Annotated in this window: 53 protein-coding genes and 8 pseudogenes (1 of these 61 cut by a window edge); 31 read left to right on the plus strand and 30 right to left on the minus strand. The window is 69.8% G+C overall.

The window, feature by feature from the left end:
* Positions 1-167: 167 nt before the first annotated feature.
* The 4 genes and pseudogenes from PUR53_RS01825 to PUR53_RS01840 all read right to left on the minus strand — a co-directional run.
* A pseudogene (locus tag PUR53_RS01825) lies at positions 168-314 on the minus strand (IS256 family transposase); the annotation flags it as partial.
* A gap of 67 nt (positions 315-381) precedes the next feature.
* A complete protein-coding gene (locus tag PUR53_RS01830; protein WP_329907141.1) occupies positions 382-1,857 on the minus strand; it encodes a class I adenylate-forming enzyme family protein in 1,476 nt (491 codons plus the stop codon).
* A gap of 55 nt (positions 1,858-1,912) precedes the next feature.
* On the minus strand, positions 1,913-2,836 hold the full coding sequence (locus PUR53_RS01835; protein ID WP_329907142.1) for an alpha/beta hydrolase: 924 nt from the start codon (positions 2,834-2,836) through the stop codon (positions 1,913-1,915).
* A 7-nt stretch (positions 2,837-2,843) separates the two neighbouring features.
* Entirely contained in the window at positions 2,844-3,812 is a 969-nt protein-coding gene (locus PUR53_RS01840; protein ID WP_329907143.1) for an enoyl-CoA hydratase/isomerase family protein, read from the minus strand.
* A gap of 241 nt (positions 3,813-4,053) precedes the next feature.
* Between PUR53_RS01840 and PUR53_RS01845 the strand changes: the two genes are divergently transcribed.
* Positions 4,054-4,737: a TetR/AcrR family transcriptional regulator gene (locus PUR53_RS01845; protein ID WP_329907174.1), complete on the plus strand. Its 684-nt coding sequence runs from the start codon at positions 4,054-4,056 to the stop codon at positions 4,735-4,737.
* Positions 4,738-4,771: 34 nt separating this feature from the next.
* On the opposite strand, the gene PUR53_RS01850 is transcribed toward PUR53_RS01845, so the two are convergent.
* The 3 genes from PUR53_RS01850 to PUR53_RS01860 all read right to left on the minus strand — a co-directional run bounded on the left by PUR53_RS01850 (position 4,772) and on the right by PUR53_RS01860 (position 7,901).
* A complete protein-coding gene (locus PUR53_RS01850) occupies positions 4,772-5,668 on the minus strand; it encodes an SDR family oxidoreductase (protein WP_329907144.1) in 897 nt (298 codons plus the stop codon).
* Between the two features lie 330 nt (positions 5,669-5,998).
* Complete coding sequence (locus PUR53_RS01855) at positions 5,999-6,493, minus strand: MarR family winged helix-turn-helix transcriptional regulator (RefSeq protein WP_329907145.1); 495 nt, start codon at positions 6,491-6,493, stop codon at positions 5,999-6,001.
* 181 nt (positions 6,494-6,674) lie between these two features.
* On the minus strand, positions 6,675-7,901 hold the full coding sequence (locus PUR53_RS01860) for an acyl-CoA dehydrogenase family protein (protein WP_329907146.1): 1,227 nt from the start codon (positions 7,899-7,901) through the stop codon (positions 6,675-6,677).
* A 63-nt stretch (positions 7,902-7,964) separates the two neighbouring features.
* On the opposite strand from PUR53_RS01860, the gene PUR53_RS01865 reads away from it, so the two are divergent.
* Together PUR53_RS01865 and PUR53_RS01870 are read left to right on the plus strand one after the other, a co-directional pair.
* The gene (locus PUR53_RS01865) at positions 7,965-8,792 is read left to right on the plus strand and encodes an SDR family oxidoreductase (protein ID WP_329896775.1); all 828 of its coding nucleotides are present in this window, start codon (positions 7,965-7,967) and stop codon (positions 8,790-8,792) included.
* A 283-nt stretch (positions 8,793-9,075) separates the two neighbouring features.
* The gene (locus PUR53_RS01870) at positions 9,076-9,288 is read left to right on the plus strand and encodes an alpha/beta fold hydrolase (RefSeq protein WP_329896774.1); all 213 of its coding nucleotides are present in this window, start codon (positions 9,076-9,078) and stop codon (positions 9,286-9,288) included.
* A 195-nt stretch (positions 9,289-9,483) separates the two neighbouring features.
* Here PUR53_RS01870 and PUR53_RS01875 read toward each other — a convergent pair whose 3' ends face one another.
* From PUR53_RS01875 to PUR53_RS01900, 6 genes are all read right to left on the minus strand, one after another.
* A complete protein-coding gene (locus tag PUR53_RS01875; RefSeq protein WP_329907147.1) occupies positions 9,484-10,056 on the minus strand; it encodes a TetR/AcrR family transcriptional regulator in 573 nt (190 codons plus the stop codon).
* A gap of 119 nt (positions 10,057-10,175) precedes the next feature.
* A complete protein-coding gene (locus tag PUR53_RS01880; protein WP_329907148.1) occupies positions 10,176-10,349 on the minus strand; it encodes a hypothetical protein in 174 nt (57 codons plus the stop codon).
* Positions 10,350-10,489: 140 nt separating this feature from the next.
* Entirely contained in the window at positions 10,490-11,323 is an 834-nt protein-coding gene (locus tag PUR53_RS01885; protein ID WP_329896772.1) for a PIG-L family deacetylase, read from the minus strand.
* A gap of 224 nt (positions 11,324-11,547) precedes the next feature.
* A complete protein-coding gene (locus PUR53_RS01890) occupies positions 11,548-11,733 on the minus strand; it encodes a hypothetical protein (RefSeq protein ID WP_329907149.1) in 186 nt (61 codons plus the stop codon).
* Positions 11,734-11,793: 60 nt separating this feature from the next.
* Positions 11,794-12,102 (minus strand): winged helix-turn-helix transcriptional regulator, encoded by a 309-nt coding sequence (locus PUR53_RS01895; RefSeq protein WP_329907150.1) that lies wholly within the window; start codon positions 12,100-12,102, stop codon positions 11,794-11,796.
* A gap of 167 nt (positions 12,103-12,269) precedes the next feature.
* Complete coding sequence (locus PUR53_RS01900) at positions 12,270-15,197, minus strand: glycosyl hydrolase 115 family protein (RefSeq protein WP_329907151.1); 2,928 nt, start codon at positions 15,195-15,197, stop codon at positions 12,270-12,272.
* A gap of 894 nt (positions 15,198-16,091) precedes the next feature.
* Here PUR53_RS01900 and PUR53_RS01905 point away from each other — a divergent pair.
* The 5 genes and pseudogenes from PUR53_RS01905 (at position 16,092) to PUR53_RS01925 (ending at position 20,877) form a co-directional block, all read left to right on the plus strand.
* Complete coding sequence (locus PUR53_RS01905) at positions 16,092-18,098, plus strand: serine/threonine-protein kinase (RefSeq protein ID WP_329907152.1); 2,007 nt, start codon at positions 16,092-16,094, stop codon at positions 18,096-18,098.
* 101 nt (positions 18,099-18,199) lie between these two features.
* Positions 18,200-19,285, plus strand: a complete 1,086-nt coding sequence (locus PUR53_RS01910; RefSeq protein ID WP_329907153.1) for a DNA polymerase III subunit beta family protein — start codon at positions 18,200-18,202, stop codon at positions 19,283-19,285.
* A gap of 87 nt (positions 19,286-19,372) precedes the next feature.
* Positions 19,373-19,513 (plus strand): annotated as a pseudogene (locus tag PUR53_RS01915) (IS982 family transposase); the annotation flags it as partial.
* A gap of 81 nt (positions 19,514-19,594) precedes the next feature.
* On the plus strand, positions 19,595-20,215 hold the full coding sequence (locus tag PUR53_RS01920; protein ID WP_329907175.1) for a hypothetical protein: 621 nt from the start codon (positions 19,595-19,597) through the stop codon (positions 20,213-20,215).
* Complete coding sequence (locus tag PUR53_RS01925) at positions 20,212-20,877, plus strand: hypothetical protein (RefSeq protein WP_329907154.1); 666 nt, start codon at positions 20,212-20,214, stop codon at positions 20,875-20,877. The genes PUR53_RS01920 and PUR53_RS01925 overlap by 4 nt, the downstream gene beginning before the upstream one ends.
* A gap of 224 nt (positions 20,878-21,101) precedes the next feature.
* Here the strand turns inward: PUR53_RS01925 and PUR53_RS01930 are convergent.
* Positions 21,102-22,049: pseudogene (locus PUR53_RS01930) on the minus strand (helix-turn-helix transcriptional regulator); the annotation flags it as partial.
* Positions 22,050-22,278: 229 nt separating this feature from the next.
* Between PUR53_RS01930 and PUR53_RS01935 the strand changes: the two are divergent.
* Positions 22,279-22,971, plus strand: coding sequence for an alpha/beta fold hydrolase (locus PUR53_RS01935; RefSeq protein WP_329907176.1), 693 nt, complete (start codon positions 22,279-22,281; stop codon positions 22,969-22,971).
* A gap of 170 nt (positions 22,972-23,141) precedes the next feature.
* Here PUR53_RS01935 and PUR53_RS01940 read toward each other — a convergent pair whose 3' ends face one another.
* Both PUR53_RS01940 and PUR53_RS01945 read right to left on the minus strand, forming a co-directional pair.
* Positions 23,142-24,866, minus strand: coding sequence for an acyl-CoA dehydrogenase family protein (locus PUR53_RS01940; RefSeq protein WP_329907155.1), 1,725 nt, complete (start codon positions 24,864-24,866; stop codon positions 23,142-23,144).
* 152 nt (positions 24,867-25,018) lie between these two features.
* Positions 25,019-25,576, minus strand: coding sequence for a PadR family transcriptional regulator (locus tag PUR53_RS01945; RefSeq protein WP_329896761.1), 558 nt, complete (start codon positions 25,574-25,576; stop codon positions 25,019-25,021).
* An 826-nt stretch (positions 25,577-26,402) separates the two neighbouring features.
* On the opposite strand from PUR53_RS01945, the pseudogene PUR53_RS01950 reads away from it, so the two are divergent.
* Positions 26,403-26,636 (plus strand): annotated as a pseudogene (locus tag PUR53_RS01950) (peptidoglycan-binding protein); the annotation flags it as partial.
* 117 nt (positions 26,637-26,753) lie between these two features.
* Positions 26,754-27,041, plus strand: a pseudogene (locus PUR53_RS01955) (M23 family metallopeptidase); the annotation flags it as partial.
* A 324-nt stretch (positions 27,042-27,365) separates the two neighbouring features.
* Here the strand turns inward: PUR53_RS01955 and PUR53_RS01960 are convergent.
* Positions 27,366-27,665, minus strand: coding sequence for a hypothetical protein (locus tag PUR53_RS01960; RefSeq protein ID WP_329896760.1), 300 nt, complete (start codon positions 27,663-27,665; stop codon positions 27,366-27,368).
* On the opposite strand from PUR53_RS01960, the gene PUR53_RS01965 reads away from it, so the two are divergent.
* Entirely contained in the window at positions 27,652-29,523 is a 1,872-nt protein-coding gene (locus tag PUR53_RS01965; RefSeq protein WP_329907156.1) for a HEAT repeat domain-containing protein, read from the plus strand. The two genes, PUR53_RS01960 and PUR53_RS01965, sit on opposite strands and share 14 nt — an antisense overlap.
* A gap of 355 nt (positions 29,524-29,878) precedes the next feature.
* On the opposite strand, the gene PUR53_RS01970 is transcribed toward PUR53_RS01965, so the two are convergent.
* Positions 29,879-30,892 carry an NADP-dependent oxidoreductase gene (locus PUR53_RS01970; protein ID WP_329907157.1) on the minus strand — a complete coding sequence of 338 codons (1,014 nt, stop codon included), beginning with the start codon at positions 30,890-30,892 and terminating at the stop codon, positions 29,879-29,881.
* A gap of 160 nt (positions 30,893-31,052) precedes the next feature.
* Between PUR53_RS01970 and PUR53_RS01975 the strand changes: the two genes are divergently transcribed.
* Entirely contained in the window at positions 31,053-31,562 is a 510-nt protein-coding gene (locus tag PUR53_RS01975; protein WP_329896757.1) for a winged helix-turn-helix transcriptional regulator, read from the plus strand.
* 55 nt (positions 31,563-31,617) lie between these two features.
* On the opposite strand, the gene PUR53_RS01980 is transcribed toward PUR53_RS01975, so the two are convergent.
* Positions 31,618-31,851: a CGNR zinc finger domain-containing protein gene (locus tag PUR53_RS01980; RefSeq protein ID WP_329907158.1), complete on the minus strand. Its 234-nt coding sequence runs from the start codon at positions 31,849-31,851 to the stop codon at positions 31,618-31,620.
* A gap of 313 nt (positions 31,852-32,164) precedes the next feature.
* On the opposite strand from PUR53_RS01980, the gene PUR53_RS01985 reads away from it, so the two are divergent.
* A complete protein-coding gene (locus tag PUR53_RS01985) occupies positions 32,165-33,076 on the plus strand; it encodes an alpha/beta hydrolase (RefSeq protein ID WP_329907159.1) in 912 nt (303 codons plus the stop codon).
* A gap of 404 nt (positions 33,077-33,480) precedes the next feature.
* Here the strand turns inward: PUR53_RS01985 and PUR53_RS01990 are convergent, their stop codons facing one another.
* Both PUR53_RS01990 and PUR53_RS01995 read right to left on the minus strand, forming a co-directional pair.
* The gene (locus PUR53_RS01990; protein ID WP_329907160.1) at positions 33,481-34,443 is read right to left on the minus strand and encodes an SDR family NAD(P)-dependent oxidoreductase; all 963 of its coding nucleotides are present in this window, start codon (positions 34,441-34,443) and stop codon (positions 33,481-33,483) included.
* Positions 34,444-34,670: 227 nt separating this feature from the next.
* A complete protein-coding gene (locus tag PUR53_RS01995; protein ID WP_329907161.1) occupies positions 34,671-35,141 on the minus strand; it encodes a hypothetical protein in 471 nt (156 codons plus the stop codon).
* A 26-nt stretch (positions 35,142-35,167) separates the two neighbouring features.
* On the opposite strand from PUR53_RS01995, the gene PUR53_RS02000 reads away from it, so the two are divergent.
* Positions 35,168-35,767, plus strand: a complete 600-nt coding sequence (locus tag PUR53_RS02000) for a sensor histidine kinase (protein ID WP_329907162.1) — start codon at positions 35,168-35,170, stop codon at positions 35,765-35,767.
* A complete protein-coding gene (locus tag PUR53_RS02005) occupies positions 35,764-36,417 on the plus strand; it encodes a response regulator transcription factor (protein ID WP_329907163.1) in 654 nt (217 codons plus the stop codon). The genes PUR53_RS02000 and PUR53_RS02005 overlap by 4 nt, the downstream gene beginning before the upstream one ends.
* A gap of 400 nt (positions 36,418-36,817) precedes the next feature.
* Here PUR53_RS02005 and PUR53_RS02010 read toward each other — a convergent pair whose 3' ends face one another.
* Positions 36,818-37,270, minus strand: a complete 453-nt coding sequence (locus PUR53_RS02010) for an Lrp/AsnC family transcriptional regulator (protein ID WP_329896752.1) — start codon at positions 37,268-37,270, stop codon at positions 36,818-36,820.
* Positions 37,271-37,417: 147 nt separating this feature from the next.
* Between PUR53_RS02010 and PUR53_RS02015 the strand changes: the two genes are divergently transcribed.
* The 6 genes and pseudogenes from PUR53_RS02015 (at position 37,418) to PUR53_RS02035 (ending at position 41,449) form a co-directional block, all read left to right on the plus strand.
* Positions 37,418-38,380 (plus strand): DMT family transporter, encoded by a 963-nt coding sequence (locus PUR53_RS02015; protein ID WP_329907164.1) that lies wholly within the window; start codon positions 37,418-37,420, stop codon positions 38,378-38,380.
* A 448-nt stretch (positions 38,381-38,828) separates the two neighbouring features.
* Positions 38,829-38,993: pseudogene (locus PUR53_RS48050) on the plus strand (SAM-dependent methyltransferase); the annotation flags it as partial.
* A gap of 6 nt (positions 38,994-38,999) precedes the next feature.
* Positions 39,000-39,465, plus strand: a pseudogene (locus tag PUR53_RS48055) (helicase); the annotation flags it as partial.
* 67 nt (positions 39,466-39,532) lie between these two features.
* Positions 39,533-39,868: an ArsR/SmtB family transcription factor gene (locus PUR53_RS02025; protein ID WP_329896749.1), complete on the plus strand. Its 336-nt coding sequence runs from the start codon at positions 39,533-39,535 to the stop codon at positions 39,866-39,868.
* Positions 39,868-40,584, plus strand: a complete 717-nt coding sequence (locus PUR53_RS02030; protein WP_329896748.1) for a cation transporter — start codon at positions 39,868-39,870, stop codon at positions 40,582-40,584. The genes PUR53_RS02025 and PUR53_RS02030 overlap by 1 nt, the downstream gene beginning before the upstream one ends.
* A 79-nt stretch (positions 40,585-40,663) precedes the next feature.
* Positions 40,664-41,449, plus strand: coding sequence for a sulfite exporter TauE/SafE family protein (locus PUR53_RS02035; protein ID WP_329896747.1), 786 nt, complete (start codon positions 40,664-40,666; stop codon positions 41,447-41,449).
* A 933-nt stretch (positions 41,450-42,382) separates the two neighbouring features.
* Here the strand turns inward: PUR53_RS02035 and PUR53_RS02040 are convergent.
* Positions 42,383-42,556, minus strand: a complete 174-nt coding sequence (locus PUR53_RS02040; RefSeq protein WP_329896746.1) for a hypothetical protein — start codon at positions 42,554-42,556, stop codon at positions 42,383-42,385.
* Between the two features lie 36 nt (positions 42,557-42,592).
* On the opposite strand from PUR53_RS02040, the gene PUR53_RS02045 reads away from it, so the two are divergent.
* Positions 42,593-43,693: a methyltransferase domain-containing protein gene (locus tag PUR53_RS02045; RefSeq protein WP_329907165.1), complete on the plus strand. Its 1,101-nt coding sequence runs from the start codon at positions 42,593-42,595 to the stop codon at positions 43,691-43,693.
* Positions 43,694-43,704: 11 nt separating this feature from the next.
* Positions 43,705-43,920 (plus strand): hypothetical protein, encoded by a 216-nt coding sequence (locus tag PUR53_RS02050; RefSeq protein ID WP_329907166.1) that lies wholly within the window; start codon positions 43,705-43,707, stop codon positions 43,918-43,920.
* A gap of 47 nt (positions 43,921-43,967) precedes the next feature.
* Here the strand turns inward: PUR53_RS02050 and urtE are convergent, their stop codons facing one another.
* From urtE to urtA, 5 genes are all read right to left on the minus strand, one after another.
* A complete protein-coding gene (gene urtE, locus PUR53_RS02055; RefSeq protein ID WP_329896743.1) occupies positions 43,968-44,660 on the minus strand; it encodes an urea ABC transporter ATP-binding subunit UrtE in 693 nt (230 codons plus the stop codon).
* A gap of 5 nt (positions 44,661-44,665) precedes the next feature.
* A complete protein-coding gene (gene urtD, locus PUR53_RS02060; protein WP_329907167.1) occupies positions 44,666-45,451 on the minus strand; it encodes an urea ABC transporter ATP-binding protein UrtD in 786 nt (261 codons plus the stop codon).
* A complete protein-coding gene (gene urtC / locus PUR53_RS02065; RefSeq protein ID WP_329896741.1) occupies positions 45,448-46,566 on the minus strand; it encodes an urea ABC transporter permease subunit UrtC in 1,119 nt (372 codons plus the stop codon). The genes urtD and urtC overlap by 4 nt, the downstream gene beginning before the upstream one ends.
* The gene (urtB, locus tag PUR53_RS02070; protein ID WP_128434113.1) at positions 46,563-47,450 is read right to left on the minus strand and encodes an urea ABC transporter permease subunit UrtB; all 888 of its coding nucleotides are present in this window, start codon (positions 47,448-47,450) and stop codon (positions 46,563-46,565) included. The genes urtC and urtB overlap by 4 nt, the downstream gene beginning before the upstream one ends.
* A gap of 90 nt (positions 47,451-47,540) precedes the next feature.
* Positions 47,541-48,794: an urea ABC transporter substrate-binding protein gene (gene urtA / locus PUR53_RS02075; protein WP_329896740.1), complete on the minus strand. Its 1,254-nt coding sequence runs from the start codon at positions 48,792-48,794 to the stop codon at positions 47,541-47,543.
* Between the two features lie 407 nt (positions 48,795-49,201).
* Here urtA and PUR53_RS02080 point away from each other — a divergent pair, with 407 nt between their 5' ends.
* Positions 49,202-49,675, plus strand: coding sequence for a MarR family winged helix-turn-helix transcriptional regulator (locus PUR53_RS02080; protein WP_329907168.1), 474 nt, complete (start codon positions 49,202-49,204; stop codon positions 49,673-49,675).
* Here PUR53_RS02080 and PUR53_RS02085 read toward each other — a convergent pair.
* On the minus strand, positions 49,632-50,747 hold the full coding sequence (locus PUR53_RS02085) for a substrate-binding domain-containing protein (protein WP_329896738.1): 1,116 nt from the start codon (positions 50,745-50,747) through the stop codon (positions 49,632-49,634). The genes PUR53_RS02080 and PUR53_RS02085 overlap by 44 nt on opposite strands.
* Before the next feature lie 203 nt (positions 50,748-50,950).
* Positions 50,951-51,112, minus strand: a pseudogene (locus PUR53_RS02090) (Fe-Mn family superoxide dismutase); the annotation flags it as partial.
* Between the two features lie 61 nt (positions 51,113-51,173).
* On the opposite strand from PUR53_RS02090, the gene PUR53_RS02095 reads away from it, so the two are divergent.
* The 6 genes from PUR53_RS02095 to PUR53_RS02120 form a co-directional block, all read left to right on the plus strand.
* On the plus strand, positions 51,174-51,503 hold the full coding sequence (locus PUR53_RS02095; RefSeq protein WP_329896737.1) for a hypothetical protein: 330 nt from the start codon (positions 51,174-51,176) through the stop codon (positions 51,501-51,503).
* 5 nt (positions 51,504-51,508) lie between these two features.
* Positions 51,509-51,964, plus strand: a complete 456-nt coding sequence (locus tag PUR53_RS02100; protein WP_329907169.1) for a hypothetical protein — start codon at positions 51,509-51,511, stop codon at positions 51,962-51,964.
* A gap of 359 nt (positions 51,965-52,323) precedes the next feature.
* Positions 52,324-53,469 carry a MobF family relaxase gene (gene mobF / locus PUR53_RS02105; RefSeq protein ID WP_329907170.1) on the plus strand — a complete coding sequence of 382 codons (1,146 nt, stop codon included), beginning with the start codon at positions 52,324-52,326 and terminating at the stop codon, positions 53,467-53,469.
* Entirely contained in the window at positions 53,462-54,436 is a 975-nt protein-coding gene (locus PUR53_RS02110; RefSeq protein WP_329907171.1) for a hypothetical protein, read from the plus strand. Before mobF ends, PUR53_RS02110 begins: the two co-directional genes overlap by 8 nt.
* Positions 54,426-54,995: a hypothetical protein gene (locus PUR53_RS02115; protein ID WP_329907172.1), complete on the plus strand. Its 570-nt coding sequence runs from the start codon at positions 54,426-54,428 to the stop codon at positions 54,993-54,995. Before PUR53_RS02110 ends, PUR53_RS02115 begins: the two co-directional genes overlap by 11 nt.
* Positions 54,996-55,344: 349 nt before the next feature.
* Positions 55,345-55,708: the 5' end (the start) of an RHS repeat-associated core domain-containing protein gene (locus tag PUR53_RS02120; protein WP_443080253.1), read on the plus strand. The gene runs 2,852 nt beyond the window's last position; 364 of the gene's 3,216 nt are visible here — the first part of the coding sequence; its start codon is at positions 55,345-55,347; its stop codon lies beyond the right edge, outside the window.

Raw genomic sequence — 55,708 nt, forward strand, 5'->3', positions numbered from 1 at the left:
GGCCCCACTGAGGGCGTCAACACCAAGACCAAACGGATCGCGCGCCAGATGCACGGACGAGCAGGCTTCACCCTGCTCCGGCACCGCATCCTCCTCGGATAACAGCACGCTCCGTCACCACCGAATGTGAGACAGGGCCAAACGAGCGGTGTAACTGGGGTAGTTGGTTACTGGCGGGCTGCGGAGAGGTGGCCGTCGAAGGTGATGTCGAAGGCGTTCAGTGTGGTCTTCCAGCGCATGGTCCAGCGGGCCTGGCCTTTGCCCGTGGGGTCGAGCGACGTGATCGCCATGTAGACGCACTTCAACGCGGCCTGCCACTCGGCCCCTGGCACGGAGCAGAGGGCCGCCACAGCAGCCGGCCCACAACGCCAGCCATGGAGGTCAGGCCCGCGCAGCGACCTTGGCGTGGGCAGCGCGCAGCGCGACCTTGTCGATCTTGCCGACCGCGTTCTTCGCGATGGCTTCCACCACGAAGAACGCGGTCGGGCGCTTGAAGCCGGTGAGGCTGCGTGCGCAGAGGGACTGCAGAGCCGACGGATCGACGGTCGAACCCGGTCGGGGCTGGACGTAGGCGACGACGACCTCTCCCCACTTCTCGTCGGGGACACCGATCACGGCGGCCTCGAGCACCGCCGGGTCACCGACGAGGACGTCCTCGATCTCCTTGGGGTAGATGTTCTCCCCACCCCGGATGATCATGTCTTTCGAGCGTCCGACCAGGGTCAGGTAGCCGTCGGCGTCGAGCCGGCCCACGTCGCCGGTGTGCAGCCAGCCGTCGACGAGGACTTTGGCCGTTTCCTCCGGGCGGCCGAGATAGCCCCGCATGACGTTGGGGCCCCGCACGACGACCTCTCCGTCCGCGCCCGGCGGCACCTCGCTTCCGCCGGGGTCGACGATCCGGATCTCCTGGCCGGGGAAGGGCAGTCCCACGGTTCCGGCGCGTCGGGGGCCCGCGACAGGATTGATGGTGGATCCGCAGGTTCCCTCGGACAGCCCGTACCCCTCGACGAGCGGAAACCCGTAACGGGCCTCGAACCGGGTCAGCAGCTCGGCGGAGGCGGGTGCCGCGCCGCAGACCCCGAAGCGCAGGGACGAGGTGTCGGGGCGGACCTGTTCCGGGAGCGCGGCGAGCATGCTGTAGATCGTCGGGACGGCGCTGAAGAAGGTGGGGCGCTCGCGCTCGACGACGTCGAAGAAGGTGTCGGGATGGAACCGGTCGGCGATGGTGACGCTCGCGCCCGCCAGTAGCGGTACGAGGGTGCTGACCACGATGCCGTTGACGTGGAAGAGCGGCAGGATCAGCAGGCACCGGTCGGTCGGCCCGACCTCCAGCGCGCGACGCCCCATGTCCGCCATGGCGTCGATGTTGGCGTGGTCGAGCATCACCCCTTTGGGCACCCCGGTCGTGCCGCTGGTGTAGATGAGCAGGGCCAGCGCGGACGGGTCCGGAACGGGGGCCTCATCCGGCTCCGCCGCTGCGTCCTCGTGCAGTTCGCCGACGGCGAGGACGGCGGTCCCGTCCGCCACGGGGGCCGCACCGTCTTCGCTCACCAGGAGGCGTGCGCCGGAGTCCGTGAGCTGTCGGGCCACTTCGACGTCGGTCATGCTCGGGTTGACCGGCGTGATGGTGGCGCCGAGCCGCCAGGCGGCGAACAGCAGGAGCACGAACTCGACGCGGTTGGTCAGCTTGAGGGCCACGACGTCGCCGGGGCCGATCCCGAGGTCCCGGAGGTGACGTGCCGCCGCCTGGACGCGACGCAGCAACTGGACGTTGGTGAGGGTCTGGCGGCCGTCCGAGACCGCGGCCCCGTCGGGGTCGAGGGCCGCGCGGCGGTCGGGCAGAGATGCGAAGTTCATGGCGGGGGCGTCCCTGTCTCGGTGTGATGCGGTGTCTCGGTGTGATGCGATCCGGTCACGCAGCCGGCGCGGCGGCGGCCGGGTTCAGCTGGCGGGTGAGGAACTCGATCTGGTCGCGCACCAGCACCTCGAAGGTCTCGCCGGTGTAGAAGTCGAAGTGGCCGGCGTCGTACCTCTTGATCTCCCCTCTGGGTGCGGTGTGCGCGTAGCGGAGGGTCTGGGCGGGAGGCGTGACGGAGTCGGTGTCGCTGACACAGAAGAGGATCGGGAAAGCGATCTTCTTGGCCGCGCGCCCGGGCCGGTAGGTGAGGATGGTCGGGATGACCCTCGCCGCCACCTCGTTGCGGAACGTCGTTCCCGGGGGCTGGAGCGCCTGGTATCCGGGCAGGGCGTCCGGGGCGTTCATGAGCGCCGACGAGCCGGGGGCGGCGGCGATCGGAACCATCACCGGCGGCTTTCCGCGACCTCGGGCCGCCAGGTCGCGGGCTACCACGGGGAGCACCTTGAGCGAGGCGGCGGGGCCCAGCGCGAGCGCCGAGGCGAGACCGTCGGTGAAGGGGCACTGCGCCACGGCCGCGCGCAGTTCGGGATGGCGCGAGGCGACGGTGATGGCATGGCCGCCGCCGAACGAGCTGCCCCAGACGGCGATGCGGGTGCGGTCGACGTCCGTGCGTGTCTTGACGTAGCCGAGGGCGGCGTCCCAGTCGGCGAGCTGACGCTTGATCGACAGGAGTTGGCGCGGGTGGCCGCCGCTGTCGCCGAAGTGCCGGTAGGTGAAGGCCACCGCGGCGATGCCGGCCTGTGCGAAGCGCTCGGCGAAGGCGTCCAGGCGCATCTCGCGGACGGCGCCGAGGCCGTGCCCGAGGACGACGACGGGCGGCGACGTGACGCCCGTGGGGAGGTAGAGCCATCCGGCGCATCTGCTGTCGCCGGAAGGGAACGTGATGTCGTGACGGGTGAAGGACTGCTGCGTGGTCATCGTCGGTTCACCGCCCGCTCGTCGGGCGACGGCCCGGCACGCTGCCCGACGCGAGGGCCCGAGCGTAGGTACCCGGTGTGTAGAGCGGGAGTTCACCGGTGGCCTCGGTGGTGGCCTTGTAGTCGAGCATCAGCCTCTGGCCCTCCTCCGACATGACCTGGGCGAAGAACTCGGCGCGCTCGACGTGCAGCCCGTCCTCCAGGGACATCGAGCCGCCGAAGTACACCGACCTCTTGGCGGCCGCGACCGCCCCCTTCGCCCGCTTCCCGAAGTGCTCGGCGAGCTCGACCGCCTGCGCGACCACCTTGTCCTGCGCGACGACCTTGTCCACCGCCCCGTTGGCGAGAGCCTCCTCAGGCGTGAACGGCTTGCCCTCGAGGATCGCGGCCAGGGACCGGTGGGTACCGATCAGGCGGGTCAGCCGCTGAGTGCCGCCGCCGCCCGGGATGATGCCGAGGAGGATCTCCGGCTGGCCGATGAAGAAGTCGCCGTCGGCCATGACCCGCAGATCGCACGCCCAGGCGAACTCGGCGCCGAGGCCGAGGGCGGAACCGTTGAGGGCGGCGACGTAGAGCACACCGCTGGCGTTCATCCGCAGGAACGTGCTGTGCAGACGCTCCAGCTGAAGCGCCCCGCGCATCGGGGTTCTGCGCATCACGGGCCCCAGGAGGCGGGAGCGGTCCACGCGCTTCGCGATGCGTACGACGGCCGCGGCACCGCGCCGGCCGACCGTGGGGCTCGCGGCGCCTCCTTCCTGCAGCCACCGGACCGCGGCATGGCTGACGAACCGCTCGGGGTGCGCCCCGGTGAACACGACGGCACGGATCTTCGGATCGCGGTCGGCCCGGGCTACCAGCCTGTCCAGCTGATGGGAGATGTCGAGGCCGAACTCCTGGTGAGGGCCGCCGTCCACCCGGACGATCAGGACGGCTCCGCGATCTTCGATCGTCAGACGGCCCTTGTCTTTGTATGGCATGAGTTCTGCTCCCGTGCTGCGTTCATGGGGTGGGAAACTGCGTGGAGACGGCCGCGGATGCGTGTCGCAGCGATGAGGTCGGGTTCGCCCCGACACGCTGTGTCCGCTCGGGCGGCAGGAGACCGGACCGGCGCGTGATGACGTATCCGACGCGGCACGTCACATGCGATGTGTACTATTGCCGTGAAGAATTAGATAACCAAGTTATTTCTGGTGTGTCAACGGTGGAGGCGTGCGGGAGATGGCAGGGCGGGCGAGGGTCGAAGACGCACCGGAACGACTTGTGCGGGCGGCCATCGGCTTGCTGGCCGAACAGGGTCCGTCGGCCTTGAAGGCGCGCGCGGTGGCGTCCGCGAGCGGGCTGTCGACGATGGTGGTCTACAGCCACTTCGGCGGGATCCCCGAGCTGATGAGCGCTGTCGCCGACCACGGGTTCAAGGAACTCGGTGCAGCGTTTGCCCGCGTACCGGTGACGGAGGACCCGATCGCGGATCTCTTCGCCATGGCCCTGACCTGCCGTCGGCAGGCCCGTGAGAACCCTCACCTCTACGATCTGATGTTCGGCCTGTCCACTCGGGCGACCTACCGGCCTCTGCCGGACACGGACCGCCGCCTGAGCGGCCATTCCCCGGCCTTCCGGGAAGCCCACGCCCATGTCACCGCGGCATGCGAACGGCTCGTGCACTCCGGCAGGGTCGAGCGCCATGAACCCGAACTCATCGCCGCCCAGCTGTGGAGCTTCGTGCACGGGTACATCACGCTCGAACTGGCAGAGCACTTCGTAGAGTTCGACGACGCCGTGGCGCAGGTGCTCCTGCCGATGGGCGTGAACTTCGCTGTCGGACTCGGTGACGAGCGGGAACGTGCCGAGGCCTCCCATGAGGCGGGCGCCCGCCTGTACGACTCGATCGTCCAAGGCCGCTGAGGAATCGGATGGTTGGGCCCTGCCCCGGGCGAGGCTAGGGCGACTTGGTCTCCGTGGCAGGGGTGTCTGTGCCCGGCGTGAGCTGGTCATGCCTCCCGAGTGCCGCCACCTCCCGTTCGAGGGACGGAACCGCCCGGGCCGCGAAGCGCCTCGCCCAGGGCCAGGCGAGCGGTGAATTCAGTACCGCCTTGGCCCAGTTGGCCACGACGACCGCACGCGGGACGTACACGCGGGCGCGCCGGCGTACGAGCCCGTCGACTATCGCGGCGGCCGCCCGGTCGGCGCTCGTGGTGACGTTGCCCGGATAGGGCAGCCGCGCGCGCAGGTCCTGGAACGAGGGGAGGTCCGACTCGGCGCCTCGCACGAGGTCCGTGTCGATCCAGGAGGGGTGCACCACGCCGACCGTGACCCCGAGGTGTGCCACCTCCTGCCGGTAGGTCAGGGCGAGCAACTCGGCCCCGGCCTTGCTCGCGCCGTAGGAGGCCATCGCGGCCAGCGGCATGAACGACAGCGCGGACGCGACGACCAGCACGTGGCCCCGGCTGCGCTCCAGATGCGGCGTCGCGTACTTGAGGGTGCGGAACACACCGTTCAGGTTGATGTCCAGGACCCGCTCGAACGACGCCTCGTCCGTCTGCCGCACCGTCCCGTACGCCACGACGCCGGCGTTGGCGACCACGAGGTCGATGCCGCCCATGACCTCGGCGGCCTCGTCGATCGCCGACCGCAGAGCGGCCCCGTCGCGCACATCGGCCTCACGCCACGAAGCGGCGGGACCCAGCTCGTCGGCAAGGGCCCGCAACCGATCGGCTTCGAGGCCGATCACGGTCACCCGGGCCCCTCGGGCGGCGGCCAGGCGGGCCACCTTCTCTCCGATGCCGCGTGCCGCTCCGGTGACAACCAGCTTTCTGCCCAGCAAGTCATGTTTCATGGCGGCAACATAACTTCGTTATTGATGGAGCACAAGAGACCGCACCTGGCTGCTGCTCGGTTGCCTACGCCCGGACCGATCGCGGTCATCGGCCGCGACACCCTCAGGCTCGGTGCCGCCGAGGCCGGAGCAGTGCAGGAAGTCGCCGGTCCGACGGCCCGCGGTCGGTGAGGGCCGCACGGGCGTACGCGGTGGCAACGGCGTGCCCAGGCGGATGTCCCGGGCCACCGCCGAGGTGGCACCCTCTTGCCTGTGAGGTCGCCATCGTCGTGACGACCTGTAAGCGGGCAGACCGCCTCCGGCCGCAGCTGTGGAAATCTCCTCCTGCGGTTAAGCCCTCTTGGTGCCGCTCTGTTCGCGGACGGCGTCGAACATTGAGGTGAGGGCGGGACTCTCGGCGAGGCTGACCAGCAGGGTGTGGAGCGAGTGCCGTTCAGTGGAGTCCAGGTCGGTGAGGGTTTCGGTGTCGAGGTCGGCGAGTGTGTTGTTGAGGTCGGCCAGGACCTTGCGCCCGTTGTCGGTGATGTCGACGGCGTAGCGGCGCCGGTCCTGCGGATCGCGTGTCCGCTCGGCGTATCCGGCTCGCTCCAGGTCGTCGAGGCTCGTCACCATCGTCGCCGGGTCGATGCGCAGGAACGAGCCGAGCGTCAGCTGCGGCATGGCGCCGTTGTCGGCCAGGGCCTGCAGGACGCTGTAGTGGCGCACGCGCAGGCCGGTGCCGCTGATGCCGTCCTCGGCGATCCTGAAGGCCACCTGCCCGAGCTTGACCAGTAGGCAGATGGTGTGTTCGGCCACGGTCCCCGGTACCAGCGGAGCCTCGGACATCGTTTATCCCGCCCATGGTTGGTCCTGCGTACGGTCCGGGGCCATCGTACGAGAAGGCCTGAGGTGGCCGGACCCGTGAGGCGACCGGACCGGGGCAGCGATCTCGATGCGCGGAAGCGGGGCTCGCGGGGCAGGGATGCGCGGGACGCTCAACCGGTGATGGTTGGGATGCGCGGGGCCGTCAGCCGGTGATGGTCCGGCCGAAGATCTGCCGGGCGATGACCCATTTCTGGATCTCGTTGGTGCCCTCGTAGATCTCGCCGATCTTGCTGTCCCGGTAGATCGCCTCGACGGGTCCGGGGCTGCCGTCGGCGCCCAGTTCGCGGGCGAAGCCGAGGCCTCCGAAGGCCTGGACGGCGTCGCGCGCCATGTCCACCGACAGCCTGGTGGCGTAGTGCTTCGCCATCGCGGCCTCGGGTTCCGGGGACGGGTTGCCGGCGTCCAGACGCAGTGCGGCCTTGGTGACGAGGGTGCGGGCGTTGTCGATCTCGGTGGCCCGCTCGGCGAGCAGGAACTGCCAGTGCTGGTTGGCGGCCACCGGCCTGCCGAAGGCGTGTCGTGTCGACAGGTGGGCCACGGTGTGGTCGAAGGCGGCCTGCGCCATGCCGACCCCGGCGGCCGCGATGCCGATCCGGCCGTAGGTCAGTGTGGACAGCGCGTGGCGCAGTCCGTGTCCCTCGGCGCCGCCGAGGAGGTCGTCGTCGGACAGGTGTACGTCCGTGAAGCGGATGTCCGCGGTGAGCTGGCCGCGGTTGCCCATCTTGCGGTCGGCGAGGCCGACTTGAACGCCCGGAAGCGCGGTGTCGACGATGAACATGCTCAGCCGCTCGCCGGTGCGGGCGAGAACCACCACGAACCCGGCGACGGGCGAGTTGGAGATCCACCGCTTGTGGCCGTTCAGCGTCCAGCCGACCTCGGTACGCACGGCCTCGGTCTGAACGGCCTGCGGAGACAGGTCGCTGGAGGCGTCCGGCTCGGTGGTGGCGAACGCGCCGACCACCGAGCCCTGTGCGACCTTGGGCAGCCAGCGCTGCTGCTGCTCCTCGGTGCCCTGCCGCAGGGCGTTGCCCGCCAGGATGCAGTGCACGTCGAAGACGGCCGCGATGCTGCTGGAGTAGTAGGCCAGTTCCTCGATTGCTGCGGCGGTGGCGGTCGCCGGATGGATCAGGCCGTCACCGCCGACCTCGCCGGGGAAGGGGATCCGGAAGACCCCCGCCGCTGCGAGCGAGTCGAACACCTGCCGGGGGAAGCCGTCCGTGCGCTCGTCGCCGTTCGCGATCGCCGCGGCGTGCGGAGCCACTTCTTGCTCCGCGATCAGGCGCACGGCAGCACGTACGGACTGGGTCTCTTTGGGGGCGAGGAGCTCGTGGTAGAGCCGGTCGCTCTGGCGTGCGGGAGTGGAAGTCATGCGCGGACCATATCATTCGGACTGCATATCATTAGCTCACCAATCGACCTTGGAGGTTCGACCATGACACGGACGCTGACAGGCAAGACCGTCCTGATGTCGGGAGGCAGCCGCGGCATCGGACTCGCCATCGCCCTGCGTGCGGCCCGCGACGGCGCGAACGTCGTGATGCTCGCCAAGACCGCCGTACCGCACCCCAAGCTCGAAGGCACCGTCCACACCGCCATCGAGGAGGTCGAGCGCGCGGGCGGCAAGGGGCTGGCCGTCGTCGGCGACGTCCGCAACGAGGACGACGTGCACACCGCCGTCAATGCCGCGGTTCGCGCCTTCGGTGGCATCGACATCGTGGTGAACAACGCCAGCGCGATCGATCTGTCGTCGTCGGAGCAGCTGGAGATGAAGCGCTACGACCTGATGCAGGACATCAACACGCGGGGCACGTTCCTGCTGAGCAGGGCCGCGATCCCGCACCTGCGGGGAGCGGACAACCCGCACATCCTCACCCTCTCGCCGCCGCTGAACCTCGCGCCGCACTGGGTGGGCAGGCATCTCGGCTACACGCTGTCGAAGTACGGCATGAGCCTGTGCACCATCGGCCTCGCCGAGGAACTCGCCGCCGACGGCATCGCCGCCAACTCGCTGTGGCCCCGGACCCTGATCGACACAGCCGCCGTGCGCAACGTGGTCGGCGGCGCCGGACAGGCCCGCAGCCCGCAGATCATGGCTGACGCCGCGTACGCCGTCCTCACGCGTGACGCGCGCGAGTGCACCGCCAACCTGTTCATCGACGACGAGGTCCTGCTCGACGACGGCATCACCGACCTGTCCGTCTACAGCCCTGCCGGCTTCGAGGGCGACCTCGCGCTCGACATCTTCGTCGACCCGGCCTGATCCGCTCGGTTTCGAGGCGCGGGCGGGCCTCACCCTGCTCGCTCAGCGACGATCCGTGCTGCCGGTGCGCAAGGCGGAGCACCGGGAGGCACACGACGACGGATCATCAAGACCGCCGGCCGCCGATTCAGGTCAGCACCGGGGCAACCGCAGGACGGTCTCTTCGGCCCTGTCGTGGACGTCGGGTTGCTTGTCCGCAGGCACCCTCCGGGCTGCAGTTGCCCGCGGGCAACTGCAGCGTTCGGGCATCACGGCCGCCGCGGGCGTGCTGTGGCTTTAGCCGGTGGAGAAGCCCCACGACCTCTCCGTCGTCAAGCAGCCCGTGCTCGTCGCCAATGGCGAGAGCGACAGAATGGTCCCGACGAAGAACTCGCACGACCTGGCCCGGCGACTGCCGAAGAGCGAGTTGGTGGTCTATCCCGACGCCGGCCACGGCGGCATCTTCCAGTTCCACGACCAGTTCGTGCAGACGGCGCTCGAGTTCCTCGAACGATAGTGGGCGCGGTGGGCGGTCGACCCCGGCCCGAGGAGGCTGCCTCAGGGCCGCGATGCGCCTGGGCGAGCGGCTCGGGCGGCCCGTCGGAGTTGCCGACCTGCTTGCTGCCCGCTAGGCGGGCGATGACCAGGCCGGTGTCCGGGGCTGCCGTGCGCGGCGTGTGTTTCTGGCTCGCGATGCCCTGGCCGGCGCATCTCAGCGCAAGAAGGCTAGGCCGTTCTCGATGCCCTGCTCGAGGACCTCGTCGGCGAACTTCCGGTCGGAGAGGGCGCGGGACAGCTGCAGCGTTCCGACCATCATGGTGTAGAGCCCGATGGCCTTACCTCGAGCGGACTGCGGGTTTTCAGGTGACAGGCGGGCGGCGATCTCGTCGAGGATGTTCCGCGCGCCGTCCGTGTAGGCCGTCTTCGTCTGGTCCTCGCAGCGGCCGATCTCGTCGAGCAGGGCGGCGGAGGGGCATCCGGTGCCCGGGTGGTCCCGGTGCGCAGGCGACAGGTACTCGCGGATGAGGTCCTCCAGTCCAGCGCGGCCGGGCCGCAGCGTGCCGTACGCGGCGATCTGCGTGCGCAGTTGGTCGGCCACGACGTGGGCGACGAGGTCGTCCTTGGAGGTGAAGTGCGCGTAGAAGGCTCCGTTGGTGAGCCCGGCGTCAGACATCAACGTGGAGATGCCCGAGCCGTCTATGCCGTCCTGCTTGAACCGCTGGCCGGACTTCTCGATGATCCGTTGCCGGGTGACTTCTTTGTGCTCCTTGGTGTAGCGCACCACGAGCTTCCTCCATTCGCTCCGCGGAAACATTTGCCCACACCAAGCCTAAGTCATGGCATGACGCACGTAATATCATGACCGCAGGCCATTTCACCGGCCCGCGAGTCCTGACCGATGGTTCAGAACCGGCGCCGGGCGCCGGGTCCCAGCCGGGCGGTGAGCGCGACCCCGCGGTCCACGTGTTCGTGCACGTCCAGCTGCAGATCGTCCGGATCCACACCCGCGCCCACGAGCAACTTGCGCGCCCAGAAGCCGTGTACCGTCCCGGTCCCAGCCCCTGTCCCCGGCGTCATGCTCGCAGGCTGCAGCTGAGGGACGATGCGAGATCACCATGGGTCGCGTCCGCGGGGTCGGTTCGCCCGCCGACGCCACTGGCGGAGGCCCAGGAAGCGGGCTGCCGGAGCGGCACACGCGCCGAGAAGGTTCCGGGTGATCAGCGCAGTCCGGCGAAGAGGTCGTTCTCGGGTACGGCCGCGCCAGTGGGGTCCTGGACGCGTACGAAGGTCTCCATGCCCATCAGCTCGCCGAACCTCTCCTTGCCCATCTTGAGGAAGAAGATGTTCTCGCCCTGACTGGCGTGCGCCGCCAACGCGTCGAACTTCTGACCGCTGAACGCGGTGGTGTCCACCCACGTGGTGATCTCGTCGTCGGGGAGGCCGATCTCGGCCAGCGCGGCGGCCTCGGCAGGGTCCGGCTCCGGCATGTCCTCGTGGAACTCGCGCATGATCTCGCCGAACCGTTGCATCATCGAGCGGGGCGCCGTGGTCCAGTACACCTTGGGCGTCAGCGCGGTCATCTCCAGCGCCGCCATCGTGATGCGGTGGGCCTGGATGTGGTCGGGGTGGCCGTAGAAGCCGTTCTCGTCATAGGTGACCACCACGTCAGGCCGGTAGTGCCGCATGAGTTCCGCGAGTCGGGCCGCACCTTCCTGCACGGGTGTCTGCCAGAAGGAGTCGGGGGCGTCGTTGCTCGGCCAGCCCGCCATTCCGGAGTCGGCGTAGTCCAGCGTCACCAGGTCGCTGATCTTCAGCACGTCACAGCTCGCCCGGAGTTCTTGACGGCGCATCGCGGCGACGGCAGAGGGATCGTGCCCGGGGTCGCCGGGCTTGACGCCTCCCGGCCCGTCGCCGCAACCGCCGTCGGTACACGTCACGAGTACCGTACGGATGCCCTCCGCCGCGTACCGCGCGAGGACCCCTCCGGTTCCCGTGGCCTCGTCGTCGGGGTGGGCGTGCACTGCCATGAGCGTCAGCGGCCGGTCAGCCATGAACAAGTCCTCCTGCGGAAATGCGTCCGGGTCTGCTTGCGTAACCATGCCGACCGGACCGGCTGTTCCCAGCATGGCCGCTTGTTTCGATCACTTTCTTGCCATGGGCAAGGGAGGCCGTCGCATCGTCGAACGAGGTGGGCAAGGGCGAGGACCCCGCCGGTGCTGGGCCCTCCTGGCACGTCGGTCCGCTCGCGACAGGCAGACAGCCCGCCCCGCTCGCTCTACGAGTGCGGCGTGACCGTGGAGGGCCGCGGCACTGCGGCGAACACCGACAGCGCGAACCACCCCGGCACCGCGCGGCGCAGTGGCTCCGGGCCCTCCACCTTGACCGCGCCCACCCGCAGGGCCTCCGACCAGGTGACGTCACCGCGCCACACCTCGATCATGCCGCGCAGGCCGGCGGTCACCGTGACGGTTCACCGCGTAACCGGGGTCCACGTCGCAGACGTCGGTGTCGTCCGGCGTGATCACCAGCCACCAGTTCCGGGTGTTCGCAGGCACGTCCGGGAACTGAACCGGACCACCGTCCGCCCGTCAGGGACGGCGTCACGGACGACGTTCCGGGGCAGGTCCAGCAGCAGCTTCGGGTTGAGATCCTCGTTCCCGATCTGTCCGATCCGGCGCGTGCCCCAGACACCGAGCGCCTCGATCACCGGACGCAGCTCGATCCCCGCCGGGGTCAGGACGTACTGCACGTCCTTGCCCTCGGCCCGCTTCTCCACGACGCCGGCGCGCACCAACTGGTGCAACCGCTTGGACAGCAGCGTGGGCGGCATGCCTGACCGGATGAGGACCTGACCGTTGCCCGGCGGTGGGACTGCCTGACGGTGCACGGGGAAGCCGCGGCCGGCCGTGGGCCGTCGCGGCGTCCACCGTGAGGGACGGCAATGCCTCTCACACCTACCTCCCGGCGCCACCTCCCGGCGCCACCGCCCGGCGCCGGCTACCGGCCCGCTGTGCCCGGCAGCCCCAGCGCGTCCTCCGGCGCGGGATCGGGGTTGAAGGAGCGGTGGTAACTCTCCGGCGGCGCGAGATAGGTGACGGGCAGCCCGCCGGTGTCGATGACGATCTGATCCACGGCGATCGCGGGGTCGACCATGAAGAGCCGCAGGACGTGTTCGCCGGGTTCGGTGACGGTCACGGTGGTGGTCAGTTTCTCGATGCCGTCCTCGACGTTGCGGGCCCAGGCGTCACCACGGTTGCCGGTGGCGACGGCCTGTCCCGTCAGGACGGTGACCGGCTGGTCGTCGAGGGCGAGGGCGACCCGGCGACGGCCCCGCTCGTCGAGGGAGGGGAGCCGGAAGACGGTGACCCGGAAGTCCCCGGTGCCCGCGAAGCGGACACGGTAGCGCAACTCCGGTGCCCGCGTGGTGATTTCCTCGGTGATCGGCGCCGCCGTCGAAGGTGTCGTCTCCATGGCGGCCGTACGGCGGCCGAGCCCACGTACCGTCCGCCAACGCGCCCCGCCGCGCGCCACGCGATGCTCGTGGTGCGCGGCGTCGATCGAGACGTACCCGTGGGCCTCGACGAAGCCGCGCGCCCGCTGGCGCGCCCGCCTTCCGTCGTTGAGCACCCGCAGGGGCACGTCGAAGCTGTTCCCCGCACCGGTGACGGTCACCGTGGCGTCGTGTGCGCCCTCGGGCACCCGCTCCCAGTCGATCTCCACCGACACCCGGGTCTGCTCGGTCATCGTGCCGCCGGAGGTGCTCAGCCGTACCCAGGGGTGGCTCGCCTCGGCGGCCCAGTCCACGGGGAGGAAGCCCGTGTTGAACACGTCGACGAAGCGCCGGTCACGGGTGTAGGAGGAGAAGGACAACGGCCGCGCGGTGCCGGTCTCGTTGCCCTCGGCCGCCACACCCAGACCTGAGGTCTCCTTCCGGGCGACCCTGGTGACGCTCGGACGGCCCGGCGCCTTGGGGATCTCCGTGGGGTACGGGTTGACGATCCCGTTCCATTTTCCGCCGGCCACCTCGGTGTTGTAGCGCCGGGTGAGCGCCGTCTCCTCGGCGTGGGCGGCGTCGGACAGATCCGCGAAACGGTTCGCGCCGGCCCCGCGCCCCTGGCGGACCGCGAGTGCGTTGCGCTCCGCCCAGTAGAACTTCAGATTCATCAAGTAGGCGCCGTGGACCGGGTATTCGACGAGTTCGAAGAAGGCGTCCCGGTAGGCCTCCGGCAGCTTGGCGCCGAGCGCGCGGACCCGTTGCAGGAGACGGTCGTACGCGGCCATCCGGCGGCCCGTCTCGTCACCGTGATGGACCACGGAGAGCAGACCGCGGGCGACGAACTCCGGGCGCAGCTCGGCCGCGAGACGGTAGTACTCGGTGCGGATCGCGGCGATCTCCGCGCCGTGGCGGCGTCCGAACTGCCGCCCGGCCCACTCGACGAGGAATCCCTCCACATCGCCGGCGCCCCACCGGTCCACGTCCCAGGCCATGTCCATGCAGAAGGACAGCCCGGTCTCGATCGACTTGATGTCTCCCACGTTGAAGATCCACATACGGTCGGCGCCGTGCTCGTACACCCGACGCAACTCCTGCCAGATCTTGGCGAGTTGGGTGGTGTCCAGCCACAGATAGCTCTTGGGGCGACCCCAGTAGGAGAGGTGGTAGTAGATGCCGTTGCCGCCCGGCCGCCGCCGCTCCGCCTCGTCGGGCAGTTGGCGCATGTTGCCGTGGTTGTCGTCCGGCCAGATCAGCGTGACGTCGTCGGGCACCTGGACACCCGCGTTGTACAGGTCCAGGACCTCCTTGTACGGGATGAAGATCTGAGGTTCGGCCGCGGTGCCCACCTCCTCGGCCAGCAGGCGACGCTGGTCCGCGATGATGTCGTTCATCACCACGACCTTCTCCGCGAGGGTGGTGGCGTGCTTCGTCTCCAGCGCGCTGTCGTGCAGACCGCGCATTCCCAGGGTCCAGCTGCTCTCGTAGCCGGCGTTCTGCCGCGCTCTCGCCCGCCAGTACTCGGAGATGACGGCGGGGTTCACGGTGTAGTCGTACACCGGCAGGCTGCCGTCGGCGGCCGGGTGCTCCTTGGCCCAGGGGTCCCACTCGTGGACGCCGTTGCGCAGCATGGCCTCGGGGTGGCTGGATCCGACGACGATGCCGTAGTGGTCGGCCAGTTCGGGGTTGGCGCGGTGCTTGTTGAAGAAGTCGGAGTACGGATGCATGGCGGGCCACAGGTAGTTGGCCTTGAGGCGGAGCAGCAGCTCGAAGACGCGTCGGTAGGTCTCCGGGCCGATGCTCTTGTCCGGCTCCTGCGTCCGGCGGGACCAGGTGGTGAGGTTCTGTTCGTCGTTGATGAAGATGCCCCGGTAGCGGACGGACGGCTCGTACCGCTTCCGCGTGCCCGACGGGACCGTCACCGTGTCGCGGCGTTCGACCGGAACGTCGGCCCACCAGTGCCACGGCGACACCCCGATGCGCTCCGAGGTGTCGTAGACGCCGTAGACGGTGCCGCGCCTGTCGCTGCCCGCGATCACGAGGGCGCGTTCCACGCCGGGCAGCGGGCGGTCCACGACCTGCGTCACGGACGCCTCCCAGCGGCCCTTCACCCGGGAGACGTCCAGCCGCCGGTCCGCGACGAGCCGGTCGATGGCCGGACTCGCGCCGATGGTGCCCACCAGGACCAGGAGCGAGGCCTCCTGTGGCAGGGCGCGCAGCAGTCGCGGACGCACCCCTCCGACCCGCTCCAAGTCCGCCTGGAGATCCCCGGCCGCGCGGGCCACGGCGGGATCGTCGGCCGCGTCGACGAACAGGTCGACGGCCACGCCGTCCCGCAGCAGCGGGAAGCCTCCGGCACCGTCCGACGAGGCGGCCCGGGCCGGCGAGGGCAGCACCCCGGGGAGCAGCGGGGCCACACCGACGGCTGCCATTCCCCGGAGGAACGACTTACGGGTCCACGCGGGCGACGGGCTCTGTGGTTGGTCGTGCGGCACGGGGCGCTGCCTTTCCGCGTCGGGCCGCACCGATGCCCCGTCCGGGCCGTCGGGCAGGGCTGACGCATGACTCGCTGGCGGAGGCGGGGGAGCGGTGCTGTCGGCGGGGAAGCGGTGCTTTTGGCGCGGGGCGTGGGGCACTGCCCGGACCCAGGTTGGCATGACCAGGCCAGAAAGCGCTTACTGCGTACCTTAGGGTCAGGCATGCGGACGCGTCCAGACACGGGCGACCCTTCTCGCGCGGCCGCCGTCGTACGCCGCGCACGGGGGCGAGCGCGCGGACCGCCTGTCGCCGAACTCGGGCGTGCCGCGCGGCACTTCCCCGAACGCGGGTTGCCGGCGCGCGGCGGCTCGGGTCCGCCTGGAAGGCGGCGGCGGGCGGACCGGCGTACACCTGGGCGCGCGGGCGGGGCCCCTGACGGCCGGCCGGCTTGCTGGCCATGCCGAGACCTGCGGTCAGTTGACCGACGCCGAGGAGCGATCTGCCGCAACGGACCCGCCCATTCCCGCTGTTCAGACCACAGCGAGGTAGGGGATCGGGGACGATGATGCGATGAATGGCGACATCGGAGGTGCCGGCCCGGGCCCTGCGGAGAGTCCGATGCGGGCAGCGACAGCGACAGCGGCCGCTGAAGCGGCTGCGCGCAGGGTGGCCGGTGGTGCTGCGGAGGCGGTTGCGCCTGCGGACTCGCGGAGCCGCTGTTTGTGCCCGCTCCACTCGCCACCTCGTCCACCCATCGGCCGTCGGTCTTCCGGCAGACACGCCAGTCTGTCGATCCGTCACTCCCTGTCGGCCTGTTCCAGGCCGCTCCCCAGTGCAAGGAAGTACGCGTGAGCGCAATCGGCTCCGGCGCAAGAGTCCAACCGGCGCGTCCCGGCGATCCCTCCCGTATAGGCCCCTACCGCATCGTCGGACGTCTCGGCGCGGGAGGCATGGGCACAGTCCATGCCGGAGTCACCTCGGACGGGACACGCGTGGCGGTCAAGGTGATCCATCCCGAGCAGGCGCAGGAACCGGAGTTCAGGGCCCGTTTCACACGTGAGGTGGCACTGTCCTCCCGTGTCACAGGCCCCTATCTGATTCCGTTGCTCGCCGCCGACACCGATGCGGCGACCCCGTGGCTGGCCACCGCCTACGTCCCCGGCCCGACCCTGGACCAGCATGTGCGCGAGCGTGGGCCGCTCGCCGAAGGAAGCTCGCACGCTTTCGCGGCGGCCACCGCGCAGGCCCTGGCCGCGATCCATGCCGCAGGTGTGGTGCACCGCGATGTGAAACCTCAGAACGTCATTCTCACGCCCGCCGGCCCCCGCATTCTGGACTTCGGTATCGCGCACACCTTCGACGGCACCAGTGTCACCCGTACCGGCGTCATGACCGGGACGCCGGGCTGGATCAGCCCCGAACAGTACCGGCAGGGCACCGCGGGCCCGGCGGGCGACATGTTCGCTTGGGGAGCTCTCGTGGCCTACGCGGCGACCGGAAGACTGCCCTTCGGCGTCGGCACACCCGACGTGGTCGCCTTCCGCGTGATGTCGGAGGAACCGGACCTGGACGGCGTAGGCCCGTCCCTGCGCGGGATCCTGGAGAAGGCGCTGGCGAAGGAACCGGGGGACCGACCCGCGGCCGCCGAAGTGGCCCAGCTGTGCGGGGCGTTGCCGGCCTCGCAGGCCACCCAGATCGTGGGCGTCCACGCGCTGCCGACCCAGGCCGGTGACATGGTCGCCCAACTCTGGGATGTGCCGGCCGGGGACGACCCGGCATGGCAGGCGCCGCCGGGCCGGTCGGCGAAGCGCCGGGCGGGCGCCGTGCTCGTGGCGGCGGCGGCGATCGGCGGCCTGATCGGCGGGGTGACGGCTCTGATGCCCGACACCACCGCCGGCGGGAAGCGCGAGGCCTCGACCTCGTCCTCCGCGCCCGCCGGGCCTGGCCCGCGGGCCGTGAACACCGACGAGGAGGGCACGGCGGCGGAGCGGGGCACAACCGTGAGCGACGGCGCGGCGAGCGCCGTGAGCTGGGCGGAAGCCCGCACGGCCCAGGGGCAGGCCGAACACGACGTGGCCCGGTCCGTCCTGCATGACCAAAGCGTTCTGTCCGGGGAGATGAGCGACGTCCGGCTCGCTCCGGGGAGCGTGACGTTCCACGAGGCACGCCGTGAGGTCTATTTCTCGTACGGCCTGGACACCGACGCCCACGGAACGCTGATCGCGGAGACAGAGATCGCCAGAGCGATGTGTCTCGCGTTGCGCGATTCGGTCCTCAACGTCCACCCGGATCTGCCGTATCGCACCTACGTCACGGTGCGCGAGGAGGCGGGCCGCGACCCGCAGGTGACATGGCAGGAGGACTTCGTCGCCGACGAAGGGTGTCGGTCGGCGGCCGAGGACGGCACGGCGCAGCCCCGCGGCACCGAAGCGGAGCCGGAACCGGATTGGGAGCCGGACGAGAACGGCCTCGGGGCGGCGATGGTTCCCAGTACCGACAGCGACGAGATCCGGGTCGCGGACCGTGCCGCCAAGAAAGTCATCGAGCGGAGCAACGAGATGCGCCCGACGCTCGGCACCGGTCAGGTCCTCGGCCACGACGAGATCAAGGTGGGCTTCGACCCGGCGAACTCGGCCATGTACGTGTGGTCGGACTACCTGATGTGGAACCAGGGTCAGGTCGAGACCTGGGCCGGCATGGCCGCGGGGGAGGCGTGCCGTGCCCTGGTGAAACAGCGTCAGAACGCGGGCTTCGGCTGGCCGTACACGCGCTACGCCGTGGCGGAGATCGGCGGGTCGGGCTATCTCATGATCCGTTGGGGCACGGCCACCACGCTCGCCGACTGCCCCGCCTGATCGAGAAAGGCCGATTGTCCCGCCTGATCGAGAGAGGGGGAGGGGCTCAGGTTGACCCTCGACATGGTCGAGGCACCAGAGTCCCGGGTGTGGAGAGCGAGATGCACAGCATTGGAGAGATGTCCCGGGACAGCGGGCTCGGGGTGAGCGCTTTGCGGTTCTACGACCGTGCCGGAGTGCTGGTTCCGGCCTGGGTGGACCCGGTGAGCGGTTATCGCTGGTACGAACCCGAGCAGCTCGAAGAGGCCCGGCTGCTGGCCCGGTTGCGTCGGGCGGGCATGCCGCTGGCCGACATCCGGCTCGTCCTGGCCGGCTGGGGCGGCGCGGACATGGAACTGGTGCGCGGTCTGCTTCAGGCGCACCTGCGCCGTCTCGAGCTGGGGCTGTCCGATGCCCGCAGTGAGTTCTCCACGCTCCGAGCCCTACTCGATCACAGGGAGACAGCCTCCATGACCTCGCTACACACCGCCACCGCCCGGTTCTCCGTGCCCGCGCCGGAGTTGGCCGCCGCGTTGGACGCGGTCCGTTTCGCCGCCGGTACCGACGCGGAGCTGCCGATGCTCGGCGGGATCCTGTTCGACATCGAGGGCGAACTGCTGCGTCTCGTGGCCACCGATCGCTACCGCATGGCGGTCGCGGGGGCACGTACGACCGGGCATGGCGAGCCTCGAACGCAGGTGGTCGTGCCTCTTCCGCTCGCTGACGCGATGCGGGCCCTGCTGACCGGCCATGAGCCCGCCGGACTCATCGTGGACGGTGACCGCGTGACGCTCGAGACCGGGGACCGGCAGGCGGCCGGGCAGAGCCTCGGTGGCGAGTTCCCCGACTACCGTCGCCTCGTCCACCTCCCGGCCGGACGACGGGCCCGCGTCGAGACGGCGGCCTTCCGCCAGGCCCTGGAGACCGGCCCGGTCCGGGAGGGTGAGACACGTGAGCAGGACGGCGAGCCGTACGACCTGAGCGTGCTCCGGGTGGCGGAGGACGGGACCGTGATCGTCTGCGACGACGGTGCCGACGACCAGAACAACGTGGCCGTCAACCGCGAGTTCCTGCTGCACGCGCTCACCGCCGCAGCCCGGCACGAACTGATCCTGGAGGTGGGCGCGCCCACGGCACCGCTCGCGATCCGCCGCCCCGACGACGAGCACGCCTTCTCGCTTCTGATGCCGGTCCGATTGGAGGGCTAGGACGGGAGGAGTAGTTCCGATCGCGGGGTTCACGAACGGAGGGAGGGTTTCCGACATCGGGTTGCGACGACCGATTCAGACACCCTCTTGACGGCACTGTACGTACACGTCGATGACCGTCTGAAGACCCCGCGGTGGCGTGGACGTCCGCCGCGGCCGACCGGTGCCGAACTCGTGACCCTGGCGGTGGCCCAGGCCGTCCTGGGCTTCCACCGCGAGGCCCGATGGTGCCCGCCTTGAGCCCGAGTGCCGCGGCGAAAGCCCGTGGCGGTGCGGCAGTGGTTCCGGCATCATCGCCGTGTGATCGTGATGCAACCCGTCCTGGAGATCGTCGCCGCCGACGGCTTCGCGCTCTGGCCGATCGGTGAGCACGAGTCCTACGGCTATCTCGCGCTGCACGGGCAGCTGACACCGGAGCAGGTCGGGAGGGCGATCATGCGGATCGCCGAGTGCAACGACTTCGAGCCGGAGGAGGAGCACGGGCCGTGCCCGAGCGACCCGATCGGCGTGTTCCTGCACGGGATGCTCACCATGCCCGACCTGTTGGCCGCCGGCGGATTCCGAGTGACCGACGACGCCACCGGCACCGTCTTCATCGACCCGGGCTGCTGCAACGGCCTGGAGACGTGGCGGGAATGGGCGGAGGTGCTCGACGGCACCGGTTGCGCCTCCTTCGGCCACGACCCGTCCTCGATGGCCGAACGCGTCGGCGACACCGTCCGGTTGACGCTCGACGTCTACGCGGTGGACGGCAGCCCGGTGATCGAGCTGCCGGTGGACGAGGTGCGCGCCCTGGTCACCGGAGCTCAGCAGGACTTGCGGGACTTCCACGACCGCGCCGGAAGCTGGGCCGAGGACCACCTGCCCCCGTACGCCACCGCCGTCACCGCCGCCCTGGCCCGGGCCTTGGACCTGGAACTCACACAGTGACCAGTTTCCTGACCCACCGGGCGCGCGTGCACGACGCCCGGCTCCCCCTGCACCGCCGGCACAGCGCGCTGCGGACCTGTCTCACCGTCTTCGCGCCCTACGGCCTGCGGGCCACGTACCACCACCTCACGCTCAGCGCCGCGGTTCCCCGGCGGCTGGAAGCCGATCCGGACGCGCTCGTGCGGGCGGTGGAGGAACTGTACGAGGCGCGGGAGCTGTGGCTCGCGCGGGCCAGGGAGTACGCAGGGCAGCGCCGGGCGGAGAAGCGCGCCGGGCGGCGGGCTGTGCCGGACCCTCGGCCGTGGTGGCTACGGGGCTGGTGGGAGGGATCGGAGCGTGCCTGGTACGACGACCCGTTCCGCCACCCGCCTCTGCGGCTGCCCGCGTACGTCCGGCGGCAGAACGCGCTTCTCGACGGCGCTGAGCTGCCGGGCTGCCCGGCGTGCGGGGATGAGGGACCGCTGGAGCCGCATTCGACCGGGCACGGATGGGTGGAGCTGTGCGGCCGCTGCGCGTGGGCGCCGACGCCGTGTCCGTGCGGGCGGCGCCACCAGCTCGTGCCGGAGACTGCGTACAGCTGGAAGGAAATGTGGCGGCGGGCGCACATGAACGATGACGGCACTCCGAACCCCCATTGGCCCGCGGGTCAACCAGCCGAATAGGCGCGGCGGGCACGCGGGAAGCACAGGTGCCCGACGCCTCGGACCCGGCACGGCAGCGACCCCGTTCGTGTATCAGTGGGCGTGCCCACGGCACCCCGGGCAAGGGGGAAGCGGTGTCCTGAGTGCTTGTCGCTCGGGAGTAGTTCGCGCTGACGGCGTCGGTCCGATGGGTGCTCGGAGAGGGCCTCGCCAGCGCTCGCGTCCTCTTTTTGCTCAAGGCCGGCCACCGCTGCCGTGAACCGTGTCACGAGTGCCGCGACCGCCGCACGCAGTTCTTCGCCGCCCTCGACCCGGAACGCGAACGGCAGCCTCGCGAGCCATTCCTGCGCGTACATGTCCGGGTTGCGCGTGCTGCCCACCAGCACGCACCCGTTCCCCAAGGGTTCGAGCCGTCCCATGGGCGGCTGGATCCAGGGCGCCACCTCGGTCAACGGGAGGTCGAACACCACCCGCGTGGAGAACTCCCATCCGAGGCCCAGGTTCTCCTCCAACACCGCCACCGGATCGAGACCTTCCGGCGGTTCGAACCCGCGCCCCGTCCGCCGGACGGCGTGGACCCGGTCGACCCGGTACGTGCGTATCGCGTTCGCGCGGTGGGAGTGGCACAGTAGGTACCAGCGCCCGTAACGGACGACGAGGGACCAGGGATCGACCTCCGCCTCCCACTCGTCGCCCGCCCCGCTGCGGTACGTGACCGACACACGTTCCCGGGCGGCGACGGCGTCGACGAGCGCGCCGGTGACGGCCGGATCCGGGCGGGCCGAGTACGGGTCCGGTGCGGCCGACGCGTGCTCCCGCAGCATCGCCGCGTGGTGGCCGACGCTCTCCGGCAGCGCCTTGACGACCTTGCCCAGGGCGGTGCTGACCAGGTCGTCGGCGTCGGCCGTGCCCGGCTGGCCGCTGAGTACGGCCATCACGAGGCCGAGGGCCTCCGCCTGCGTGAAATGCACTGGGGGCAGCCTCGTCCCGCGCCCCAGCCGGTAACCGCCGTGCGGCCCCCGTGTCGACTCCACCGGGATGTCGGCCTCCCGGAGTATCCCGACGTAGCGGCGCGCGGCCCGCTCCGTGACGCCCAGTCGCTCGGCGAGTTCACCGGCTGTCGTCCCGGGCCGGGTCTGGATGATCTCCAGGGCGCGCAGGGCCCGCGCGGTGGGGCTGAGATCGTTCGACACGCGAGCAGGCTAGTCCGCCCCGCCGGGCCCCGGGCAGAAGAGTCCGTGGGAATTCCCGACCCCGTGGGGCGAGGGCGCGCGCCCGGGACGGTTCGTTCCCCCTTGCCCCTACGGGACTTCGCCGGGTGCTCGGGTGATCGCCGCACAAACCGGCAGTGGATCGTCCGGAACTCCTCCTACGGTGACCTTCGTGCGGCACAGGAGTGCGGCGGAAGAGGGGGAACTGACCATGAACATCCTGCTCATCGGCGGCCTGTGGCTGGACGGCTCCGTGTGGGGCCGTGTCGCCTCCGCGCTGGAGGCGCTCGGCCATCACCCCGTGCCCCTCACCCTGCCGGGTCAGGGGACCGGCTCCGCGTCCGCCACGCTCGACGACCAGCTGGAGGCGGTGCTCGCCGCAGTGGACGCCGCGCCCGGCAAGCTCATGGTGGTGGGGCATTCCGCCGCCTGTTCGCTGAGCTGGCTGGCCGCCGACCGACGGCCGGGGCGGCTGGCCAAGGTCGCCCTGATCGGCGGCTTCCCGTCCTCCCACGGTCAGTTGTACGCCGACTTCTTCGAGGTGAAAGATGGCGTCATGCCCTTCCCGGGCTGGGGCCCGTTCGAGGGGCCGGACGCCGCCGACCTCGACGATGAGGCCCGGCAGGAGTTGGCGGCTGCCGCGATCCCCGTACCCCGGGGTGTGGCCCAGGGCGTGGTGCGGCTGGCGGACGACCGGCGGTTCGACGTCCCGGTCGTCGTCGTATGCCCGGAGTTCACGCCCGCGCAGGCTCAGGAGTGGATCGACGCCGGCGACATCCCGGAACTCGCCCGGGCCAAGCACGTCGACCTCGCCGACATCGACTCGGGCCACTGGCCCATGATCACCAAGCCTGCCGAGCTGGCCCGGATCCTGGCCACGGCAGCCGACACGGCCGACGGCTGATGCTTTCCGGAATCCCCGCCTTGCAGGACGGTTCCTTGCCGGACCTCGCTCATCCCGTAGCGCATGGCAGACAACTCGCCTGGCGGCATGCCGGGTTGTCACGTGCACCCGCACGCGCAGCGGAGGACGGGGGCGGCCCCCCGTCCTCCGCCGGCGTGTCCGTCAAGGCGTCACGGCATCATCTCGTACGCCGCCGACAGAGCCTCCACGCGCTGCCAGACCCGCTCCGAACGCGCCCCGTCGACGACCGGGCGCCGGACCGCGCCGAGCGCCCAGCGCTGCTGCGCCTCGGTCGCGGAGTCCTTGCCGTGCAGTTCGACGGCATGGGCGGAGAAGTCCCGCACCAGGACGGCGAACAGCTCGTCGAGCACGTCCTCGTCGAGATCCGCCAGGGCCGATTGCTCCAGGACCAACTGCCCGTGCACTACGAGCGCGAAGAGCTGCCCTACGGAGAGGAGCAGGTCGAGGTCCCGGCTCTGCTTCTCGTCGGGCGCGGCCGTGAGAACGAACTCGCAGAGCGCGTCGGCCTGTTCACGAAACCGGGCGACGTTGGGCAGGTGGGCGTACGTGTCGAAGGCCGGCCGCCAGTCGTGGAAGCGCACCGAGCCGAGACCACGGGCCGGGCCCTGCCGGAAGAGGAAGGCATCGTCGGCCGCGTCGAGGCGCGTCGGGACGGGCTCGTACGCCACCGGGTCGAGGAGGTGGTTGCGCATGAACTTCAGGATCAGCGCCAGGTTGACGTGGACGGTTCCCTCCAGCTTCGGCAGGCCGCGGATCTCGACGGCGGCCTGGGCGAAGTAGTTGTCCTTCTCGAAACCCTTGGCGGCGATGACGTCCCACATCAGGTCGATGACCTTCTCGCCCTCGGTGGTCACCTTCATCTTCGTCATAGGGTTGAAGAGGAGGTAGCGTCGGTCGTCGGGGCCGGCGGTGCGGAAGTAGTCGACGGCGCGGTCACTGAACAGCTTCATCCCGACGAGCCGGACGTACGCGTCGGCCAACTCCCGCCGCACGTGCGGGAAGGCGGTCACGGGGCGGCCGTAGAGGATGCGGTTCTGCGCGTGGGTGACGGCCTCGTACATGGCGTGCTCGCAGATACCGATCGAGGCGGTGCACAGATTGAACTTGCCCACGTTGACGGTGTTGAGGGCGGCGTCGAAGGCGGCGCGGCCGGTGTGCAGGACGTCGTCCGGGGCTACGGGGTAGTCCTCCAGGCGGAACTCGCTGACGAACTTCGACGAGTCGACGACGTTCTTGACCAGGTGGTACGCCGGGTGACGGCTGTCGGCGGCGAAGAAGACATAACCGTCGGGGCCCTCGATGTCGGTTCGGCGGCCGAAGACCGAGACGAGCCCGGCGGCGTTGCCGTTGCCGATGTAGTACTTGGAGCCGGTGGCCCGGAAACCGCCCGTGCCGTCGGGCTCCAGGAGCATGTCGGTGGAGTAGATGTCGGCACCGTGCGCCTTCTCGGACAGGCCGAAGGCGAACACCTCCCCCTGGGAGAGCAGTTCGGCGGCGCGGGCACGGGCGGCGAGGTTGTCGCTCTGCCAGACCGGGCCGAGTCCGAGGATGGTGACCTGCCAGACGTACCAGTAGTCGAGGCCGTAGAAGCCGAGTATCTCGTTGAGCGCGGCGATGCGGGCGGTGTCCCAGCGCTTGTCGTCCTCGCCCTCCGCGGCGGCGGTGGCGGGCGTGAGGAACGTCGCGAAGAGCCCTTCCTTGGCGGCGAAGGCGAGGAAGTCGCCGAGCCAGGCACGGGTCCGGTAGTCCTCGATCAGTCGGCGCTTACCCCGTTCCTCGAACCAGTCCACGGTGGCGCGCAGCAGCCTGCGGGTCTCCGGGTCGAAGTGCGCGGGGTCGTAGGTCCGCGGGTTGAAGAGCAGCGCGTCGGCCATGGATGCCGCCTTTCGGCTGAGGGGTGAGGGTGGGTGCGGACGGACACGGGTTCCGGCTCACGCCCCTGGTGATGTCCGGGGGCGTCTGCTCGGGTCGTTGTCCTGGAGTCGAGTCGTTGGTCACGCCCTGGCGTCCGGCTCGGGCCGGCCGGTCAGTGACCGGGGGCGAAGCCGGCGAGTGTGGCGAGTACGTCGTCGAGCCAGGCGATCATCATGCGCTCGTACGCGATGCCGCCGCGCAACACGACGTGCTGGAGTTCCCGTTCGGCGTCGAGCGGGCCGTCCGCCGGGGGGTCTCCGAAGTCGCGGGCCGCGCCCGCGAGGTAGTGGTCCAAGCGGTCCGTGTGCGCCTGCCGGTGCCGTTCGACCTCGCTGATCAGGGCGGCCGGGTCGTCGAAGGCGGCGCCGCGGATCTTCACCGCGAGGTCGTGGCGGACGCTGTCGGGCTCGGTCGGTTCGTGGAGCCACCCGGAGAGCGCGTCCCGTCCGGGCCCCGCGACGGAGTACTCCTTCTTGTCCGGACGGCCGTACTGAGGGACCTCCCGGACGTCGACCCAGCCGTCGCCCTCCATCCGCTTGAGTACGCGGTAGATCTGCTGGTGGGTGGCGGTCCAGAAGTACCCGATGGACCGCTCGAACCGCCGGGCCAGCTCATAGCCGGAGCCCGGCTTCTCCAGCAAGGAGACGAGGATCGCGTGCTCGAGCGCCATGTGCACGATCATGCTATGCACCTCGTTGCATAGCAACGCCGTGGCGGTGAGACACCGCTCACCCGGTGGCGGAGGCCCCGGCAAGTACCTCTGCGGTGCGGTGAAGAACAGGACCGGCAAGCCGATGCACTACACGATGAGGCTGGGTAGCACCCCTTGCCCGCCTGCGCCCTCACGGCGCTGAACTCGTCGGCGAGATCGCCCGGTTCGAGGACAGCTATCTGCTCTGCTACGTCCGCGGCCCGGCGGGCATCATCGTCGGACTGGCCGAGCAACTGGGCCATCAGCAAGGAGAAGCCGCAGATGTCCATTGACGACCAGCGCACGTGGGCACTGCTGAGGCGACTCGACGACCCGGACCATCTGGCCACGGCGAACTCGAAGCACTCGGCTACGTCCCTGTCTCCGAGCACCTGCTGTGGACTCGATACGACGGCGTCAGCAACCTCGGATCCCACTCGCAAGGGATGGCCCCGGGCCTCGCATTCGACAACGATGACGACAGGAGCTGCACCTCACCAGATTGCGCACCCTTTCCGTGGGGCTCATGATGGAGACAGGGCGAGTGTGTCGGAAAGCAGCGCACACCCCAGAGCCGTGCACCTTCCTGGCAGGCTCACCCATTGACGGCCTCCAACGTTCCAAGGGACCAAGGCCGTTCAGAAGGCGCTGATAGCAGCCGGAATGAAAACCACTGAGTTGACGGTAGTTCGGGACTGCCCGTTGGCGAGGCCGCGGCCCGGCGCGCTTGCCCAGCAGGCGTGCGACGCGACCCATTCACCGACCCGGTCCCTCACTGAAAGGAGGGGGCGCTATGTCCGCGTTGGCGCCCTTCCCAGGAGCGGCATTCTTCCACACGGGACAACGCAGTCCCGTGATCAGCGCGATGGGTAAACGCCTGGTAGCGGAAGGGTGCGGGAAGTACCGGGAGGGCCCTGGCCCCGTGTGGACCGAGGCCGATCAACAGTCGTACGCCGCCTGGCAACGCAAGCTCAAATTCGCGGGAGCCGACGCCAACGGCATTCCAGGAAAGACCTCCTGGGACCGGCTCCGCGTCCCGAAGGGCACCCCGCCCCCAACTCCTGGTGGCCGCGTCGCATCCCCCGTACCGGGAAAGGGAGTCACCACCCCCTACCGAAAGAAAGGGTCCCATTGGAGCCTCGGCTACCACACCGGCGCGGACTACGCCGCTCCGAAGGGCGCGCCATGCGTCGCGGTGCGCAGCGGTTCCATAGTCCGCAGCGGGGACGACGACAGTTTCGGCCTCTTCCTCGTGCTACGCGTCGGCGGATTCGACTTCTGGTACTGCCACCTCTCCAAAAAGACGGTGACCCGGGGTTCCGTGAAAGCCGGCGACAAGATCGGAGAGGTCGGGTCCACCGGAAATTCCACCGGCCCTCATCTGCACTTCGAGAAGCGCCCGGCTGGTGGCGGCTTCGGATCCGACGTGGCCCCCACCTGGTAGAGGTCGGCCTGCGGAGGTCCGGTCAACGTGGTGGCCCGCAGCATGGGCGGCACGGTGCTGACGGTGCGGCCCGGCAGGCGCCGGAGCTGATCGGCCACATGTGTACCTGACGGCGTTCATGCCGGCGTCGCAGGTCCCGGCTTTCCCGGTGCATGCGGACGTGCGTGACCCCTGCGAACGACACCGCGTCCCCGGACTTCCGGCCCCCCTCGGTCGTACGGTCTCCGGCTGGCTGCTTACCCACCCCGACGCTCTCGGGGAGGACAACCGGGTGCGGCTGAAGGCGGCGCTCGACGACTGCCGCGTACTCGAAGCCCCCGCCGGTCACGTCCGTTCCTTCGCCCGAATGCTCACCCAGTGGGAAGGCGAGCGAATCGCGGAGTGGATCGCGGCCGTCCGGGTGCCGACGACCTTCCCAGCCTCCATACCTTCGCCTGCGGCCTCGAGCGGGACCTGGACGCAGTCACCGCCGGTCTCTCCACCTCCTGAAATTCCGGCGTCGTCGATGGCCACGTGAATCGCATCAAGATGCTCAAGCGCCAGATGTTCGGCCGCGCCGGATTTCAACTGCTCCGCAAGCGGGTTCTCCTCGCTCTGCAATCCCGTCGAGTTGCTGGTCAACATCGGCCGGGAGTCCCTCGAGAGGGGTTTCGAGGACGACGGCACCGAGATCGAGTATTGCCCCCCGTCGGGCTGCACGCAGGCCGTTGCCTTCCTGCGCGAGCGGGGTGGGGAATTCGCCGAACTCGCCCGCGACAGCGACCCGGACGTGCGCCTGGCCGCGATTGGCGGGCTCGGGCTCTTCCTCGACGACGCCGACCTGGCCGCCGCAGTGCTGCGCGAGCTGCTGGCCGCCGAGCAAGGTATCGCGGCGCGGCTGCGGACCGTTGAGACGGCGGCCACCCTGGCACTGCGCCTTCCGGCGGCCTCGCACCAGATGATGGACTGGCTCACCGGGCTGGCCGCCGACCCGGCGCAGGGCCCGGTGACCCGGCTCGCGGCCCTTGTCCAGCGGGCCCGCTGCGTCCCGGATGAGATCGGCGAGGACGTCGTCCCGGCCGCTGTGGGCCTGCTGCGCGAGACCGTCCGCGCCCTACCCGTGCGGCCGATCGCACCGGCCCCGAGCCACCCGGCGGCCACGGACACGGTTGCACCTCAGATCGTCGCCGCCTTCGCCGATCTCGACCGGCACACGCGCGTGTACGCGCCGACCACGGCCTTGCTGCGTACGTTCCACGAAGCCCTGGGCGCCCGGTTGCCCGAGCGCACCGCGGTGCTGACCGAGCAGCTGAGCAGCCCTGACCCCGGCTCGCGCCTGGACGCGGTCCGGATGAGTGGGGAGCTGATGCGGACCTGGCGCGGGGACCACACCCGCCTTCTGCTGCTGGTCGCCGCCCAGCTCACCACGGCCGACGAGGAGGTCTCCGCCGAGGCCGCGGCTGTCCTGGAGTCCTGCCACCCGATCGCCGCCCCGGCCCGGGAGGCACTCGCCGCGCACATCGACGCCCAACGCGCGGCGCACGGCCCCGACGTATGGGCCGCACCGAAGGGGCACCTGCGCAGTAGTCACCAGGAGGGCGTCCGGGCCCTGGCGCGCCTCGGCGACACACGCGCGGTGCCGAGTCTGCTGGCCGCGCTGGACAGCGACGCCGACGCCTGGCGCGCGATCCAGGTCGCAGGGCATCTGCCGCAGGCGGCGGAGGAGTTGGTGCCCCGGCTCGGCGATCACCTGCGCCGGGTCGACCTCTCCCAGCAGTGGACCGAGATGAGCGCCAACGCGATCCTGGCCGCCCTGGCCGCCCTCGGCGACCCCGCAGCGGTTCCCAGGGTGGTGGACACGCTCGACGCCGCGGTGCGCCATGAGCAGCACGGCGTCACGCAATCAGCCCTGCAGGCACTGGGTGCGTTCGGCCCTGCGGGAGTCGTCGCACTGGACACGATCCGGTCGCTGACCACCGCCACCGACGCCCACGTACGGCCCGCCGCCGTGGCCGCGCTGTGGGCCGTCGGCGAAGACCTGGCCGAGGTCATGCCGCTCCTGCTCGGCCTCCTCGACGACCCGATCACCTTCCGCATCAGTGACGCGGCTGATCTGCTCGGCGAGATAGGCCCGCCCGCCTCCGTTGCACTGCCGCGCCTGCGAGGCCTTCTGGCGCACGACTACGAGTGGGTTCGGGTGCATTGCGCGGCCGCGCTGTGGGAGATCGGCGGCGAGAGCGAGGTACCGGCGGTCCTGGAGGCCCTGCTGCAGGCCATGATCCAGAACCCTGCGACGGCCAATCACGTTGTGGCCTGTCTGGATCGCATGGGCCCCCTCGCGGCACCGGCCCTGCCCCTGCTCCGGGAGCAACTGGCCCTGCCCCGGCGCGGCGGCAGATTCCAGAGCATCGGCCACGACGAAGAACTCCAGCGGATGGTCCGCACCCTCATCGCCCGGCTCGATCCCCCAGCGCCGTCAGCCCCCGCTCCTCGGACAACATGAGGCTGCGTCACTCCTCTGTGGGCTGCTGGTCTTTTCGGATTTGTTGTCGGGGGTGGTGAGGTGTGGTGTTTCCTGCGGTAGGCCGGTGGTCTGCGGTACGCGCAGGGTGGAGGACAGACACCGGAGCGGCGGCGGTTTCGTGAGCGGATCCGGTACGAGGCAGGCGGGCGGCGGGGGATGCTTGGCGCGGGCATCCAGAGCCGCGTGCCGCGCTGTGCTGGGGGCATACGTCGTACCGGATGGCACCGCACCCCTGCGACTGCGGCTCTCCGCGAGCGTGGTGCCCTTCGGATCGCGGCGGTGTCGTGACCCCTCCGGTCACTGTGCCGACGGAGGGGCTGTTGCCGGCCGCGTCTCAGTTGCTGTCGGGCTCCATCGAGACCACGACCTTGCCGGCCTTGGTGCGGCCCTGCTCGACGTGGGCCATCGCCTCGAGGGTCTGGTCGAAGGGGAAGACGCTGTCGATGATCGGGCGGAGCTTGCCGCTGTCGTAGAGGGCGGCGAGTTTGCGCAGTTGGGAGCCGTTGGCCTGCATGAAGAGGAACTCGTAGCGCACGCCCAGTGCTTTGGCCTGCTTGCGGATCTTGCGGCTGAGGGTGTTCATGACCAGGCCCATGACGGCAGGGGCGCCGAGCTGCTTGGCGAAGGCGGCGTCGGGCGGGCCGACGACGCTGACGGCCAGGCCGCCGGGCTTGAGTACGGTCAGGGACTTCTCGAGGTTCGCTCCGCCCAGCGAGTCCAGCACCAGGTCGTAGTCCGAGAGCACCTGGGAGAAGTCTTCCTTGGTGTAGTCGAGGACGATGTCGGCGCCGAGGCTCCTGACCAGTTCCTCGGACCTGGTGTTCGCGGTCGTCGCCACCGTGGCGCCGAGGTGCTTGGCGAGCTGGATGACCGTGGATCCGAGGCCGCCGGCTCCGGCGTGGACGAGCACTTTCTGCCCTGGCTGCACGTGTGCGCGCTCGACGAGGATCTGCCAGGCGGTCAGGGCCACCAGCGGCACCGCGGCTGCCTCTTGGAGGGTGAGGGAGGCGGGCTTGAGCGCGACATCGTCCATGTCGATTGCGATGTACTCCGCGAAGCCGCCGACCCGCAGGTCGCGCGGGCGGGCGTAGACCTCGTCGCCGGCCTCGAAGCCGTGCACGGCGGATCCGACCCGTGTGACGACGCCGGCCACGTCGTGGCCGAGCACGAAGGGGCGCTTGTACTTCAGGAGCTGCTTGAACTCCCCGTTGCGGACCATCTTGTCCAGCGGATTGACACTGGCGGCGCTCACTCTGACCAGGACGTCGCGGTCTCCGACGGTGGGCTCGGGTACGTCTGCGGCGCGGACGCCGTCCTTGCCGTACTTCTCGACGACGAAGGCCTTCATGTCGGCCGCCTTTCTGCGCGGGTGTGTCCGGTGGCTGATGCGATGGTTCGGGCGGGTCCCGCTGCGCGCCCGTTGCTCGCGTGCGGCCGGGTTGGTGTGCCGGCCACGACGCTACTAGCTGAGTATGGAAAAGTAAACTCAGAGGGGTTAGAATCCCCTCATGGATGCAACGACCGAAGCTCTGCAGGACGCGGGTGCGGACCCCCGGCTCGACCGGGACGCGTCGAACTGCTCGATCGCCCGGACCCTGGAGGTCGTGGGGGAGAAGTGGACGATCCTGATCCTGCGCGAGGTCTATTACGGCTCGTCCCGTTTCGGCGAGTTCGAACGCGTCCTGGGCTGTCCCCGCAACCTTCTCGCGGCGCGGCTCAAGATGCTCGTGGAGGAAGGGATCCTGGCCACCGAGACCTACAAGGAGCCGGGCTCGCGGAGTCGGCCGAAGTACGTGATCACGCGCAAGGGCGTGGATCTGGTCCCGGCGGTGATGGGGCTGCTGCAGTGGGGCGACCGCTACCGCGCCGACCCGGAGGGCCCGGCCATGCTGTCGCGGCACCGCGGCTGCGGCGCGCCCGTCGACGCCCGGATCCGCTGCGAGCGGGGCCACGCCGTGCAGCCGCAGGACATCGAGAGCGTCCCCGGCCCCGCCTTCCGTCTGAGGCCCGCCGAGTGAACGGAGCGCGGCGGCGCTAGGAGCTGGTGAGGGGTTTCAGTCTGCCGGGGTGTGCTCACTGCGTCTGGCCCGGGCCTGGTGGAGGCGGGCTTTCTGTGCGGTTGCCGCAGCGGGACATGGAGCACCAGCGGCGGTTGCGGGCGGGGGAGCGGTCCACGAAGCGCAGGGCGCATGCGTGCGCGCCGCAGGCGCGTACCGGCCGCGTCCGTACCGCTCCCCGCACACTCCTGTCCTCGTCCGGCTGGCGGCTGGTCGCCGCCTTCCGAGCCCACATTGAGCGTACGATCATAATTTGATTTCCCCCAGCCTATTGCTCCTCGCCCCCCTCGCCCTATGGTCGTATGGGCGTAATATAAATGACCGGGGGCCGGTGGTGGCAGCGACACGGCCGGTGGCCCTCGTGACGGGTGCGTTGTAGGGCATCAGCGTGCTGCGCCGCATCCGGCCGACCCGGACCTTCGGCAGAAGCGTCCGCACCTGTCGGCCGGCTGCCCGGCTGACGCTCGCCGTCGAGCCGGCGAACACGGCCTTGCCCGCACCTTGTTGCAGCTTCGAACCGTCTGGGCACGACCAGCGTGCCCAGCACAGACAGGAGTGTCATCGTGGGAACCAGTCCGCAGGCGCAGCAGTTCGCGCAGTTCCTGGACAGCGTGCGCGCCAAATCGTCCACGCCGGGCCTCGACCTGGGCATTGTGCGCGACATCGTCGAGACGCACCACCTGGCCTCGACCGAACCGGAAGGCGTCACCTACGCCGAGGTCGACGCCGGCGGCGTCCGAGCCCTCTGGTGCATCCCCGCCGGCGCGGACCCCGACCGGGCGCTGCTGCACTTCCACTTCGGCGGCTCGGTCACCGCGTCCATGCACTCCGACCGCAAGGCCGCCGGCCACATCGCGAAAGCCGCCGGGATCCGCTCCCTGGTCGTGGACTTCCGGCTGGCCCCCGAACACCCCTATCCGGCACAGCTCGACGACGCCGAGACCGCCTACCGGTGGCTGCTGGCGCAGGGCTACGAGCCGCAGAACATCGGCAGCACCGGCCACTCCATCGGCGGCACCCTCGCGATCATGCTGCCGCTGCGGCTGCTCGCCAACGGCGAGGCCACCCCCGGCGCCATCGTCAGCATCTCACCGTGGACCGACCTCACCATCTCCAACCCCAAGGTCGACGAGAACGAGGAAAACGACAGGATGCTCAGCCGCACCACCCTCGAACTCTTCCGCGGAGCCTGGCTGCAGGACCCCGCCCTGGACTTCGCCGACCCGAGGGTCAGCCTCGTCCATGCCGACCTGACCGGCCTGCCGCCCACCGCCGTGCACTACGGCGAGTACGAGACCCTCGCCGGCGACGGCGCCGAACTCGGACACCGGCTCACCGAATTCAAGGTCACCTCCGAGGTCCACCCGATGCCCGAAGGGCAACACTCGTTCATCCTCGCTGCCGGCCGCGTACCCGAAGTCGACCAGGCGATCGCGCAGATGGGCCGGTGGCTGCGCCGGCATCTCGGCGCCTGAACACCGCATGGCACACATCGCCGCTGCGGTGATCTTCCCGGATCCCGCCCGGACAGGCCGTATCCGGCACCTCACCGGGAGGAATCGCTGCCAGCTGAAGGTGGGCGATCATCCCAACCCGCCCAGCCGACGTGACAGCGCCCGGGCAATGCTTCGACCAGCCGCAGCACCGTGCTGCGACTCACGGATACGCCGAACACGCTCGCCATGCGGGCACCGGCCCGACCGGCGAGCGCGAGGCCGACCGTGGCGAGCGTCGACCGCAGGCGCTCGGTCCGCCGGCCGTACCGAGGTGTGAAGCGAGTCCCATCGAGTCGACCGATCGCGTTGTCCGAGCGGTTCCCCACCCGGATGAGCTGGTCTTGGCGCGTCGGCGAATCGCTGCACAGGTCAAGGGCCCAAGCTCAGGTACCGCTCGGCGGGGTAATTTTCCGGCCCGTGGTGCTTCCGCCGTCCACGGTGACCGACGCACCCGTCATATAGGGGAAGTCGTCGGACGCGAGCCCGAGCACTGCGCGCGCGATCTCCTCGGCGTCGGCCATCCGTTCAAGACCGTCGACGTTGAGCGGCCCCCATGCCTGCTTGTACTCGGCCCATTCCGCGTCCGGAATTCCCGGCGGGCGGACGAAGGGGGTGTCGGTGGTACCGGGCAACAGGGCGTTGAGCCTGATTCCCTTGGTTCCGTACGCGAGCGCCGCGGCCTTCACTATGCCCTGCACCGCCCGCTTGCTTGCGGTGTAGGCGGCGCCGTTCGGCCGCGCCTGTTCGGCCGCTGACGACGAGGTACAGATGATGACGCCGCGCTGCGCCCTGAGCATGTGCGGGATCTCGTACTTGATCGCGAGGAACACGCCTCGGGCGTTGGTGGCCTGGACGTCATCCCACTCCTCGACGCTCATCTCATGGGGTAGTTTGCCGCCGCCGATTCCGGCGTTGTTGAAGGCCACGTCGATGCCGCCGTAACGGCTCGCGACTCGGTCCACGAAGCTCTGTACCTGGGCGGCTATCCGGACATCGGCCTGGATGTACGTGGCTTCGCCGCCCGCGTCCCGTATCTCCCGTTCCACCTGGCGCCCCAAGTCGGCTCGCCTGCCACAGAAACCGACATGGGCACCCTCCCCGGCGAACACCTTCGCCGCCGCCCTGCCGATACCCGAGGTGGCACCCGTGATGAGCACCGACTTTCCCTGGAAACGGCCGGCCTTGGTGCGGGACCCGGACTGGGCGCCGACCGCATGGGCAGTGGTGCCGAAGGCCGCGCTCGCCAGGCCCAGGGCGGCAGCACCACCAAGGAGGGACCGTCGCCCCGTGGCCGCGCAATTCGCACTAGTGTTGGTACTCGTGTCCGTGTTCGCGTTCGTATCCATGACGAGCACACTGGCAGCCCGTCCCGGGCACACGACTCCATCCTCGGGCCGGACCTCGCGGCCGGTAGGAGGAGTTGCCCTCCTCCCATGGCAGGACCCAGGAGCACGGGCATCCGCCTATCGTGGGCCGCGTGAACCGATCTTGGATCGAGCTTGCGTTCGACAGAAAATTCGCCGTCATACGGGTCTTTGCGCTCGCCGGCTTACTGATCGGCGATTTCCTGCTGCTACAGCGGCCGTCCGGAGCACAAGACTGGGGTCTTGCCGCAGCCGGACTCATGCTGTGTCTGGCCGCGGGTAAGTGGGCGTTCGGCGCGCTCCTGGCGCAGTCGGTCCTGCTCGTTGTCGCACACGCGCTGGGCGCGAGCACCCTTTCTTCGTTGAAGGTGCTGGCCGCCGTGACTCTCTTCGAGCTGGCGGTTCGGCAGCCCGGGCGCCGCCTGGCCGCCGGGACGACGGCACTGGCGCTTGCCGTCGCCGCGAATCGTCTTGAGGACCTGCCCGGCGAACTTCTTCCGGTGCTCTACAAGATGGGCATCGTCGCAGGCCTGCCACTCCTCCTGGGCGCGTACGTTCGTGTGACCCGCGACGCCGCAGTGCACGCCCGTCAACACGCAGAACAGCAGGAACTCCGCGCCGAACAACAGCTGCTGGCCGCCCGCGCAGCGGAGCGCACCACCATCGCGCGCGAGTTGCATACCTCGTGGCCCACCACGTCTCCTCCATGGTGCTGCGCGTTGGTGTCGCCCGGCATGTCATCGCCGCCACCAGCACCACCGACCCGCGGATCACCGAAGTCCTTGACGACCTGCACTCCAGTGCCGGCGCGGCACTGACCGATCTGCGGCGCCTGGTGGCTGTACTGCGCGCCCCGGACCGTACCCCTCCCGACACCGGTTCCCTGGTCTCGCCTGGGGCACTGCCGGCGGCATTGGAGTCGGTGGTGGACCACAGCCGCCAGACCGGCCTGGCCGTAACCGCTTCCGTGGATCCCGGTGTTGCACGGCTCGACGCGGTACGTGGCCTCGCGGTCCTCCGCCTGGCCCAGGAGGGCTTGGCCAACGCGGCCAAGCACGGCGGACCCGGCGCACACGCCGAGCTGGCCGTGCGGGTGGCCGATGACGCCGTACACGTGACGATCCACGACGACGGGGCCGGAAGGACCCGGCCACCGGCCCCGGGCCCATCCGGACACGGCTTGATCGGCATGCGCGAACGCGTGGACCTGCTCGGTGGCCGGCTGGATGCCGGCCCCGCGGCTCGGGGCTGGCGACTCACGGCCGAACTGCCCGCCGTCGCGCCCGACATGGAGCCCCAGCTGTGATCCGCATCCTCGTCGTCGACGACCAGCAGCTCGTCCGCATGGGGCTGCGCATGCTCTTCGAGCAGGCTCAGGACATCGAGATCCAGGGCGAGGCGGACAACGGAGCGGAGGCGGTACGACTGGCTGAACGCCTCACTCCCGACGTCGTCCTCATGGACCTGAGAATGCCCGGCATGGACGGCATCACGGCCACCCGCCGCATCCTGGCGGCGCGCCCTGCCACCCGGGTCGTCGCCCTCACCACGTTCGACGACGACGACCATCTGTATCCGGTGCTCGCGGCTGGAGCCTGCGGTTTCCTCGTCAAGGACACCCCACCGACCGAACTCCTGGACGCCGTACGCCGGGCCGCCAACGGCGAGGCCCCCTTCAGCCGGGACATCCTTGACCGTCTCGTCGCCCAGGCTCTCCACGCCCGTTCCTCCTCCGACACCCCTACGGACCTCCCGGTACCGGGCATCACTCCGCGCGAGCGGGAGGTACTCGGCCTGCTCGGCGTGGGCCTGTCCAACAAGGAGATCGCCGACCGGCTGCATCTCGGGGTCACCACGGTGAAGACGCACGTGGCGAGCCTGATGGCGAAGACGGGCCGAGACAACCGCATCCGTCTCGCCGTTCTCGCTGTCCTCACCGGCATCACTCCGGACTGACCCGCCCCTGCTCCGAGAGAGCCGCCGCGCTGAGCCGTGGGCAGCAGTCGCTGCTGTCGTGTATGGGAACGTCGACCTCGTGAATCCGCAGGTGCATGACGTCCAGCTCCTCTCGTGTGCTCCGCCTTGACAGCACCTGGCTGATCATTCCGTCAGCTGCTGTTCTCCAAGCCCCGGTCGATGGCGTCGGCGCGTTCCCTTTCCTGTGGCTGCCGACGGGCGATGCCTCGACGGTGGCTCAGGAGTGGGAGCGTCGCGGTCTGCTGGCCCGGTCCTTCCCTTGCAGCGGCCTGCGGGTGACCGTGGGCAGCCCCCGAGGCGAACGACCTGTTGATCTCGGCGGCCGAGGAGACCGCACCACCGGCCCGGCGACCCACCGCGAGCCGGGTCCGCGCCGGTGTCACGCCGGACCGATGACCTTCTTGCGCATGTGCGCGTAGACCACCGACGTCCGTACGTCGGCCAGTTCCGGGCGCTTCGTCAGCTTGTCCAGGACCACTGCGTGCAGATGATCGGTGTCCCGGACGGCGACGTGCACGAGGAAGTCGTCGGTCCCGGTGAGAACGAATATCGAGATGACCTCGGGCATTGCCTCGAGGAAGGCCTGGAAGGCCTCGATCGCCGCACGTGTCGGCGGGCGGATCCGTACAGCGATCACCGCCTGCAGCCCGCGGCCGATCGCCGCGAGGTCTGCCTCCGCGTGAAATCCCGTCAGGATTCCGCTCCTGCGCAGCGACCGGATTCGCTCCAGACACGTGGACGGGGCGATACCGAGTTCCTCGGCCATGTCCCGGTTGGTGCGCCGACCGTCCTCCTGGAGCATCCGCACCAACGCCGAATCTAGTTCGTCCATGATTGCCTCACCCCGCCGAATTTCGAAGGTAATTCGGACTCTTCCCATTGCCTTCGATGATCTTGTTAGCCTCCAGCCTAATCGACTGACGTTCGTTCGGTCACGAGGTGGTCGGCGGCAGTAAGTAGTGGAGAGGGGCGGCCCGATATGCGTGAACGAGGACCCACGGTGTGGGCGGTGTGTGCGGTCATGGCGGCCGCGCTGTTCTGGAGCAGTTCGTACGCGGTGACCAAGCAAGTGCTGGAGGATGTCGGCCCGCTCAGTATCGGCGCCATCAGGTTCACCCTCGCGGTGTTACTCCTGGGCGTGATGGTCCGGCTGAGCCGGCACCGCCCGGCCCGTCCGGACCCGCGGCAGCGGCGGCAGCTCTACCTGAGCGGGTTCCTCGGCATCACCGTGTACTTCATCCTGGAGAACGTCGGCGTCGACCTTTCCACTGCATCCGACGCGTCGCTGATCGTGGCCACGTACCCGCTGATGACGATGCTGGTGGAACTGGTCGTCTTCCGCAGCCGGATGCCGCTGCTGAGGGTGGCGGGCGTGCTGCTGGCCACCGTCGGCGCCTTCCTCGTCGTACGCAACGGGGCCGAGGTCGGCGGCAGTTCGCGCTGGCTGGGGGACATACTGCTGCTGCTCGGCGGGCTGGCCTGGGCCGGCTACAACGTGCTCGGCAAGCGCGCGAGCGCCGGCCAGGACGCCGTGAGCGTCACCTACTACCAGACCCTGGCGGGCGCAGCCGGCTTCCTGCTCGCGTCCCTGCTGGAGGCCGACGACTGGCGGATGCCGGGCCCGACCGCCTCATCGCTGCTGGTCTACTTGGCCGTGGCGTGCTCGGTCGGCGGCTTCCTGCTCTACAACTACGGCCTGCGCAGGATGGCTTCGAGCGTCGCGGTCAACATCCTCAATCTGGTCCCGGTCTTCGGTGTCATCGGCGCCGTCGTGATCAACGGGGAGTCGATCCGGCTCGCCCAGGTGACGGGCGGCGTGATCATCATCGTCGGGGTGGTGCTGGGCATGATCGAGCGGGGACAGGGAGCCACGGCGAATCCGGTCGCGAGGGAGAGCGAGCCTTCCGGGACTGCGGCCACTCGGACTGCGGCCGCGGCCTGAACTGGGCGTCCAGCTCCGGATCGATCTCGATCTCGAAGCCGGACGACGAAGCAGCCGCTGGGGCCTGGGGAGACGGCGGACAACATGCTCACCTCCCGGGCGTATGGCGGGTTGGCGAAGCTCCTGGAGGCGCATGACGCCCGCATCGTGGAGCACAGTTGGCGCAGCAGCAGGCTCCGAGCCGCTACAAGCCCGTCCCCTCCACTTATTTGATCAAGGCACGAGCGAGCTCGTGGAAGCGGGAGGCGGCTGGAGGTTTTTGGTCTGTTTTGTGAGCGGGGGTCAGGTCTAGGCCGGGCGGCAGCCCCACCTCCGGGCAACGAGGACGAGGTCGGCCCACGCACATCCCACGCCCGGGTTCCTCCACGTCCCCGTCGCCGGGAGGGCGCTTGATCACACGGGCGCCCGGACGGCTGTCCGTGACGACTCCGGCTGCCTGGACGGCAAGTACGGCGAGGAACCGTCGGCGCCCGCGCTCCACGCGGCAGCCGTCTTCCGTGCGGCCGGGTCCCGCGATGTCCTCGAACTCGGGGCCGGCCACGGCCGCGACGCCCTGCACTTCGCGCGGAAAGGGTTCACCGTCCAGGCCACCGACTTCTCCGCCACAGGTCTGGAGCAGGTGCGCGGGGCCCGGCTCGCCGCGCTGCAGGCGGCCCTGGTGAAGGCGGCCTCGGAGGAGGGCTTCCGCCGCACGCTCTCATTCCACCACCAGATCCGCGAGGCTGAGGCGTTCGCGGCCGGCCTTCCCGACATCGCCGCGCAGCTGCACGACAGCGAACGGTGGGTGAGCCTTGGGTGGACCCGGCGGGGATCCGACCGCGCGGGCCAGCGGCGTGAGCCTGCCCGAGACCGGTGAGATCGTCGGCGAGGAAGCCGGGGAGAACCGGCCCTGGACGGCCACCCGGCGCCAAGAGTAAACACCGGGCACCCCGCTACGACGTCGGCAAAACCGAGAAGGGGTCGACACCCGGGAATGTGACTCTGTGTACTTCGCGGACGTGCGCGGCTCGATGCCGGACCTGGTCCAGGCCGTGGGCCGGGCGCTGCGGATGCAGCCCGGCGAGGGCAAGATGGCCAGCCTTGTAGGGTAGATCGCCGCCCCACCCATAATCCACGGTTTCGTGAATTCAGGATCCCCTGTACTGTCGTGGTGTGCTGACCGTTGCCTCCGACATCGACGTGCTGGCCCGCTTCGGCCGCGCGCTCGCCGACCCGATCCGCTGCCGGATCCTGCTCGCCCTGCGCCAGGCGCCGGCCTACCCGGCCGACCTCGCCGACGCGCTCGGCGTCTCCCGCACCCGGCTGTCGAACCACCTGGCCTGCCTGCGTGACTGCGGCCTGGCCGTGACCGTCCCGCACGGTCGGCGCACCCGCTACGAACTCGCCGACGAACGCCTCGGCCACGCGCTCGACCACCTCCTCGCCGCGGTCGTCGCGGTGGAGACGGACAAGACCTGCCCCGACGCCGCCACGGAGGGCTGCTGCTGATGGTGTCCATATCCCTGGGGCCCACCCCGGCCCGCCGCGAGCAGCTGGCGAGCCGCATACGGCTGCTGGTGGCCGCGACGATCACCTACAACGCCATCGAGGCCGTCGTCGCGCTGACCGCCGGGACCATTGCCTCCTCCACCGCGCTGATCGGCTTCGGCCTGGACTCCGTCATCGAGGTCTCCTCCGCAGCCGCGGTCGCCTGGCAGTTCTCCGCCCGCGAGCACGCGGTCCGTGAGGCCCGGGAGAAGACCACCCTGCGGATCATCGCCGTCTCCTTCTTCGCCCTGGCCGCCTACGTGAGCGTCGACGCGATCCGCGCGCTGGCCGGCCCCGGCGAGGCCGACCGCTCGATCACCGGCATCGTCCTGGCCGCGCTCTCCCTCGCGGTCATGCCGTTCCTGTCCGCCGCCCAGCGCAGGGCCGGCCGTGAGCTCGGCTCCGCCGCCGCGGTCGCGGACTCCAAGCAGACCCTGCTGTGCACGTACCTCTCCGCGGTTCTCCTGGTCGGCCTGGTTCTCAACGCCACCCTCGGCTGGTCCTGGGCCGACCCGATCGCCGGCCTCGCCATCGCCGCCATCGCCGTCAAGGAAGGCCGCGACGCCTGGCAGGGCAAAGGCTGCTGTGCGCCCGCTGCGGCGAGCAGCGCGGCGCCGGAGGCCGCCGCAGACGAAGACGGGTGCGGCTGCCTTCCTGGATGTTCCTGCTGCTCGTGAACATCACGTTGCCAACTCGCCGTTAGCCCGCTCGCCCCGCTGATACTGGCCGGGCAGCGGCGGGAGGGTGGGGAGCAGGGTGGAGTGGACGGTGTGGGCGGGACTGGCCGCGGGGCTGCTGATCGCGGTGGTGACCACGCCGGTCGGGGTGTCCGGGGCGGTGTTCCTCCTTCCGGTCCACCTGAGCGTCTTCGGTGTGCCGAGTCCGGCGATAACGCCGACGAATCTGCTGTTCAATGTGGTGGCCGGGCCGGGCGCCCTGTGGCGGTACCGCCACGACGGCGCTCTGCGCGGCGGCCTGGCCCGGCGCCTGGTCGTCGGCACCCTGCCCGGCGTCGTCCTCGGAGCCGCGATCCGCATCTTCGCTCTCCCCGGCCCCGGCGTCTTCCGGCTCCTGATCGCCATCCTGCTGCTGCCGCTCGGCATGTGGCTATGCGTCCGTACCCTCGCCCCGGCCCGCCACCGGCCGGACGTCGCCCCAGAACCGTCCCCGGCCGCGCTCACTGCCCTGGCTCTCGGGGTGGGCGTGATCGGTGGCATCTATGGCATCGGCGGCGGATCCCTCCTCGGGCCGGTCCTCGCCGCCCGTGGCCTGCCTGTGACCCGGGTGGCGCCGGCCGCCCTCGCGGCGACGTTCGCCACCTCCGTCGTCGGTGCCACCGCGTATGCGGTCCTGTCCCTGGTCAGCTCCGGGGACGTCGCTCCCGACTGGTGGCTGGGGCTGGCCTGCGGGGTGGGCGGCCTGGTCGGCGGCTACCTCGGGGCCCGGCTTCAGCCCCGCCTGCCCGAGACCGTGCTGCGGCTCCTGCTCGGCATTCTCGCCACCAGCGTCGGCGGGATGTACGCCCTCCAGGCCCTGACGTGAGCCCGTCCGGCCTCGAGCTCGCCGCCTGTCGCATCCAGCGGATCACCCTGGAGAACAGAAGCTGAGGGAACAACTCGAAGCCGCGACGGGGCGTCACACGAGTGACGTCCATCCCCTCCAGGCGGTCAGCGCCCAGCTGAGGAAGTGGTCAATGGTCAACTGCAAACCTTGGCCACAACCTTGACCACGTCTGCTACCGGCCACGGTCAGACCGCGGACAAGGGGGTCACCTGCACGCTGCTCCTTCGCAACGACCGCCCCGGCCGGGGCAGCGAAGGAGACGAGCCGATGACGACCACCCACCCGAGGGCCGGGCAGCGGCACCGCTCGGGCCGACCACACCGGAAGGCCGGCCCGTGGCGGGCAAGCCCAAGGGGACTCCCTGGGTGCCCACTTCGAAAGGCACTCAGGAACCCCCTTTGGTGCCCGGCACCCGAGGCCGCAGGAAAACCCCTTGTCAGAGCGGGAATCGGCGCGAAAACTGCGCCGTCACAACCCGCTTCTCTCCTCTTGTTGTCCGTGGTGGAGGAGAGCATCGGGTTCCGGGGGGCCCGGACGCCCTCCCAGGCCGGGCGCAGCCAGCGGCGGCGGCCGGCCGGCGGCCGGTCGCGAGCAACGAGGGAGCAGAGCTGATGGCGGGGAAGCGGAAGACCAACCCGGGGGGGCGACGAACAGCTACCGCGGCGACGTGCTGCGCGTGCTCGGGGCGCTGAAAGTCGCGACGGCTGATCAGATCCAGCGGATCGGCGCTCCCCACCCGACCTTCCAGCACGCCGACAAGGAGACCCCGTCGAAGCAGAAGCAGGCCCGCACCGCCTCGCACACCGGCGCGCTCTGCGACATGCGCAAGCACGGCCTGTCCGAGAACGGCGGCTCCACCGAGACGGGGGACTCCCTGCGGAACCTCACCCTCAAGGGCCTGCAAGCCGCCTCCTACGAGCTGCGGCGTCCGGTGACGGAGATGGGCTCCACCGCGCGCGGCGCGGGTTCCAGCGGGGCCTCGCACCCGAGGGCAGTCAACGAGACCGTGATCGCGATGCTGCGCCCGAAGCCGAACATGGCCAAGTCGTGGTTGCCGGGGCAGACGAGGGCCCCAGTGAGCGACACCGCCGACACCGTCGAAACCACCGCCCCGCCGCCGAGATGGTGCGACGGATCTGCCTGCCTCCGTTCCGCCACCTCCTCGACCGCCTCCCCGCGCTGCGCGTCACCGACATCTACGAGGACCCCTTCGAGCCCTACCTCCACCAGCAGACCACCGAGAAGACCTGGGACACCGACCACTTCACAGCCATCGCACGAAAGCGAGGCGGACGCGCCTTGGACATCGGCTGCGGCCGGGGCCGGGTAGCCCTGGCCCTGGCCGCAGCGGACCTCCCCACCACTGCCGTGGACATCTCCCATGCCGCCACCACCCGCCTACGCACCCACCTGACCCACCATCCCGAACTTGCCCAGCACATCCGGGTCGTCCACGGCGACGTCCTCGACCCGATGCCCGAGCTCCGCACCGGCTACACCACGGCCACACTCGGCGACACGGCCGTGAACATGTTCACCGACCCCCGGACCCTCACCGCCTTCCTCACCCGCGTCCGCAGCCTCCTCACCCCCGACGGCATCCTCTGCCTCCCCGTCCTCACCGAGCCCGCCCTCGCCGCCTACACCCGCCGCAACGGCGTCCTGGCCACCGCCTTCACCGACGACGACGGCACCCGCCGCCTCCTCTTCGCCGCCATGCGCCACGACCCCGACGGCCCCCACTTCTCCCGCACCCTTTTCCTCCCGGACGCCACCCGCGACAAAGACGAGGAACCGGTGGCCCACCTCGCTGCAGTACGAGAACGCCTGTGGAACCGCGCCTCACTCACCCAGCACCTCCGTGAGGCCGGCTTCGAGATCGTCGACAGCATCCCGGTGGTGCCCCGCCACGACGCGCTGGGGCGAGTGGACGCGGAGATCCTGGTGCTGGCCGCCGAGCAGGAGGCGAGGCACGCGGCAGTCGAGCGTGACCTGGGCGCCGCAACGGTCCTGCTATGCGACTCCAGCATCCCCGGCCGCCACGACGGCCAGCTGGACGACGAGACGATCGGCTGGCTGGAGTCGGAACTCGCCCTCGCCGAAGCGCCGGTGTTCGTCGGCATGCATCACCCACCGATCGCGTTGGGCCTGCCGTCGGTCGACGCGATCAGGTTGAACCACCCGAGCGGCTGGAGCGGGTTCTGCGGCGCCACGACCAGGTGAAGGCCGTATTGGTGGGGCATGCGCACACGGCCGCTTCGTCGGTCTTCGCGGGGTTGCCGCTGGTGGTCGCACCGGGTGTCGTCTCGACGCTGATGATGCCCAGTGAGCTGGTGCTTCCCGAGGGGTGGTCCGAGGACGACGCGCTGGACTTCGAGCGGCCGCCCGCCTTCACCCTGCACGTCTTCGACGGCGAACGGCTCGTCTCCCACACTCGCGTCGTCCTCTGACTGCGCCCGATACACGCCAAGCGCCACCCGTAGACGCTGAGCGCCCCTCAAACGCTGAGCGCCGCCCGCACGGTCTGTTCGGCGCCCGTTCCGCCCTCGCCGGAGGAGGTCACGCGGCCCGCCTCCAGGACGTAGTAGTGCTGGGCGGCCCGCATGGCGAAGCCGACGTGCTGCTCGACGAGGAGGACGGAGAGACCGCCTCGGCGGGTCAGGGCGAGGATCGTCTCCTCGATCTCGGCGACGACGGAGGGCTGGATGCCCTCGGTCGGCTCGTCGAGGAGGAGGAGCCTGGGGCGAGTGATCAGGGCGCGGGCGATGGCGAGTTGCTGGCGCTGGCCGCCGGAGAGCAGACCGGCCCGGCGCGCTGACAGCTCGCGCAGGACGGGGAACAGGTCCAGCGCCTCGGCGATCGCTTCCTTGCCGTCCGCTCGGCCGTCCGCGACGAGTTGGAGGTTCTCGGCGGTGGTGAGGTGCGGGAAGGACTGCTGGCCCTGGGGGACGTAGGCCATGCCCCGGGCAACCCGCTGGTGCGGGGCGAGGCGGGTGATGTCCTCGCCGTCCAGCAGGATCGTCCCGCCGGTCGGCTTGAGCAGGCCCATGGCGGCGCGCAGCAGGGTGCTCTTGCCGGCGCCGTTGTGGCCCAGGACGGCCGCGACACCGTCCTTCCGAACGGAGACGGTCACTCCGTGCAGCACAGTCGTGCGGTCGTAGCCCGCCCGAACGGTGTTGATCTCCAGCATGGGTGTCACGCCTCCTCGGCGACGGGTACGGAAGCGGCGGCCGGTTCGCACTCGGGCTCGGAGGCGCGCCCGAGGTAGACCTCCTGGACCCGGGGGTCGGCCTGGACCTCGGCGACCGAGCCCTCGCTGAGGACCTTGCCCGCGTGCAGGACGCTGACGCTGCGGGCGAAGGAGCGCATGAAGTCCATGTCGTGCTCGATGACGACGACCGTGTGGTCCTCGCTGACACGCTGCAACAGCTCGCCGGTGGCCTCGCGCTCGTCGTGGCTCATACCGGCGACGGGCTCATCGAGCAGCAGCAGCTTCACGTCCTGGACCAGCAGCATGCCGATCTCCAGCCACTGCTTCTGCCCATGCGCCAGCACACCCGCCGGGCGGTCGCGCAGCTCCGTCAGGCCGGTGGTCTCCAGCGCCTTGGTCACCGCCTCCGGTATGCCCTTGCGGCGCCGCAGCATCGTCCACACACCCCGTCCGGCACCGGCCGCGATGTCGAGGTTCTGCAGGACGGTCAGTTCCTCGAAGACCGTCGCTGTCTGGAACGTACGGCCGATACCCATGCGGGCGATGCGGTGCACGGGCTTGCCGATGAGTTCCTCGCCGCCAAAGCGGACCGATCCGGTGGACTTCACCAGTCCAGTGACCGCGTCGACGAGCGTGGTCTTGCCCGCGCCGTTGGGTCCGATGAGGAAGCGCAGATCACCGGGGCGGATGTCGAGGTCCACGCCGTCGACGGCCTTGAAGCCGTCGAACGTCACCCGCAGGTCGCGGACCGTCAGTCCCTCGCCGCTCATGCTGTCCCTCCAGTCGTACGAGTACCGGTACCAGTGCCGGCACGGCGCTTGCGCAGGACGATGCCCAGGGAGGCGAGGCCGCCGGGCAGGAACCCGACCGCTACGACGAACAGCAGGCCCTGGAGGTACGTCCACGCGGCGGGAAAGGCGTCCGAGAGCGTGCTCTGCGCCCAGGCCACAGCGATCGCACCGAGCACCGCGCCCACCAGCGAGGCCCGCCCACCGACCGCAGCGCCGATGACGAAGCCGATCGACGGGACGATACCGATCAGGGCAGGCGAGATGATCCCCACCGCCGGGACGAACAGGGCGCCCGCCAGCCCCGCCATGCCCGCGGCGATGACGTACGCGACGAGCTTGACGTTGGCGGGGTTGTAGCCGAGGAAGCGGACGCGTTCCTCGGAGTCCCGTACGGCGATGAGGAGTTCGCCGTAGCGGCTGACGAACAGCTGGCGGGCGGCGGCCATCAGCAGCAGAAGGACGGCGGCGATGATGAAGTACACCATCCGCTGGTTGACCGGGTCGTCCAGGGAGTAGCCGAAGAAGCCCTGGATGTCGGTGAGGCCGTTGGTGCCGCCGGTGGTGGCCTGCTGGCCGACGAGCCAGATGGCGAGGGCGGCGGCCAGTGCCTGGCTGAGGATCGCGAAGTACGCGCCCTTCACCCGGCGGCGGAAGACGAAGAAGCCGAGCAGCGCGGCGACCGCCATGGGCAGCAGGACGGTCATGGCGAGCGCGAAGGCCGGGTTGGCGAACGGCGCCCACCACCAGGGCAGGGTGTCGCCGGTGCCGTACAGCTGCATGAAGTCGGGCAGCGTCTGGCCCGTGGCGGCGGCGTCGGCGAGCTTGAGGTGCATGGCCATCGCGTAGCCGCCGATGCCGAAGAAGACACCCTGGCCGAGCACCATCAGCCCGCCCCGGCCCCAGGCCAGGCTCACGCCGACCGCCACGATCGCGTAGCACAGGTACTTCGCGAGCAGTGAGAGGCGGAAGTCGGAGAGGGCGAGCGGGGCGACGCCGATGAGCAGGACGGTGCCGAGGGCGAAGCCGACGGGGACGCGGCAGCGTTCCAGCAGGGTCACGGGGGGCGCGGTGGAAGTGGTCGTGGTCGTCGTCATGCCAGGCTCCGGGTGCGCAATGTGTACAGGCCCTGGGGTCGCCACTGCAGGAAGGCGACGATCGCCACGAGGACGATGACCTTGGCGACGCTGACCGTCGTCGAGTATTCGAGGACCGACTGCAGCACGCCGAGCGCGAAGGCGGTGATCACGCTGCCCTTGAGCTGCCCGATGCCCCCCACGACGACGACCAGGAAGGCGTCGACGATGTAGTTGGTGCCCATCGTCGGACCGATCGGGCCGACCAGGGTGAGCGCGACTCCGGCCACGCCCGCGAGGCCCGAGCCGATGAAGAACGTCGTACGGTCCACGCGTTCGGTGGCGATGCCGGACACCTCGGCGAGGTCGCGGTTCTGCACGACGGCCCGGATGCGGCGCCCGAGTGGGGTGAGCTTCAGGATGAGGGTGAGGGCGAGGACACTCAGCAGGGCGAGGCCGAGGATGAATAGCCGGCTGTTGGCCAGGGTGATGCCGCCGCCCAGGGAGATGTTGCCGGTGAGCAGGTCCGGGGCATGGGTCTGCACATTGGGGGCGCCGAAGATGTCACGGGCGAGCTGCTGGAGCATCAGGGAGACACCCCAGGTGACCAGCAGGGTGTCCAGCGGCCGGGTGTACAGGCGCCGGATGAGCAGCCACTCCAGGAGCACGCCCATGGCACCGGCGACGAGGAAGGCGACGGGCAGGGCAACGAGCAGGGAGACACCTGCGCTGCTGATGGACTTCTGCAGGACATACGTGGTGTAGGCACCGGCCATGATGAACTCGCCGTGCGCCATGTTGATCACGCCCATCTGACCGAACGTCAGGGTCAGGCCGAGCGCGATCAGGAGGAGGACGGCGCCGATACTGATGCCGGTGAAGGACTGGTTGAGGATGACCGTCATGAAGCGGCTCCGGGTCGGGGACGGGCGTGCGGGCGCGGGGCGGACCCGGCCTGTGGGGAGGCCGGGTCGCGCTACGAGTGGGGCCGGAGGTCAGGACAGGCCGGAGGCCCAGTCGTAGCCCTTGAGGTACGGGTCCGGCTTGACCGGCTTGCCGGAGTTCCAGACCTCCTCGATCAGGCCGTCCGAGCCGACCTTGCCTATACGGGCGGTCTTGTAGACGTGCTGGGTGGCACCGTCGACGGTGACCTTGCCCTCGGGGGCGTCGAGCTCGATGCCGTCCGAGGCGGCCTTCACCTTCGCCACGTCGAACGAGCCCGCCTTCTCGACCATCTCCTTCCACAGGTAGACGGAGATGTACGCGGCCTCCATCGGGTCGGAGGTCGGCTTGTCCTTGCCGTACTCGGCCTGGTAGGCAGCGACGAACTTGGTGTTGGCCGCTCCGGGCGTGGTCTCGTAGTAGTTCCACGCGGTGAGCTGGTCCTCCAGGTACTGGGTACCGATGCTCTTCACCTCCTCCTCGGCGATGGAGACCGACAGCACCGGCATGCTCTTCGCGGTCAGTCCGGAGGACTTGTACTCCTTGAAGAAGGCCACGTTGCTGTCGCCGTTGAGGGTGTTGAACACGGCGTCCGCGCCGGAGTCCTTGACCTTGTTGACGATGGTGCCGAACTCCGTGGAGCCCAGCGGGGCGTAGTCCTCGCCGACCACCGTCATGCCCTTGGCCTTCGCATACGCCTTGATGATCTTGTTGGCGGTACGCGGGAAGACGTAGTCGCTGCCGACCAGGTAGAGCTTGGTCAGGCCCTGCTTCTTGAGGTAGTCCAGCGCCGGGACGATCTGCTGGTTGGTGGTGGCGCCTATGTAGAAGATGTACGGGGACTGCTCCAGGCCCTCGTACTGCACGGGGTAGAAGAGGAGCGACTTGTAGCGCTCGAAGACCGGCTTGACGGCCTTGCGGCTCGCCGAGGTCCAGCAGCCAAAGGTGGCCGCGACCTTGTCGTCCTTGATGAGGGCCTCGGCCTTCTCCGCGAAGGTCGGCCAGTCTGAGGCGCCGTCCTGGCTGACCGCCTTCAGCTTCTTGCCCAGCACACCGCCGGCGGCGTTGATCTCCTTGATGGCGAGCAGCAGCGCGTTGTGGACGGTGACCTCGCTGATGGCCATCGTGCCCGACAGAGAGTTGAGCAGACCGACTTTGACCGTGCTGCCGGAGGTGTCCGCCTTGGCGGCGGAGTCCGACGACGTGTCGCTGCCGGTCTTCGCGCCACAGGCGCTGAGGGCCGCGGTCGCGCCGACCGCCGAGATGCCGGCCAACAGGCCACGTCTGCTGATGCTGAGCCCGGACATAACAAGACCTCCAAGCCCCGAAGGGGGCGGTACGAAGAGAGCGGAAAAACACTGGGGAGGGAATCGACGGAGCATGCTTCAGAAACGGCGGCGTTGGCGCACGGATCCCCCAGCCGTACCGGGGTGCCGTCCGGGCTGGTTGCTGAAGTGCGTCCACAGCCTGCGGCGGAGCTGTTTCCGCTGCGTTTCGGCGCAATTGAGGAACAGTTTCCAGTGGAAGTAAAAATGCAGTCAAAGAGAAAGAGCAGTCGCTGACGATGCGCAACTGATGCCATCTCGGCGACGACAATTAACGCTTCCTGTAGAAAGGATCCGTTTCCTCATTCCTCTTGTCAGGAGTGAGGTGCTCGACGGTAGGCTCCGCTCAACCCCTCACGTGGGACCAGGGCTTCGAGCGGAGGAGTGCGATGGCAAGTCGGCCCCAGGAACTGCTCCATCTGCTCACACGGGCCGAACGCCTCTCCGTGCGCCGAGTGCAGTCCGTACTGGACGAGTTCGACTGCTCGGTGGAGGCATGGCGGGTCCTCGACCTGCTGTCCGACGGGCAGGGCCACAACATGACGGCGCTGGCCGACCACGCGTTCCTGCCGGCGCCGAGCCTCACCAAGCTGATCGACCAACTCGTCGACCAGAACCTGGTCTTCCGCCGTGTCGACACCGCCGACCGGCGCCGTGTCCTGGCATGCCTCACACCGCGGGGCACACAACGCTGGCAGCAACTGGTCCGCGGAGTACGGACCGACTGGGCGGAGCTGGAGCCCCTGCTCACGGATGAGACCGGGGAGCGGCTGGACACTCTGCTGGACCGGCTTGCCGAAGCGCTGGAGGGCGGCCGGGTCACAACAGGTCGTGGGGAGCGCGCAGTTGGGCGAGGACGTTGAAGTCGAGCCCGTCCGCTTCCGCAAGGTAGATGCGCTGGCGCACATGCCGGCCCTCCAGAGTCAGCAGGCCACGCGGACCCTCATAGGAGACGGCGTCGGCGGCCGCCCCGATGGCGGACACATCCAGGGTGCGCGCCCGTTCGATGAGCGCGGCCAGCAGCAGCACGCCCTCGTAGCAGGACTCGCCGAGACTTCCCGGGGTCGGGGCAGCCACCCCGAAGCGGTCGGCGTACTGGCCGTGGAAGTCCATGGTGTTCTGGTCGGCCAGTGAGGCGAAGAAGCCGGCCGTGCTGTAGAGGTCGGAGGTGGCCTCCGGGCCGCTGCCCACCAGCATGTTCTCGTCCATCAGCGTGCTCAGCCTGAGGCACCGCTGATCCAGTCCGGAGGCGGCGAAGGCCCGGTTGAAGCGGATCGCGTCACTGCCGACCAGCAGCATCAGTACGGCGTCGGCGTCGGCGTGCTCAATCCGGCGCAGCACGTCGTGGAAGTCCTCGGTGCCGAGGGGCAGGTACGCCTCGCCGCAGACCCTGCTGCGGGAGTCGCGTGCGTAGCGGCGGGCGGCCCGGGCGGTGTGCCGGGGCCATACGTAGTTGTTGCCGACTACGAACCAGCGGCGCACACCGCGGGTCTCGGTGAGCAGCCGCATCGCGGGCATCAGCTGCCAGGCGGGGGTCTCGCCGGCCATGTAGACGCCGTCGGTGCGCTCCCCGCCCTCGTACAGAGCCGTGTAGACGTACGGCACCCGGTGCGCGATCCGTGGAGCCACCGCCTGCCGTACCGAGGAAATGTGCCAGCCCGTGACACCCTGCACCGTGCCCGTCGCCACCAGGGCCTCGACATCCTCCGCCACCTGCTGCGGCTCGGCACCGCCGTCGACCTCAAGGAGCCGCAGCTCCTTGCCCAGGACACCGCCCGCCTTGTTGATCTCCTCGGCGGCCAGCCGGGCACACGCCTCGCAGGTGGGACCGAACACCCCGGCAGGCCCCTGCATCGGGTACACGAGCGCGACGTTCAGCGTCGAATCGTCGGCCGTGAACCACTCGGGGGTGTGGAATCGGACGGGGCGGCACATGGCCCCATGATTGCCGCACCGCCCCCGCAGCCCAAGCCGAGGCCCGGATCGAGACCGATTCGTAGAGTTACGGAGCCGCGGGTCGACCGCCACAGCGGAAGGGCTCCCGCGAGCACTGTCCTCGCGGGAGCCCTTACCTGGGTTGCCTGCCGTGAAGGGTGAGAAGACGATCACGAGCGGGACATCTGTGGGGTGTTACGCCATCACGGCGCGAGCAGGAGGCTGTCGCCGCGCTCCTTGGCGGCGGCGTAGCGCTTGGCCACGTCCTGCCAGTTGACGACGGCCCACATGGCGTCGATGAAGTCGACCTTCTGGTTCTTGTACTGCAGGTAGAAAGCGTGCTCCCAGGCGTCGAAGACGAGGACGCTCGACCGTGCCGATGCGGCACCGCCCCTGCTGATCCCCACCGGACCGGCGATCCACCCGATGGTGCTGGACCAGCCCATGCTGCTGCCCGTCCTCGACACCAACGCGCTGCTGACTCACCCCTGCTGGCTGGTCAAGAACGGGCACCAGCACGACAAGGTGACAGCTCTGGCCGGCACCGGCCGCGCAACCCCGTACATCGCAGCACACGTTCCCGGCGAGATCGACAAACACCTGGCCCGGCTGGCAGACCAGTACCAGGTGGCGGAACGCGACGTACGCCGTCTCCTCACCGCCCGGATCCTCCCCGCCCTGCGGGTGGTCGACCTGGAGATCCGCGATCACCTCTCCCGCGGCCCCACGGGCGTCCCACCACCAACCCTAGGATGACCCGCGTGTTCAAGAATCACCCGAAGGGTGGCCGCCAGGCCACCATTGTCCTGCTTCCCCTTCTGCTGGTGACTGCGTGCTCCACCAGAGAGGACACGACGAAGGTCCCGGCAGAGCACATCGTTGGAAATTGGAAGGGACCGGACGGCGAAAGGATCTCCTTCTCCGCCGACCGGGAGTTCACCGCCACGGGCCTCGATTCCAAGAAGCTCGCCACGGCCGACTGCCCCGGCGGGAAATCCAACGGCGCCTGGGGCTTCTTCGTCGACGATGCCAACGGAAGCCACAGGTCCGAGACGGCGAAGTCGGGTTCCTGGATCGGCCTCGGACTGGCCCGCAAGTACTTGGATTGGGGCTGCTTGCTCGACTTCGCGGTCGTGGACGGCGGCAAGACTCTCTGCGCGACCTTGGACCCCGACGACCCCTGCAGCCTCGACGTCCGCTTCACCCGGGAGAAGTGACCCAGGGCCAAGAAAAGTCCCAGCTCGCAGCCCGGCGGCCCAAGCTTGCGCGAGATCGACACCAATTGAGGCTCCCGGCCCACATGGCTTTTGCCAGGGCCGTTGAGCACGTCGTAACTGCCGTGCGGTGCCACACGATGTGACAGGCCCGGGGCACTATTGCCGGGCCGTACTGCGACGTCGCGCGACCGTCCGGTGCCCAGGTGGTTCGTAGACGCCCTGAACGCAGCTCACGCCCTTCACCCGTAGCCCGAGGCGGAACTGGCGGCCGGTGCGCAGGTCGGGGACGAAGGTGTCCAGGACGACGCGGCGGATGATCGGCCTTTTCTTGCAGGTCAGAGCCGTGTGGCGTGGTCTGCATGACAGTGGATATCAGGGTCATCCGAGCCGGTCAGATGTACCGCTACTACCTGCGCGAGACCGTCGTCGGCGACGGCCGCCGCCCGGCCCGCACGCCGCTGCGCGAGGCCCAGGAGCAAGCCGGGGTTCCGGCCGGGCGATGGATGGGCCGTGGCCTGGCCGTGCTCGGACTGACACCCGGCGAGGAAGTCACCGAGAGCCAGCTGCGGAACCTCTTCGGCGAGCGGGGCCGGCACTCGCACGTGGACCGGATCGAGGCCGACCGGCTCGCCAAGGGCGACTCCCCGAAGAAGGCGTTCAAGGCCGGCGTCCTCGGTCGCCGGGTGACGGTGACCGGTGTCGACTTCGTGTTCCGGCCGCAGCCGACGATCTGCCTGTTGTGGGCACTGGGGGATGAGGAGACGCGGCGGGTGATCGAGGCCGCGCACGAGCGGGCGATCGAGCGGGTGCTGGAGTGGATCGAGGACGAGGTGGCGGTGATCCGGTACGGCAAGGACGGCATCTACCGGGTGCGGCCGCCCGGCGGTCTGGTCGCCGCGCGCTTCCGCCACTACGAGGCACGGCCGGGGATGCCCTTGCTCCATGACCATCTGCTTCTGTCCGTGAAGTGGCAGTGTCTGGACGGGAAGTGGGGCTCGATCCACACCCTGGCCCTGCACGAGAACGCCGTGGCCGCCTCCGCGCTCTACAACGAGCTCGTGGCCTCGGAGGTCTGCGAGGCGCTGGGGCTGGCGACCGAGCCGCGCATCGTCACCCCGGGGCGCCGGCCCGTGATGGAGATTGCCGGGGTTCCGCACGAGCTGATCCGCTGGACCGCACGGCGCAGTGACCAGATCGCCGCCTGCCTCGAGGACCTGGAGCACGAGTACGTCACCGCCGTCGACGACGACGGTGAGCTGAAGTTCCTGCCCGTGGTCTCCGAACGGGCCCGCGCCAAGCTGAACCAGGTCGCCGCCCGCAAGACCGCCCGCCCAAGCAGACGGCCCGGTCGCTCGCGCAGCTGCGCGCGTGGTGGAAGGCCAGCGCGATCCTCACCTCCGGGGTGGCCGTCGACATCATCAACTCCCTCCTCGAGCACGCCCGCGCTGCGGCTGCGGCTGCGGCTGCGGCTGCGGCGATCCGGCCCGGATCGCCGCCGTGGTTGATGTCGCCCTGGCGGCCGTCGACGTCACCGCGACGGTGTTCGTGATGAACGACGGCGGCCACTTCCACCGCCGGCACCTGCTCGCCGAAGCCCGCCGCCACCTCGCCCTCGTCCTGCGCAGCCGCCGCCGCGACCCCGGCCTGGACGACCAGATCGTGGCCACCGCCATCTCCACACACTGCCTGGACACCAGCGAGCCGAAGACCGCGCGCGGCCTGCTGTCGGACTACCGCCTCTACACTGCACGGTGGGCACTGTCCGACCTCCCGGCCCGGCGCAGCCCACCCACTCCCGCACCCGACCGGCATCTACTGGAGACCCTGCGCGGTCAGGAGTTCACGCGCGGCCTGGACGACTACATCGCCAACCGCGCCCTATCCGACCGCTCCCGCCAGTCCACCGTTCCCCATCCCGGCCGCCGGCTGCCGACCAGCTCTTCTACACCGCCGACTTCGCCGAGCTCGGTCGCTGGTGGATCGCCGGCGCCGACGGCAAGCCTCCCCGCGAGTCAAGCCGGTACGAGCGGGCTCGAGTTGCCAGCCTCGCCGTGCAGAACGCGATCCGCGCAGCCCGTACCCCGCCCGCCGCCGCACAGGACGACGCTCCGGTTGCCGCGCACACGGAAGACCACCACGATCAGGCGTCAGACCTGCCGCACGCCGTTGACCATCCGGGCCGGGATGCCGTGCTCACCCTGGCGCAGCGGGCCGCCGCTCAGGCCCATCAGCAGGCTGCGATGGCCAAGGAGTACCTGGAGGGCTGTACGACCGACCCGGCGACGTGGCTGCGCACACCTAAGAATCTGGAACGGCTCGGCCGCCTTCACCTGCGCGGCCAATGCCCGCCGCCGCGCCTTCGAGACCCGGCCGAAGCCGGAACAGTCGGCCGACGTGGTCAAGTCCGACGACCAGCAGCAGCACCATGCGAACCGGCCCGAGCACAGCAGGGGAGTGGGCCGTGACCGGTGAGGGATGGCAAGCGGCCTGGGCGTGGCCGATCTGCGCCTTCACCCGCGAGCCCCAGGACGGATCGAGAATCGGGAGGTTGACACCCGGCACGGGAGGAACCTCGACCGACCTGCACGAACTGCTGGACAGCTACCCCGACGTGCCCCCGCCCCGCCAGCGGGGCGACGTGAACCTGGTGGGCATGCTCAGCAGCGCCGACGATCTCGCTCGCAGCTTGGCGGCGCTGAAAATCCGGGTGCAGCCCCACGATTCGAGGACCTCGCTCGTCAGCCCAGAGGAGGCACGCGAGCACGAGGTGAAGGAGGTCGACCGGCTCCTGGGCACCTCCGTCTACTTCCAGCGTCACGCCCACGCCGCGATGCTCGAGCGGTGCGTCCTGGGCGCGGACTCCAAGGAGGACTGCTCCACCCGGTCTCGATCTCGGGCAGGGCGAAGCCATCCGACGCCGGATCGCACAGCGCGCCGAGCGCTAAGGCCACTGCTGAAGGGAGAGGTATTGGCCAATTGCCACGAGCTGCACCTGCCCATAGCGGTTGGCCCAGAGCCGTCGGAACTTTGATGTGTCCCGTTCACGCTGTTTTGCCAAGTGAACGGGAGGGGCCGATTCCTGCCCGCATGAGAGGTGAGTTGCAGGGAACGGCCCGGGAGTTTGTACGAGTCCTGTGACAACTTGTGGGCGCCCGGTGCCGCTGGGGTCGCCGGGATCTGCCTTCCTATGGGGGAAAGTCATGTACGTGCGTGCCTTCGGCATGCCGTTTCGGCGTGCCCGCAAGAGATCAGCAACCGGCGTTTCCCTGGCGGCGATCGCCTCGATCGCCCTGGCCGTCTCCGTCCTGCCCGGCGCGGGCGTGGCGGCGGCCGACGACAAGCCGGTGTCGGCCTGGGGCAAGGACAGCCCGGACTTCGAGATGCCGCCGGTAAAGGTCGGCGCGAACCGCCCGGTGGCGTCCAAGAGTTCCGAGAACCCGACGGACGAGGCGTTCCTGCCCTGGCAGCGCGAGCAGCGTGAGCGGGGCAAGGACCCCGCGGGCAAGGAGGGCGGCAAGCAGGCGCCGGATCGCAGTGCCGCTGCGGACGTCTCGGCGTCGAGCGTCGTCCCCGAGGGCCAGGGCAACGTACCCTGGCACCGCTACACCAGCTTCGCGATCACGGACACGCTCACCGCGAAGATCGACTACTCGACCGGCAACCTGATGCTGACGGCGACAGACTTCGATATCGCCGGCGTCGGCCAGCGCCTGCAACTGGCGCGGACCTACAACTCCCTCGACG

The sequence above is a fragment of the Streptomyces sp. SP18BB07 genome, assembly GCF_036322545.1.
Lineage (GTDB): Bacteria > Actinomycetota > Actinomycetes > Streptomycetales > Streptomycetaceae > Streptomyces > Streptomyces deccanensis.

Excerpts from the sequence above, each read along its gene's own strand:
- PUR53_RS01830 (WP_329907141.1), bottom strand. The coding sequence starts at position 1,857 with ATGAACTTCGCATCTCTGCCCGACCGCCGCGCGGCCCTCGACCCCGAC.
- PUR53_RS01900 (WP_329907151.1), bottom strand. The coding sequence starts at position 15,197 with ATGGCAGCCGTCGGTGTGGCCCCGCTGCTCCCCGGGGTGCTGCCCTCG.
- PUR53_RS01860 (WP_329907146.1), bottom strand. The coding sequence starts at position 7,901 with ATGACTTCCACTCCCGCACGCCAGAGCGACCGGCTCTACCACGAGCTC.
- PUR53_RS01895 (WP_329907150.1), bottom strand. The coding sequence starts at position 12,102 with ATGCCGCCCACGCTGCTGTCCAAGCGGTTGCACCAGTTGGTGCGCGCC.
- mobF (WP_329907170.1), top strand. The coding sequence starts at position 52,324 with ATGACAGTGGATATCAGGGTCATCCGAGCCGGTCAGATGTACCGCTAC.
- PUR53_RS01960 (WP_329896760.1), bottom strand. The coding sequence starts at position 27,665 with ATGTTGACCAGCAACTCGACGGGATTGCAGAGCGAGGAGAACCCGCTT.
- urtD (WP_329907167.1), bottom strand. The coding sequence starts at position 45,451 with ATGAGCGGCGAGGGACTGACGGTCCGCGACCTGCGGGTGACGTTCGAC.
- PUR53_RS01910 (WP_329907153.1), top strand. The coding sequence starts at position 18,200 with ATGCACAGCATTGGAGAGATGTCCCGGGACAGCGGGCTCGGGGTGAGC.
- PUR53_RS01840 (WP_329907143.1), bottom strand. The coding sequence starts at position 3,812 with ATGCCATACAAAGACAAGGGCCGTCTGACGATCGAAGATCGCGGAGCC.
- urtA (WP_329896740.1), bottom strand. The coding sequence starts at position 48,794 with ATGTCCGGGCTCAGCATCAGCAGACGTGGCCTGTTGGCCGGCATCTCG.
- PUR53_RS02080 (WP_329907168.1), top strand. The coding sequence starts at position 49,202 with ATGGCAAGTCGGCCCCAGGAACTGCTCCATCTGCTCACACGGGCCGAA.
- PUR53_RS02010 (WP_329896752.1), bottom strand. The coding sequence starts at position 37,270 with ATGGACGAACTAGATTCGGCGTTGGTGCGGATGCTCCAGGAGGACGGT.
- PUR53_RS01850 (WP_329907144.1), bottom strand. The coding sequence starts at position 5,668 with ATGAAACATGACTTGCTGGGCAGAAAGCTGGTTGTCACCGGAGCGGCA.
- PUR53_RS01920 (WP_329907175.1), top strand. The coding sequence starts at position 19,595 with ATGCAACCCGTCCTGGAGATCGTCGCCGCCGACGGCTTCGCGCTCTGG.
- PUR53_RS02095 (WP_329896737.1), top strand. The coding sequence starts at position 51,174 with ATGGTGCTGGACCAGCCCATGCTGCTGCCCGTCCTCGACACCAACGCG.
- PUR53_RS01945 (WP_329896761.1), bottom strand. The coding sequence starts at position 25,576 with ATGGCGCTCGAGCACGCGATCCTCGTCTCCTTGCTGGAGAAGCCGGGC.
- PUR53_RS01935 (WP_329907176.1), top strand. The coding sequence starts at position 22,279 with ATGAACATCCTGCTCATCGGCGGCCTGTGGCTGGACGGCTCCGTGTGG.
- PUR53_RS01865 (WP_329896775.1), top strand. The coding sequence starts at position 7,965 with ATGACACGGACGCTGACAGGCAAGACCGTCCTGATGTCGGGAGGCAGC.
- PUR53_RS02000 (WP_329907162.1), top strand. The coding sequence starts at position 35,168 with ATGGTGCTGCGCGTTGGTGTCGCCCGGCATGTCATCGCCGCCACCAGC.
- PUR53_RS01970 (WP_329907157.1), bottom strand. The coding sequence starts at position 30,892 with ATGAAGGCCTTCGTCGTCGAGAAGTACGGCAAGGACGGCGTCCGCGCC.
- PUR53_RS02045 (WP_329907165.1), top strand. The coding sequence starts at position 42,593 with ATGGTGCGACGGATCTGCCTGCCTCCGTTCCGCCACCTCCTCGACCGC.
- PUR53_RS01940 (WP_329907155.1), bottom strand. The coding sequence starts at position 24,866 with ATGGCCGACGCGCTGCTCTTCAACCCGCGGACCTACGACCCCGCGCAC.
- urtC (WP_329896741.1), bottom strand. The coding sequence starts at position 46,566 with ATGACGACGACCACGACCACTTCCACCGCGCCCCCCGTGACCCTGCTG.
- urtE (WP_329896743.1), bottom strand. The coding sequence starts at position 44,660 with ATGCTGGAGATCAACACCGTTCGGGCGGGCTACGACCGCACGACTGTG.
- PUR53_RS02030 (WP_329896748.1), top strand. The coding sequence starts at position 39,868 with ATGGTGTCCATATCCCTGGGGCCCACCCCGGCCCGCCGCGAGCAGCTG.
- PUR53_RS01995 (WP_329907161.1), bottom strand. The coding sequence starts at position 35,141 with ATGCAACTCGCGCGCGATGGTGGTGCGCTCCGCTGCGCGGGCGGCCAG.
- PUR53_RS01975 (WP_329896757.1), top strand. The coding sequence starts at position 31,053 with ATGGATGCAACGACCGAAGCTCTGCAGGACGCGGGTGCGGACCCCCGG.
- urtB (WP_128434113.1), bottom strand. The coding sequence starts at position 47,450 with ATGACGGTCATCCTCAACCAGTCCTTCACCGGCATCAGTATCGGCGCC.
- PUR53_RS01990 (WP_329907160.1), bottom strand. The coding sequence starts at position 34,443 with ATGGATACGAACGCGAACACGGACACGAGTACCAACACTAGTGCGAAT.
- PUR53_RS01880 (WP_329907148.1), bottom strand. The coding sequence starts at position 10,349 with ATGACGCCGGGGACAGGGGCTGGGACCGGGACGGTACACGGCTTCTGG.
- PUR53_RS01885 (WP_329896772.1), bottom strand. The coding sequence starts at position 11,323 with ATGGCTGACCGGCCGCTGACGCTCATGGCAGTGCACGCCCACCCCGAC.
- PUR53_RS02085 (WP_329896738.1), bottom strand. The coding sequence starts at position 50,747 with ATGTGCCGCCCCGTCCGATTCCACACCCCCGAGTGGTTCACGGCCGAC.
- PUR53_RS01980 (WP_329907158.1), bottom strand. The coding sequence starts at position 31,851 with ATGATCGTACGCTCAATGTGGGCTCGGAAGGCGGCGACCAGCCGCCAG.
- PUR53_RS01845 (WP_329907174.1), top strand. The coding sequence starts at position 4,054 with ATGGCAGGGCGGGCGAGGGTCGAAGACGCACCGGAACGACTTGTGCGG.
- PUR53_RS01855 (WP_329907145.1), bottom strand. The coding sequence starts at position 6,493 with ATGTCCGAGGCTCCGCTGGTACCGGGGACCGTGGCCGAACACACCATC.
- PUR53_RS02015 (WP_329907164.1), top strand. The coding sequence starts at position 37,418 with ATGCGTGAACGAGGACCCACGGTGTGGGCGGTGTGTGCGGTCATGGCG.
- PUR53_RS01835 (WP_329907142.1), bottom strand. The coding sequence starts at position 2,836 with ATGACCACGCAGCAGTCCTTCACCCGTCACGACATCACGTTCCCTTCC.